Raw genomic sequence first — 57,671 nt, forward strand, 5'->3', positions numbered from 1 at the left:
TTATTTGGGCCGCTTATTTGGGCCGCTTATTTGGGCCGCTTATTTGGGCCGCTTATTTGGGCTGCCTGATCAGGCCGCTCATTTGGGTCGCTTCGTCCAAGTTATCTATTGCCGCCCGCTGCACGTAACGCAGCGGCGTAGAGGAGCCTTTTGCCATGTCCACCACCGAAGCCACGTCTGCCGCACCGAACACCGCGCTTCCATCACTCACGCCGCTGTCGCGCGCCGCTCCCGCTGTCGCTCAGCCCGCGCCCTTGCCGTTGGCCGACGCGATCCGCTTCCTTTCCATCGACGCGATTCTGCGTGCCGGCGAAGGCCATCAGGGCGTGCCGCTCGGCATGGCCGAAATCGCGACCGCGCTGTTCACCCGCCACCTGAAATTCAATCCCGCCGATCCGACCTGGCCCGATCGCGACCGCTTCGTGCTGTCGAACGGTCACGGCTCGCTGCTGCTCTACTCGCTGCTGTATCTCACCGGCTATGACGCCATCGGTCTCGAGCAGATCAAGACCTTCCGCGAACTCGGCTCCCATTGCGCGGGCCACCCCGAGTACGAACCGGCGCACGGTATCGAGGCCACCACCGGCCCGCTCGGCCAGGGCATTGCCAACGCGTTCGGCATGGCCATTGCCGAAGCGTATCTCGCGGCGAAGTTCGGCAGCGAGCTCGTCGACCACTACACGTATGCATTCGTCGGTGACGGCTGTCTGCAGGAAGGCATCGGCCAGGAAATGATTTCGCTCGCCGGGCATCTGCAACTGGGCAAGCTGATTCTCTGCTGGGACGACAACCAGATCACCGACGACGGCAGCACTTCCCTTTCCATCAGCGAGGACGTCTGCGCGCGCTTTCGCGTGGGCGGCTGGCAGGTCATCGAAGTCGACGGGCACGATCTCGAAGCCGTGTCGGCGGCGCTGACGATCGCCCGCTCGGACCCGCGACCTTCGATGATCGCGTGCAAAACCGTGATCGGCCGCGGCATTGCGCGTTTGCAAGGACAGCGTGGCGGCCACAGCGGCAAGCTGTTCCAGACAGACGCGGACGCGGCGCGCGACACCCGTGGCTGGCCGCACGCGCCGTTCGAGATACCCGCGGAGACTCTCGCAGCATGGCGAGCGGCAGGACGGCGTAGCGACCCTCAGTATTACGCATGGCACGAACGTCTCGCCGCGCTGCCCGCCGCAGAGCAGGACGAGTTCGAACGGGTCCTGTCGGGCCACCTGCCGCAAGGCTGGCGCGACGTGCTCGACGACTACCGCAAACGCGCCGTGGAGCGCGGAGAACCGCAACCCGGCATCACCGTCTCGGGCGAAATCAGCGATCTGCTCGCGCCGCTGTTGCCGGAACGCATGGTCGGCTGCGCCGATCTCGAAGCGCCCACGGGCCACAAGCGTCAGTTGCATGCGTTTACTGCCGAGGACCATAGCGGCGCCTACGTTCACTGCGGCGTGCGCGAACACGTGATGGGCGCGATGGCCAACGGCATGGCGGCGCACGGCGGCGTGATCGCGACGAGCGTGACATATCTAGCGTTCGCCGACTATCAGCGGCCGGCCATGCGCATGGCGGCGCTGATGGGCCTGCCGGTGCACTTCGTGTTCAGCCATGATTCGATTGGCGTCGGCAAGAATGGGCCGACGCATCAGCCCGTCGAAATTCTCGCCTCGCTGCGCGCAATGCCGAACATGCGCGTGTTGCGTCCCGCCGATGCCGTCGAGGCCGCCGAGTGCTGGGCGCTCGCACTCGAACATCGGCGCGGGCCGAGCACACTGGTGTTCGCGCGCCAGGCGCTGCCGCTGGTGCGCACGGCACATAGCGCCGCGCCGTTGTCGCAACGCGGCGCTTACGTGCTGGCCGAGGCCGAAGGCGGAGCGCGCGCCGTGACGCTGCTCGCAACCGGCTCCGAAGTCGCGTTGGCCTTGCAGGCGCGTGGTCAATTGCAGGACGAAGGCATCGCGACCGCCGTGGTGTCCATGCCGTGCTGGGAGATTTTCGACGAACAGGACGACGCCTATCGTGCCGCCGTGCTCGGTCCGGGCACCGTGCGGATCGGCGTGGAAGCGGCATTGCGTTTCGGCTGGGACCGTTATCTCGGCGAGCGCGGCGGCTTTGTCGGCATGACGGGCTTCGGTGCGTCCGCCTCGGCCGAGACGCTGTACGAGCATTTCGGCATCACCGCGCAGCATATCGTCGCTGAAGCGAAGCGGCATCTGTAAATCATCGGATACCTAATCATGCATAAGATCGTTTTTCTGGACCGCACGACCCTCGCGCCGCAGATCGTGCTGCGCGAGCCGCGCTTCGAGCATCAGTTGATCGAGCACGATCGCACTACGCCGGATCAATTGCTCAAGCGGCTCGCCGGCGCGTCGATTGTGATCACCAACAAGGTCGCGCTGACGAGTGAAGTGCTGGAGCAATTGCCGGAGCTGAAACTCATCGCGGTGGCGGCGACCGGCACGGACTGCGTCGACAAGGCCGCCGCTCAGCGGCTCGGCATTGCAGTGAGCAATATTCGCGGCTATGCGATCAACACTGTGCCAGAGCACACGTTCGCGCTGATCCTCGCGCTGCGGCGCAATCTGGTCGCCTATCGCGACGACGTGCTCGCCGGCGAGTGGCAAAAATCCGGGCAGTTCTGTTTCTTCACGCACGCGATTCACGATCTGGCCGGCGCGCGGCTAGGCATCATCGGCGAAGGGGTGCTTGGGCAGCGCGTGGCGGAGTTGGGCAAGGCATTCGGCATGCAGCCGATGTTCGCCGCGCACAAAGGACGCGAAGGGCTCGGTCCGCTTTACACGCCATGGGACGAAGTGCTCGCGACCAGCGACATCATCACCGTGCACAGCCCGCTCACGCCGCACACGCGCAACATGCTCGCCATGCCCGAGTTTCGCGCGATGAAGCGCCGGCCGTTGATCATCAACACGGCGCGCGGCGGCCTCGTGGATGAAGCCGCGCTCGTGCAGGCGCTCGACGAAGGTCTGATCAGCGGCGCGGGCTTCGACGTGACCGCGGGCGAGCCGCCCGCCGACGATAATCCGTTGTTGCGCGCGGCCAACCGGCCCAACGTGATCCTGACGCCGCATGTGGCATGGGCGTCGGACGAGGCGCAGCAGAGCCTCGCCAATCAGTTGATGGACAACATCGAGAACTTTGTCAGCGGTGCGCCGACGAATCTGGTGAGCGGCGCTTATTGAGCCACGGCCCAGCCATTGCCGAGTCGCTGCCGCGCCACAGCCGCGCCGCCGACTCATCGCGCGGCGCGGCTAATGACATCAGACGCCGCCTCAACCCTGGCGGAAAATCGGCGCGCCCCACGGTGCGCCGGTCGTGCCGCCATCCACGACGATCTCCGCACCCGTCATTCCCGACGCATCGTCGGAAGCGAGGAACAGCACCGCCGCCGCGACTTCTTCCGGCGCGGCGAGACGCGCCATCGGCACGCGCGGCGCAAGGGCCTGTTCGGTTCCGTCGAGCGTCGCGCCCGCGCGTGCGCCACGCGTCCAGATCGGCGTGCGCGTGCCGCCTGGGATCACGGTATTCACGCGAATACCGCGCTGCACCAACTCCGACGCGAACACCTTCGCCATGCCCGTGATGCCGGCCTTGGTGGCCGAATAAGCCGCCGAGCCCGGTGAGCCTAGTTCGCGCATTACCGAGCCGTTCAACACGACCGCGCCACCCTCGCTCATCAACGGCAGTGCGGCTTGCACCGTCAGGAAGACCGCCGTCAGATTGGTGCGAAGAATGGCCTCGAACGCCGCGGCCGTGGTGCCGCCGAGCGGCGTGGGCCCGGAGATGCCGGCATTCGCGAACACGATATCCAGCGACCCGAATTTGCTCTTGATCTGTTCGAACAACGCGCCGATTTCCGCTTCGTCGTCCAGGTTGGCCTTTACGCCCAGCGCGTTTTCGCCGAGTTCGGACACGGCCTGATCCAGCTTCGCGCTATCGCGGCCGGTGATCACCACGCGGGCGCCTTCGGCAATCAGCCGCTTCGCCGTGACGAAACCAATGCCGCTGTTGCCACCGGTCACCAACGCTGTTTTTCCGTTGAATCGCATCATCTCTCTCCTTGATTGCGCCGCCGAAGCGCCGGAAAGCCCGGTCGCGCGACGCCTGTAACAGTCGAGCGGCCAAAAAGCCGCCGCATACGGACATCCGCGAAAGACGCCCTCGCCCAACAATCTGCATGTTGATCATCATGCACATTTTCAGTATTATGCTCGTCATGCAAATTGTCAAGAGGGGTGACGGAGATGGGCTACTCGCAGGCGCAAAAAGCAGAAAGCCGGCAGCGTGTGCTGGAAACAGCGGCACAGCAGATCCGGGAAGACGGGATCGAGGCGCTCGGGGTGGCAGACTGCATGCGGCGCGCGGGGCTCACCCATGGCGCGTTCTACGGCCACTTCGAGTCGCGTGACGCGCTGATCGTCGAGGCGCTGGAATATGCGGTCGCACAGAGCGAGAAGCGCATCGCCGCGACACTCGCGGCGGCGAACGGCAACGGGTCCGCAAAGAAAGAACCACTGCAGACGATCGCCGAGATGTTCCTCAGCGAGAAACACATCAGGAATCCGGGTAACGGCTGCGCGCTGTGCGCGCTTGCCGGCGAGGCGCGGCACGCGGCACCGGAAGTTCGCGAGAGTCTGACGCAATACGTGCACAAGCTGGCAGCACGCATCGCGCAGACGTTGGCGGGCCATAGCGAGAGCCTCGCGCTCGGCATTGTCGCGACCATCGTCGGCGCGGTGACGCTCGCGCGTGCCGTCGACGACCCCGAACTCGCCAGATCGATTCTCGCCGGCTCGCTCGATCTGATCGTCGCGCAAGGCGGAGACGCTTAGTCGAGCACCTTGGCGGCTCCGGCCAGCAAGCGCCACGCCGAAGCCGCTTTCTCAACGCATGGGCGTGCTTATGCGCTGGCGTTCGATGTTTAGCTGAAACAGTCAGTTCGCACAGCGCGGGGTCGTTGCTAGGATGGTCGATTGGCCTTCCCTTCAGACTCGACTCAAGGACTATGAATCATGGCGCTGCTCAACAGACGGGCTTTCATTCGCGTCGCGCTGGCTTCCTCGCTTACCACGCTCGCGGCGCGCGGCTACGCGCAAACATCGGCCACGAATGGCGAGCCGGTCGCGCTGCGGATCGGCTATCAGAAGTCGTCGACATTGATCACGCTGCTCAAGGCGCGTGGGTCGCTCGACAAAGCGCTTGCGCCGTTGGGGGTGCGCGTTTCCTGGAATGAGTTTTCGAGCGGCCTGCCCTTGACCGAAGCACTCAATGTCGAGGCCGTCGATTTCAGCGCGGACGTTGCCGACACGGTCCCGATCTTCGCTCAAGCCGCGCATGCGCGCTTCGTCTATGTCGCGCAGGAAGCGCCTTCACCGGCGGCCCAGGCGATCATCGTCAAACAGGACAGCGCGCTGCGCACGCTCGCCGATCTCAAGGGCAAGCGCATTGCCGTGACCAAAGCCGCCGGCAGCCACTACCTGTTGCTTGCGGCGCTTATCAAGGCGGGCCTCGCGCCCGCCGATGTTCGAATCAGCTACCTCACGCCGGCCGACGGCCGCGCGGCCTTCGAGCGCGACAGCGTCGATGCATGGGTCACGTGGGATCCGTACGTGGCATCCGTCGACCGCGACGCCGGCGTACGCATTCTCGCGGACGGCAAGGGACTCGCGTCGTACCAGCGCTACTACCTCGCGTCGAACCGGTTCGCGGCGGCCCATCCCGAAGTCATCCAGATCGTATTCGATCAGTTGACCCAGGCAGGCGATTGGCTGCGCGCACATCCTCAGGAAGCAGCGCAAACACTCGCGCCGATCTGGGGGCTCGACGCCGCCACGATCGAACGCGCGAATGGCCGCCGCAGTTATCTGGTGCGCCCCGTTCTTGCACAGAATTTCGGTGAGCAGCAAAAGATCGCGGATACGTTCTTCCAGGCCGGCTTGTTGCCCGCCAAAGTCGAGACCGCACAGGCGCAACGTTGGGACTTCGGCGCGAAACGCGGAGAGCCGGCAGGCAGTTGATGAACCAGTTGATAGCCCAACTGACGGGGGGTGTCAAAACAGTGTCAATACGTGTGGAGAAAACCGAATAAATCGCATTGCAAAACGCCCGCGCAGAATGTTTTTTGGCGGTCGATTATCATGGTTCGATCATCTCACTCGAACGACTCGGTGTTGGATATGACGAATACAGGCAAGGCGTTGATAATCGCGCTGGTTCTGGTGGACGTGGGATTCATCTCTTACCAGCTTCTCCCTAAAGGCAATCACTCCGAAGCCGCGCCAGACACGGTGACGGCCAATTCGGTCACGGCGTCGGCAGCCGGTTCGCGAGTGGACGGCACGCACGTGAGCGCGGGCAATGTGGTGTCCACTTCGCCATCTGCGAATAGCACGGGCGAGATCACGGCCGCGCCGCAGCCAGTCAAACCGGCTCCCATCGCCAATGACGCGCAAGCGCGGCCGCAAACATCGCGGCATAAACAGCCAGGCCGCGCGTTGGCACCGGCGGATGCGCGCGAGTCCGTCGCCGCGAAAGCAGATACCGCGCAGCCGGTTGCCCATGCGCGCGCCGACCTGACCCGGCACGGCTCGAATGCCGTCGCGGCGGCCATGACGGAACAGCTCGTCAAGGAATCGTCCAAACCCGACCCGTCGTTGCCGATGCCGCCGCAAACGCAGGCGCAGACGCAAACGCAGACTCAATCCGCGCCGGTCGGCCAGGATCACCACGGCTCGAACCCCGTTGGCGCCGCGATGACGCAGGCACTGGTGCGGGAATCCGCCCGGGTCAATCCAGCTTCTTCGCAAACGCCGTCGACAACACCGGCTGGTACGCAGTAAGACTGCAGTCCGAAACACTTTTGACGCTCGCGTGCCTCCACGCGGCGTCCCCGGCTGCCACGGCTCAATGCGCCAGAAAGTCCACCACCATGCGGTTGAATTTTTCCGCATGCTCCCACTGCGCCCAGTGGCCGCAGCGGCTGAAAATATGCATTTCGGCGTTCTGCATGCCGGCAACCAGACGCAAACCCACATCCATCGGCACGAAACGATCGTCGCGCCCCCAGATCACGAGCGTCGGCGCCGCAATCTCGCCAAGACGCGGTCCGAAGTCGTTGAACTGCTTCGGATTGGCCGCGAGACTCTTCACAAAGTTTTCCAGATGATCGCGGCGCGCCAGCATATTGTGGAGCCGCGCCTGCATCAGATCGTCGGTCAACGCTTTGGTGTCGAACACGAAGACGTTCATCATCCGTTTCAGGTTTTCGATCGTCGGTTCGCGATAGAGGCCTTGCAGCAGCTTGATGCCTTCCGTCGGCATCGGCACGAACTGACTGGGGCCACCGGTTCCGCCACCCATCAACACCAGTTTGCCGACACGCTGTGGATTGGCGAGCGCGAACGCGACGGCGCTATGGCCGCCCATCGAATTACCGATGATGTGCGCGCGTTCAATGTCGAGCGAATCGAGCAAACCCTTCAGCGAACGCGCGTTGAGTTCGGAGCGCGAGCCGTCGCACACAACCGGGTCGCTTTTGCTCCAGCCCAGGCAGTCCATCAGGATGACCCGATAACCCGCGGCGACGAGCGGTTCGACATTCCGGTTGAAGTTCGCCCAGCCGCTCGCACCCGGGCCCGAGCCATGCAGCATCACCACCGTTTCGGCGCCCTGCCCGGCGTCGTTGTAGTGCAACTGCACTTCCCGCTCGCCTTCCTTGATACGCACGAATTGGCTGGTCGATGCTTCGGTGATTGCCGATACATTCGAGGTCATGTTGCTTTCCTTGATCTGAAGAGAGTTGATTGACCGCGCACGTCGCACAGTCGCGCGCGGATTGCATTGGCGGCGCTATTGAAGCGATGAGCGTTATTGCGCGGTAGCCGGCGCATAAACCGGCGCGGACTTGCCGACGACGAGCCACGCCGCGACCGCCGCAACGGCGATCAGCGGAATGCTCGCGCTCAGCAACACGGAGGCGCTCTGGCCGATCGCGAGCAGTTGCCCGGCGATCAAAGGCCCGAGAATCGAGCCCATGCGCCCCACCGCGACCGCGGCGCCCACGCCGGTGCCGCGCACCTGTGTCGGATAGATGCTGCTCGCGAGCGCATACAACACCGACTGTCCACCGACCAGAAACAGGCCCGCGAGCAAGCCGCCGCACGCCATCGATACGCCACCGCTTGCCGCCACGAGCGCGGCCAGCGCCGCGGCGATGCCCAGATACATGCCGGTCACGGTGCGGCGCTTGCCGATGCGATCCATCAGGCTTGCGATCACGATGGCCCCAATGCCGCCGCCGATGTTGAACATCATCTGCACGACGCTCGATTGCACGCGCGAGAGTCCGCGGCTCAGCACGAGCGACGGCAGCCAGTTGATCAGGAAGTACAGCACGATCAACGTGCCCAGGTAGCTGATCCACAATGCGACTGTCGTGCCGGCCCGCCCTTCCTTCCACAATGCCTGCGCGATGTCGGACGGTGCCTCGCCCACTCCACGCGCGCCGGCCACTCCCGAGCGCGCGGCGACGAAATGCGCCGACTCGCGCATGAAGATCGCCAGCAACGGCAACACGAGCAGCGGCCCAACCCCGCCGACATAGAAGATATGCCGCCAGCTCTCATCGCCCGGACTCACGATGCCGATCACCGCCGCGAGCGCCGCACCGAACGGCATGCCGCAATACATCGCGCCGACTGCGGTGTTGCGTTGATCCGGCGACGCCGCTTCGGCGCACAACGCGATCAGGTTCGGCATCGCGGCGCCAAGCCCGAGCCCGGTGAGAAAACGCGCGGCCAACAGGCTGTTCAAGTCCCACACCTGCGTAGTGGCAATCGAAAACAGGCCGAACAGCGCGACCGACAGCATCAGCACGCGCTTGCGGCCGAGCTTGTCGGCGAGCCTGCCGCCGATCGCCGCGCCGGGCAGCAGGCCGAGCGCGCCGATGCTGAATGCCCAGCCCATCTGCGCGACCGCGAGATGGAACTCGCGAGCCATGCGTGGCGCCGCAACGCCGGTCGATTGCAGATCCAGCCCTTCCAGCAATGCGACGATCAGGCATAAGCCGATCGTGACGGCGCCGGTGGCGCGAGTGTTGTTTGATCGCTGCATGAAAAGTCTCCAATGTGTTGTCAGCATCGCTCTTGGCGGCGATAACGCTGGGTTGAGGTCGGCGGCGCAGACGGCCGCCATGCTTCCAGACAAATGCGCTAGACGCCGGCTGCGCGCTTCAGGTCCAGCGCCACGTCGACGATCATGTCTTCCTGGCCGCCGACCATGCGCCGCTTGCCCAGTTCGACCAGAATGTCGACGGCTTTCAGGCCGTACTTCTTCGCGGCCACTTCGGAGTGCCGCAGAAAGCTCGAATACACGCCCGCGTAACCGAGTGCCAGGGTTTCCCGGTCCACGCGCACCGGACGGTCCTGCAACGGCCGCACGATATCGTCGGCGGCATCCATCAACGTGTAGAGATCGGTGCCGTGGTGCCAGCCGGCGCGTTCGGCCGCGGCAATGAACACCTCCAGCGGCGCATTGCCCGCGCCCGCGCCCATGCCCGCCAGACTCGCATCGATGCGGTCGCAACCTTCTTCCACTGCGACCAGCGAGTTCGCGACGCCGAGGCTCAGGTTGTGGTGCGCGTGCATGCCGGTCTTCGTCTCCGGCTTGAGCACGGCCTTCAATGCGCGAAAGCGCGCGCGCACGTCGTTCATGTTCATCGCGCCGCCCGAGTCGACCACGTAGATGCATGTCGCACCGTACTGCTCCATCTTCTTCGCTTCGACCGCGAGGTTTTCCGGCGTGGTCATGTGGCTCATCATCAGGAAGCCAACCGTGTCCATGCCGAGTTCGCGCGCGTATTCGATGTGCTGCTTCGAGATGTCCGCCTCGGTGCAGTGCGTGGCGACCCGCACGATGCGCGCGCCGGCCTGGTACGCCGCCTTCAGATCGTGAATCGTGCCGATGCCGGGCAACAGCAGCGTCGCGATCTGCGCGTGGCCGACCACGTCCGCCACCGCTTCGATCCATTCGAGGTCGCTATGCGCGCCGAAGCCGTAGTTGAAACTCGATCCTTGCAGGCCGTCGCCATGCGCGACCTCGATGCTGTCCACTTTCGCCTCGTCGAGCGCGCGGGCAATCTGCTGCACGTTATCGATCGAATACTGATGACGGATCGCGTGGCTGCCGTCGCGCAGCGTCACGTCGGAGATATAGAGTTTTCTGTCCATGAGATGCGTCTCCTTATGCCTGAACCAGGGATTGCGCCATGCGCTCAGCGGTCGCGAGCGCAGCCGAGGTCATGATGTCGAGATTGCCCGCATACGCCGGCAGATAATGTGCGGCGCCTTCCACCTCGATGAACACCGAAGTCTTCAATCCGCTGAAACGGCCAAGGCCCGGAATGTTCAACGGCGCGTCCACGGCGATCTCGTCGAACTGCACTTTCTGCTTCAGGCGGTAGCCCGGCACATAGGCATTCACGGCAGCGGCCATGGCTTCGATCGAGGCTTCCACTTGTGCGCGGTCGGCGAGATCGGACAGCACATAGACCGTATCGCGCATCATCACAGGCGGCTCGGCCGGATTGAGCACGATGATCGCTTTGCCTTTGGCGGCGCCGCCCACCGCTTCGATCGCCTTCGAGGTGGTTTCGGTGAACTCGTCGATATTCGCGCGCGTGCCTGGGCCGGCCGACTTGCTGCTGATCGACGCGACGATTTCCGCGTAGTGCACCTTCGCCACGCGCGAAACCGCGGCCACCATCGGAATCGTGGCCTGGCCGCCGCACGTCACCATGTTGACGTTGCGGCTGTCGAGATGCGCGTCGAGATTCACCACCGGCACGCAGTACGGACCGATCGCGGCAGGCGTCAGGTCGATCAGGCGGATGCCCGGTTTCAGCGCGCGCAGGTACGCGTCGTTCTTCACATGCGCGCCAGCCGAGGTGGCGTCGAACACGAAGTCGATGTCGTTGAACACAGGAAGGCGCGTCAGTCCTTCCACGCCTTCATGCGTGGTCGCGACGCCCAGCCGCGCTGCGCGCGCGAGACCGTCGGATGCCGCGTCGATGCCGACCATCGCCGCCATTTCCAGATGCTCGCTGTGCCGCATGATCTTGATCATCAGATCGGTGCCGATGTTGCCGGAGCCGATGATCGCGGCCTTGAGTTTTTCGCTTGCCATGTCAGTCCTCAATCGGGTGATTGCTTATGCGGAGAAAATCGCGCGAACGCTGCCGAGGCCTTCGATCTGCGCACTGAAAGTGCCGGCCCGCGTCACCGCGACCATCGGACCGAGCGCGCCGGTCATCAGAACGTCGCCGGCTCGCAGCGGCGTGCCGAGCTGCTGCATGCGGTCCGCGAGCCACACGGCGGCGTTCAGCGGATTGCCCAGACACGCCGCGCCGTTGCCGCGCGAGAGCGTTTCGGCGTCATTCGAGAGGGTCATCGCGCAGGCCGCCAGATCGACGTCGCGCAGCAATACCGGCCGGCTGCCGAGCACGAAACGCGCGCTCGATGCGTTGTCCGCGACGGTATCGACGAAGCGGATATTCCATCCTTCGATGCGGCTGTCCACGACTTCAATGGCCGCGACCGCGTAGGCCGTCGCGCGAATCAGGTCAGCGTAGGTGTGTTTTTCATGCGTGAGGTCGTGTTCGAGTACGAGTGCGATTTCCGCTTCGACCTTCGGCTGGATCAGTTCGCCGAGCGCGATCGGCTGGTTGTCGCCGTAGGCCATCGACGCAAACAGCGCGCCGAAGTCCGGTTGATCGACGCCGAGTTGGCGCTGCACCGCGGGCGAGGTCAGACCGATCTTGCGGCCAACGATGCGCTCGCCCGCCGCCACTCGCGCCTCGACGTTGATCTGTTGCACCATGTAGGCGAATCCGGCGGCGGTGGCCGGATTCAAATGGGTGAAGCGCTCGTCGTCGCGCAACGGCGCGATGGTCTGACGTGTGCGTTCGGATTCGCGCAGCCGCAGGGCCAGCGCTTCAGCATTGCTTCGTTGGTTCAGGGTCATGGCGGGTTCCGTGATTCGTCATGCGGTTTCGGCAATGGGCCGCGCGTGCATCGCGCCAAAGCCCGCGATCCATTCGGGGATCGGCCGGTAGTAATCGAGCGTCGCGCGATAAGGTCCGTACGCCTGCAGCGCGCCGAATGCGGCGATCCACGTGCGAACCTCATGCGCGGATTTGCCCGCGTCGCGCGTGATCGCGGTGTCGGTCAAGCCGTCGAGCGCGCACAGCTCCCCTTCTTCGAGCACTTTTAGGAACGCGCGGTCCCATTCGGGATTGAGCGGATGCAGCCGGCTATCTCCCGAGGCGAATGCACGGGCCGCCGCGACGGTGCGAGCCTGACGCGCCGCGCGCGCTTCGGGCGACGGATTGCGGCCGGCGATCAGCCGCTCGGCGACTTCATCCGTTGCGCCCGCTAGTTCCGGCACCGGCGGCTCGTGCGAAATGCCGCCGGAGCCGATCACCAGCACACGTTGGTCCGAACGCGCGAGGCGGCGGCCCAGTGCGTCGCCGAGCAGTCGCGCCCTGCGGCACGACGCCATGGGCGGCGCGACCGAATTGATGAACACCGGCACAACCGGATAACGGTCCAGTGCGCCCGTGAGAATCTCCAGCGCCTGCGCACAACCGTGATCGACCTGCATCCGGTACGACACGGCGACGTCGACATCCGCGGCGAGCGTGGCTTCCGCGAGATCGAGCGCGGTGGCGGCGGGTACGGCAAGCTGCCCCGCCAGACTGCCGAAGTCACCGATCGCGCTCGCCGACGCGCCGATGCAGAACGGCGGCATCACGTCGTAGAAGAAACCGTTGTAGTGGTCCGGTGCGAACACGACGACCAGTTGCGGATCGAAAGCGGCCACACGTGCGCGCGCCGCCGCGTGAATCCGCGCGACTTCCGCGACAATGTCCGGCGCCGGGTCGCAATAGCCGCGGAGCGGCGTGTGCGAAAGACATTCGAGCAACATCGGCATATCAGGCTCCCGCCGCGATGGCGACATCGCTTTCGGACGCCTTCGCCGGCGTGCTCACCGCCGCCGTGGCGACGGCCCGCTCGCCGGTCTTCAATGTCAGCTTGACGGCAAGCTCGCCGATGCACGCCGACACCTGTTGCGGCGTGCACATACCCGCGACAAAGCGATCGGGCCGCAGCAACACCACGGATTCCGGCACGCGCGAGAACCACTCTTTCAGACGGCCTTGCACATCGCCGACGGCGATCACGCCGTCGGACACGTCGTCATGAAAAGCGAGCTGGGTGTCGGGTTTCGCGAGCACGAAGCAGCCGCCAAGGCGCTGCCAGGTTTCACGCGCAAGCGGCGACAAGCCGAACGTGGGATCCGATCCCCAGCCGATAATCGCGAAGCGATTGCCGAGCACGTCGTCGAGACGCGCGACGCTGCCGTCCGCCGTGCGCACGCGCGGCTGAATGAACATGCGCCCGACCGGCGAATGACACGACGGATCACGGCCATACACGAGGCGGCCGAGCAGCGACTCGCGCTTCTCGCTCATCAGCCCGAGCAGCCGGCCGGGCGCGGAATGACCGGAACGCTCCAGCATGCGAGCCAGCACGCCATGCTTGCGTTTGTGCTCCGCCAGCAGGACGACGCCCGTTTCATAGCGCGGCATCGGCTTGAAACGCATCTCCACGAAATAGCGCTTCATGGCGGGGACCACGTTGAAGGTCCGCACGAAGGCGTCGCGAAACTTGATGCCGAAGCGGCTCGTCGGCGCGAAAATGTCGCCGGCCACTTCGGACAAATGGATCATGGAGCGGGCGTGCGCGCGCCGCTCCGCCGTATAGGTGTCCAGCAACGCGTCGCCGGCGATCTGTCTGACCACCATCGCCAGCTTCCAGCCGAGATTGCTCGCGTCGCGGATCCCGCTGTTGTAACCCTGCCCCTGCCAGACCGGCATGATGTGCGCGGCGTCGCCGGCCAGCAGCACGCGATCCACACGAAAGCGGCTCGCGAGGCGCGCATTGTGCGTATAGACGCGCTTGCGGATGTAGTCCACCTTTTGCGGATCGGCGACCACCTTGCGGATCAGCGCGGCCATGTTCTCCGGCTTCGACAATTCCTCTTCGGTTTCGCCGGGCATCACCATGAATTCGAAGCGGCGAATGCCATGTGGCAGTGCGGCCGACACGTACGGCCGTTTCGGATCGCAATGCATGTAGACATGCGGCGAGCCGATCGGATCGTTGCGCACATCCACCACGATCCATTGATTCGGCTTGGTGCGTCCTTCGAACGGCACGTCGAGCATGCGGCGCACGAAGCTATTGCCGCCGTCCGCGCCGACCATGTACGACGCGCGTACTGTGCGGCGGCCGCCTTTCTCGTCCTCCGCTTCGATCGTCACGCCGGTCTGATCCTGCGTGAAACCGCTCACGCTAGCGCCAAATAGCACCTGCACGTGCGGGAAGCGGCGCAGCCCTTCGTACAACACACGATCCGCGAGCGGCTGAATGAAGGCATTGCGGCGCGACCAGCCGAACTCGTCGGTACGCGGTTCGATCGACGCAAAACAGTGACCGGTGTGCGTGACAAAACGCATCCAGTGATCAGGCGTGGTGTGCGGCAACAGCACGTCGGCGAGGCCGACTGACTGGAACACCCGCAGCGCTTCATCGTCGAGGCCGATGGCGCGCGGGTAGTCGATGATCTGGTCGAGCTTTTCCAGCAGCACCACGCGCACGCCCTGCAAGCCCAGATAATTGGCAATCATCAAGCCGACAGGGCCGGCGCCGATAATCGCCACATCGGCTGACACGGTTTCGCTGCGGCCGCTCGCGGCCGCCAGATCGGTGGGTGGGAACATTCTGTCTCCTTTCTCGCGAACGGCACACGGCGCCGTCGCTTCAGATAGCGGACTTGTTTGGAATATTCAGGGAGGGCACGGCGTGACGATTGCGTATCGCCATGGCGAAAAGTCGCGCATGGGATGCGGCATCTCGCGTCTCCTTGAATCGTTGATTTGATCGCAGTCTAGGACTCGCACCGGATCGCCTCAACAATTTGTGAAAAATGTGCATACAATGCACATTGTTGATTTATTGAGGTTTTTCGGTGACGAAATATACGAGTGTGCGAGGTCTCGCGCGCGGCCTGCAAGTGTTGCAGGCGCTCAATTCCATGGACAGCGGCCGCGCCACCAGCCAGCAGATCAGCGACCTGACCGGCCTGCATCGCACCACGGCGCGGCGGCTGCTGGAAACGTTGATGGAGGAAGGATTCGTGCGTCGCAGCGCGTCGGACGACAGTTTTCGCTTGACGCTCCAGGTGCGTTCGTTAAGCGAAGGTTTTACGGACAACGAACGGATTGCGACGATTGCGCCGCCGATCATGGGGCAGCTATTGCAGCGCGTTGCGTGGCCTTCGGATCTGACCACGCCGGACGGCGACGCGATGATCATCCGCGAGACGACGCACCGTTTCAGTCCGCTCTCGTTTCACCGTTCGATGGTCGGGCGCCGCTTGCCGATTCTGCTGACCGCCGCGGGGCGCGCCTACTTTGCGATGTGTCCCGACGGCGAGCGCGAGGACATTCTCGACTTGCTGCGCTCAGGCGCGGGCGGTGAAGAACAGAAAGCCCTCGCCTCGAACGACAAATTGATAAAAAGCCTGGTCAAGCGGGTGCGCGCGGACGGCTTCGGCTCCAATCACGGCGACTGGTCCGCGCAAAGCAAGATCGGGGCGGTCGCGGTTGCGATCGTCTCGCGCGAACGTGTGCTGGGAAGTCTGAATGTGGTGTTTCTCTCGCGAGCAGTGACGCTCGCGGAGGCAAAACGGCGCTACGTGCCGGAGCTCCAGATCGCGGTGCGCGAAATGGTGGCGGAACTGGAGTCGCAGGACGAGCCAGAGGGAAAGAAGCCTGAGTGAGAAGATGCAGCGCCGCCGGGGGTTTCTTAGGGTTTACTACAGCCCGCAGAGCGTCTATTCTTCAGCGGAATACTTCGCCCACCCAACTACCGCAGATTGACCAAAAAACAGGCTTCTGTTCGACGGATTGAAACCCGCCCTGCCGGAGCACACTGCCATCATGCCAATCCCGCCAGGAGCCTGCGATGTCTTCCCGCCACGACAAAGATAACGAATTCGAAATCGGCTTGCCGGCTGTTTCGAGCACTGAATGGACCAGCCCGGTGCCGGGCGCCGACGCCGGAACGATGCGCGGATTGCACCTCGCGTCGGAAAGCGTGTTGTGCCTCGCGACGCAGACCTACGAAGCAGTGGCACGCGGCGACGCGGCGGGCGCGGAATCAGCGCGCGCATCGCTCGAACAGCAACTGGCGGTCGCCACGCGTCTGATCGACGAACTTCTGTTCGACGGCACCGGTCCGCATACGACACATTGACCGGCCGGCAGGCCGGGCAGCACCAATCGCACTCTCAACTTCTGAAAACTGAAATGAGCGCTCTGACGGTAATTCTCTGCATCTGGTCGATGGTGGCCATTTGCGCCATTCTCTTCATTCGCGGCGCCAACCGGCGCATTGAGCGGCCCCGCAAAGCACCGCAAAAGCGGCCGGCGCGTTTTTCAATCGCGGAGTAACAGCCGGCCGGCGGCGTGGATCCGTTCTCGACGCCGGCTCATTTCAGTCCAAGCCGTTTGGCCAGGCGGTTCAGATTCGCCCGATCAAGGCCGAGTTCACGCGCGACGGCCGCCCAATTCTGGTTGTGACGCGCCAACGCGTCGAGCACGGTGGCTCGCTCGAACTCGGTCACCGCGCTGCGGAAGTCCCTGGTTTCGCTGCCTGCTGTATCGGCGGGTGTCTCACTTCTGGCTTCGTCCGGTGTGGACGACAGCGCCAGGTCGGCGGCGGTCAACGTCAGGATCCGGCGGCGCTCCCGATTCGCGGCCAGTGCCTTGAGCGCGCTTCGCCCGATCAGATGCTCGAGTTCACGCACGTTGCCCGGCCACGGATAGCGCAACAGCATGGCTTGCGCATCCGCCGCGAGACGCAGGCTCAGCAGGCCGAGCCGCGAGCGATTCTCCTCAAGAAAAAAACCGGCAAGGAGCAGCACATCGCGGCCGCGCTCGCGCAACGGCGGCACGCGTAACGGATAGACGCTCAAACGATGGTAGAGATCGGCGCGGAACCGCCCCGTGCGCACCTCTTCGGCGAGATCGCGATTGGTGGCCGCGATGAGCCGCACGTCGACCTTGTGTTCGTGGTCCGAGCCGATTCGTTGCAGCTGGCCGTTTTGCAGCACCCGCAAAAGCTTGGCCTGCACCATAAGCGGCAACTCTCCCACCTCGTCGAGAAAAATCGTTCCGCCGTCCGCCAGCTCGAACTTGCCACGCCGGTCCGACGACGCGCCGGAGAACGCTCCGCGCACATGCCCGAACAGTTCACTCTCGACCAGCGTATCGGGTAGCGCAGCACAGTTCAGACTGATGAGCGGCTTGTTCGCCCGCGACGAAAGCGCATGGATCGCGTTGGCCACGAGTTCCTTGCCGACGCCGGTCTCACCGGTGATCAGCACGGTCAGATCACTGCCCGCCACGACTTCGATTTCCCGCACCAGTTGCGTGTGAGCGTCACTGCTGCCGATCATCTCGCGCCGGCTCTGGCTGCTCGCCTGCCGGTAGGCTTCGGCGCGGCGCCGCTCTTCCTCGCTGCTGCGCGCCAGCGTATCGATTCGCTCGACGACACTCACCGTGGCGGCAGCCAGGCTCAGAAACGCCTGCAACGAAGCCATGTCGATGCTGTCGAAGCGCGCCGGATCCAGCGCATCGAGCGTGAGCAGACCCCATGGGCGGCCACGAACGAACAGCGGACATCCAAGGCAATCGTGAACTTCCAGATGCCCGGACGTGCCTTGCACGAGGCCGTCATAAGGATCCGGCAAATCGGAATCGGCGGCGAAACGCGTCGGCTCCGGCCGCGATAGAAGTTGCTCGAAGCGCGGATGGTCGCTGACACGAAAACGCCGCCCAAGCGTGTCGCTGCTCAATCCGTCGATCGCGAGCGGCACGAGCGTGTCGCCCTCCAGACGCAACAAAGCGGCGGCATCGCCGGGAAACAGCGCCCGCAAGCTGCTGAGCAGGCGCCGGTAGCGCTCGCGGTCGGTCAAGTCGCGCGAAAGATCGAGAATCAGGGGCGTCAGGACGTCGAGTAAATCTTGTGCAGTCAGATTGACTCCGGCAGGAGTCTTTCCGACCAAGGTCGAATTGACCATCATGGAATTCACATCATTGATTTAATTGCATTTTATACCTGGCACGAAACATGGATAGAAAAGCACGACAGTCGAAGCTGACTGACTATCCACCACCAACCAGGACTTCCTATGCTTTCCGCCGAACACCGCGCCATCGTCAAAGCCACCGTTCCTCTTTTGGAAAGCGGCGGCGAAGCGTTGACCACGCACTTCTACAACATGCTCATCAGCGAGCATCCGGAAGTGCGTCCCATGTTCAACCTCGCGAACCAGGCAAGCGGCGCGCAGCAACGCGCGCTGGCCAACGGCGTGCTGATGTACGCGCGCCACATCGATCAACTCGAACAACTCGGCGGACTGATCTCGCAGATCATCAACAAGCACGTCGCGTTGAATATCCTGCCGGAGCACTATCCGATTGTCGGACAGTGCCTGCTCAGATCCATCCGCGAAGTGCTCGGCGCAGAAATCGCAACGGATGCGGTCATCGCAGCGTGGGCCGCCGCCTATCAGCAACTCGCCGATCTGCTGATCGGGCTCGAAGAAAAAATCTACGCCGAGCGGGAAGCGGCACCGGGCGGCTGGCGCGGCACGCGGCTCTTTCGCGTCGCCCGTAAAGTGCGGGAGAGCGACGAGATCACGTCGTTCTATCTGCGCCCCGACGATAACGGCGAGTTACTCGCGTTTCATCCGGGACAATATATCGGCGTGCGGCTCACGGTCGACGGTGAAGAAGTGCGCCGCAATTACTCGCTCTCGGCCATGTCGAATGGCCGCGAATACCGTATCAGCGTGAAGCGCGAACCGAACGGAAAGGTATCGAACCATCTGCACACGCGCGTCAACGAGAACGACACGTTGGAACTGTTTGCGCCGGCCGGCGACTTCAAGCTCGAACATAGCGACAAGCCGCTGGTCCTGATCAGCGGCGGCGTGGGCATTACACCGACGCTGGCCATGCTGCAAGCGGCGCTGAATACCGATCGCACCGTCCACTTCATTCACTCCGCGCGTCATGGCGGCGTGCATGCGTTCCGCGACGCGATCGAGCAACTGGCCGCGCGTCATCCGAAATTGAAGCGTTTCTATTGCTATGAACAACGCCGCGCGAATGATGCCGACGCGCACGGCATCGGCTATCTCGACGAAACGCGTCTCGATGCGTGGCTGCCGGAAACGCGCGACGTCGACGTCTATTTTCTCGGACCGATCGCGTTCATGAAGGCCGTCAAGAAGCACCTGAAAGCGATCGGCGTGCCGGAGTCGCAAAGCCGATATGAATTCTTCGGCCCGGCCGCGGCGCTGGAATAACCGCTAGTGAATGGGTCACGGTTGTGCCGGACATGCCGCTCAGCAAAGCGTCGCGCTTGTCACCCACGGCATGCTCCTGAAGCGCGCGATCATGGCGTCCACCCATTCGCATTGCGCTTGCGCGAGTGCAATCGTGACCTCCTCGAAACCGCTGGCGGGCAGCGTCGTCACGTCGACCTTTTCGACGTTGCGGGAAAATGGCAGTAGCACCTGCCAGATGGCGGCAATGCGCGTACCGTGAAGTGCCGCGCGCACCACAAGTCGATAACGGCCTGAAGCGTGGGCCGTCAGCACTTTCAAACCGCTCTCAGAACCTTCTTGGGTCATGTCTTGCCCCTGCTGTGGACTTGGCTATTTCCGCGTTTGCCGCGGTATTCGGATGTCCGCTCGATTCTTACGCTTTACGATGACGTTTTGACGATGCCGCGCAGTCGCCTGAGCAAAGCGTCCGCATGCTCGCGATCGACTTTGGATATTTCGCGCTGATTCAGTATCGCCTCGATGCGCCGACGCCAATAACCCGGCTCGTTCACTAACGACGTGCAAGCCACCGAATCACCTTTTGAAGTCAATCTCTCAAGCGTTGTGACTATCGTTTCGATATGCAAAAGATCGTTCTTAAAAGACGCGTGACTTCCCATTACATTCCCGGCTAACTTAAAAGCGCCTTCGGATCGACCTTCGAACGAGTTGGCAAGCAATGCGATACCCATTTCGTCTCCGAATCGGCTGATCCGTCCTGCTTACAGGAAAGCGAAACAACAGGCCTGAAACGTTTCCGCCAGGCTGCATGAGCATTGCTGTTGGCTGATTGTCTTTATTTGGCGCGCGTCGGCACAGGGCTTGTCGGCTGACCTGCCTGCGCCATGGCAATGGCTTGCGCGGTGGCTTTGCGCATTGCGTCGTAGGCGGCGCCCGCGCTGGAAACCGCCGACTTGAAGACGGTGACCGCGACCTCGGAACCGGCCGGGGCATTGCGCGCAAAGTCGTCTACGACCGTCTGCATTCTTGCGTTGGACTGGGCGCAGCGATCTTCGAATACCTTCAGAAACTCGGCCTGCGCGTGATTCGCAATGCCAAGTACGTGACTGTTATAAGACAGCACTTTCTCCGCTGCCGGTCTCGCGTTACCGGCTTGCTGAACGAATAATTCGACGGGTGTCTTACCGGAGAATGCCAGTTGCCAGGCCTGTTCGCTCTCGGCGAGCGTGGCCTTGGCGGCCTGCAGGTTCAATCTGGTCAGGTCTTCAACATACTGGAATGTTTGCTGTACCAACGAAAACGCGACAGCAACATTGGCACTTTGCATCGAGATAAATTGATCTGGCGTCGAAAAAACCACTCTGCACTCCTTCGTTAAGCCCACAAATCGCTCGATACGAGGTAGGCGAAAACAGCTCGCAAGCATGCAGATGCTGACCCAACAGCCCCGGCCCCCTCGAATCGCTTCTGCCGTGCAGAATTAGATGAAACATTCTAACTTTGTTAAACCGGCGTCTGGCGTACTGTTTTGTAGGTAAATACCCCTGGTCGATCAGGGTGATTTGACTGAAGAATCGAGCGGTTTGGGACGGTGGTGAGTGCGGCTGTTTGGCAGCAGCGGCAGGTTGGTCAATGGGCAAATCACACTGGTCGGCGCGATGCGCACGAGCGCGTCATGCAGCGCGGCCGCGTCGAATAGATCGACGCGGCCGGCGTGGGGCGGTCAATCGCCCTCAGAACCGGGCGACGTCGATGATCGCATCGGCGAATGCTTTGGGCGCCTCTTGCGGCAGGTTGTGCCCGATACCGCCGCCGATGTTCCGGTGCGCATACTTGCCGGTGAACTTCTTCGCGTACGCGGCCGGTTCGGGATGCGGCGCGCCGTTCGCGTCGCCCTCCATCGTGATGGTCGGCACGGTAATGACCGGTGCCTGGGCGAGGCGCTTCTCCAGCGCGTCGTATTGCGCTTCGCCCTTGACCAGCCCCAGACGCCAGCGATAGTTGTGGATCACCACCGCGACGTGGTCCGGATTATTGAACGATTCCGCCGAACGCTCGAAGGTTGCATCGTCGAAATCCCATTTCGGCGATGCCGTATGCCAGATCAGCTTGTTGAAGTCGTGGCGGTTCGCTTCGTAGCCCGCATAGCCACGCTCCGTGGCGAAGTAGAACTGATACCACCATGCCAGTTCCGCCTTCGGCGGCAACGGCGTCCGGTTGGCTTCCTGACTGCCGATCAGATAGCCGCTCACCGACACCATCGCCTTGCATCGCTCCGGCCACAGCGCCGCGATGATGTTCACCGTGCGCGCGCCCCAGTCGAAGCCGCCGAGAATCGCCTTGTCGATCTTCAGCGCATCCATCAACGCGATGATGTCCACGGCGACGACCGCCTGCTGGCCATTGCGGGGTGTGTCAGCCGACAGGAACCGCGTCGAGCCGTAGCCGCGCAGATACGGCACGATGACCCGGTAGCCGGCGGCGGCGAGCAACGGTGCGACTTCGACGAAACTGTAGATGTCGTAGGGCCAACCGTGCAGCAGGATCACCACGGGTCCATTCTGCGGGCCCGCTTCCGCATATCCCATGCTGAGCGTCCCGGCGTTGATCTGCTTCAGGTTATCGAAGGACGTGACGCGCGATCCAGTCTTCGTGCCGCCGGACTGCGCGTGGGCGAGTCCGCTCAGCCCGAGTTCCATCAGGCTGAGGCCCGCAACGGCCGTCCCCAGCAAACGACGACGCCGATCATTGATCTGTTCAGACATGGCTATTCCCCTTATGTGCGAAAGCGTTGAGCCAGATGAACCGGCCTGGAAGCATTAGACCTTCCACACGTATCTGGCTTGTGTCGCCAATGTCCGCGAATGAAACGTCATGTATCGGGCCGCGGAGTGGATACATTGCGATACACAGAAAACGGGCCCGACCAGTCCGTAACGGGATGATCCAGATCAAGTTGTCCCATCGGTAGCGTCGGTTATAAGTATTTGCAGGATAAGCGCTTCAGGATCCGGTCGCGGGTCCGGTCTTGACGCATGCAACGCGTCGACTCGAACGTCATCGCTCGCCTGCCCGGCGAGCGCGATGCGCATTGCGTAGTCGACGCCAGCACAGGCCATTGCCTCGATCGAAGCATCCCACCGAATTCACCAGACTCAGACGCTCTCATGTTCTCATCGTCGCACTCACGACCGCCGCCAGCAACACGCCGCTCGCCTCACTGCGGCACAGGGTTCGCATCGGCGCTCGCACTGGCCGCGGCGCTCAACCTGGGCGGATGCATGTCGCTCGCGCCGTCCTATGTGCGTCCCGCGCTGCCGGTTCCGGATACGTGGGCCGCCGCTCCGTCCGCCGACGCTCCAGCACCCGCCGACGGCACATCGCCAACGGTTCAGATCGACTGGCGCAGCTACTTTCCCGACGCCCAACTGCAGGCCTTGATCGAGCAGGCGCTCAGTGGAAACCGCGATCTGCGCATTGCCGTGAGGCGTGTCGAAGAAGCGCGTGCAACCTACGGCATCCGCCGCGCCGATACTTTTCCGACGATCGCCGCCGGCGGCTCCTATGTCCGTTTCCGCGCGCCCGGCGTGTTGCTGCCAGGCGGAAGTATCGACGCCGAGGCGTATCAGGTCGGACTAACCGAAAGCAATTGGGAACTCGACTTCTGGGGCCGCGTACGCAGCCTGAAAGACGCAGCCCTCGAAGAATTTCTGGCGAGCGACGCCGCGCGCCGTGCGGCCACCCTCAGCGTGATCGCGAACGTCGCGGACAATTACCTGCTGCTGCGCGAACTCGATGAGCGCATTGCCGCGGCGAGGGAGACGATCGCGAGCCGTTCCGAATCGCTGCGCATCTTCCGCCGACGCTTCGAAGTCGGCGCGATCTCGAAGCTGGATCTCAGGCAGTCGGAAATTCTGTTGCAGCAGGCGCAGACGCTGGTTGCGCAGCTCGAACAGTCGCGCGCCACTCAGGCCCACGCGCTCGCCGTACTGGTCGGCGCACCCGCCCCGCTGCAGCCTGCCCCGCTGGACGACGCGAGCGTGTACGCGGACCTGCAGGCAGGACTGCCGTCATCGTTGCTGGAAAGGCGTCCGGACATCGTCGCGGCGGAACACCGGCTGCGCGCCGCCAATGCGAATATCGGCGCGGCGCGCGCGGCGTTCTTTCCACGCGTCACGCTCACCGGTGCCGTCGGCTCGACGAGCACCGATCTGCATAGCCTGTTCGCGTCGGGTAGCGGCGCGTGGATCTTCATGCCCAACATCTCGCTGCCCATCTTCGACGCCGGGCGCAATCGCAACAATCTGGAACTCGCCAAGGCCCGCGAAGGCGAAGCGGTGGCGCAATACGAAAAGACCATTCAGGAAGCGTTTCGCGACGTAGCCGACGCGCTCTCGGCGAGAGAGTGGCTTGCCGCGCAGGTTCGGGCGGAAACCGACACGCTCGTCGCGCAGTCCGAGCGCGCGCGCCTTGCCAGGCTCCGGTACGACAACGGCGCGACGCCCTTTCTGGAAGTGCTCGACGCACAGCGCGACCTGCTCAACGCTCGACAGCAGCTGATCCAGACGCGCCGCGCCTTGCTCGCGAGCCGCGTCGCGCTGTATGCCGCGCTCGGTGGAGGCGTGCAGGACGCGGAACCGACGCCCTCGCCTTCAGCCGCTGACATCACACTCAAACAAGGCCCATTGCCATGAGCCCCAGCAGAAAGAAACAGATAGCCGCCGTTGCCCTACTGGCCGTGATCGTTGCGGCCTCCTACTACGCGTGGACGATGGTGCACGACTCGGGTCCCGCGGCAGGTTTCGTGAGCGGCAATGGCCGCATCGAGGCGACCGAAATCGACGTGGCGACCAAACTGCCTGGCCGTGTCGAAACCATTACCGTCGACGAAGGCGACTTCGTCAAGGCGGGACAGCCGCTTGCGACGATGCAGGTGACCGTGCTCGACGCGCAACTCGCCGAAGCCCGCGCGCAGCATCAGCAGGCGATCAACACCGCGCTCAGCATCGAAGCGCAGGTCGTGCAGCGGCAGAGCGACAAGGTGGCGGCCGAAGCCGTCGTCTCCCAGCGCGAAAGCGAACTCGACGCCGCGCGCCGCAAACTGGCGCGCTCGGAAACCCTGTCGCGCGACGGCGCGTCCTCCATGCAGGAACTCGACGACGATCGCGCCCGCGAGCGCGGCGCGCAAGCCACGGTGCGCGCCGCGAGCGCTCAGGTCACCGCCGCCCAGGCCGCCGTCGATGCAACGCGCGCGCAACTCGTCGCCGCGCATTCCGCGGAGCATGCCGCGCTCGCGACCGTGGCGCGCGTGGAAGCCGACATCAGCGACAGCCAGTTGACGGCGCCACGTGACGGCCGCGTGCAATATCGGATCGCCGAGGCCGGCGAAGTGCTCCCAGCGGGTGGCAAGGTCCTGAATATCGCCGATCTTTCCGATGTCTACATGACGTTCTTCCTGCCGGAGACGGTAGTCGGCAAGGTCGCACTCGGCGCCGAAGTGCGCGTGATACTCGATGCGGCGCCCAACTATGTGATTCCCGCGACCGTTTCGTTCGTGGCCAGCACCGCGCAGTTCACGCCGAAGACCGTGGAAACCACCAGTGAGCGCCAAAAACTGATGTTCCGCGTCAAGGCGAGGATCAACCGCGAACTGCTGCTCCAGCATCTGAAGCTCGTCAAGACAGGCCTGCCGGGTGTCGCCTGGATCAGGATCGATCAGCATGCCGCGTGGCCCGCTTCGCTCGCGATCAAGGTGCCGCAGTGAAAGGCGCAGTGAGTGGCGCGATGACGGCAGACGCCCCGCCGGTCGTCCGGCTGCGCGACGTCGCGCTGCGTTACGCGAAGACCGTTGCGCTCGACAACCTCACGCTGGATTTTCCGGCAGGCCGCATGACTGGGCTGATCGGCCCGGACGGCGTCGGCAAGTCCAGCCTGCTGGCGCTTGCCGCGGGCGCCCGCGCCATTCAGCAAGGCGCCGTCGAAGTGCTGGGCGGCGACATGCGCTCGCGCCGGCACCGCGCGCTCGTCTGCCCTCGTATCGCCTACATGCCGCAGGGTTTGGGCAAGAATCTGTACCCGACGCTGACGGTCGAGGAGAACCTGCAATTCTTCGCGCGGCTCTTCGGCCACGATGCCGCCGAGCGCCGCCAGCGCATCGACTCGCTGACTCGCAGCACCGGCCTTCAGGCGTTTCTCGCGCGGCCGGCGGGCAAACTGTCCGGCGGCATGAAACAGAAGCTGGCGCTCTGTTGCGCGCTGATCCACGACCCCGATCTGCTGATTCTCGATGAGCCGACCACCGGCGTCGATCCGCTCGCTCGCGCGCAATTCTGGAATCTGATCGCGCGTATTCGCGCGGGCCGCCCCGGCATGAGCGTGATCGTCGCGACGGCTTACATGGACGAAGCTCAACGCTTCGATACGCTCGTCGCGATGGACGCGGGCCGGATCCTCGCGACCGGCGAGCCGCGCGCCCTGCTCGCGCGCACGAACAGCGACACGCTGGAAGCGGCGTTCATCGCGTTGCTGCCCGAGGAACGGCGCCGCGGTCACCAGCCGGTCGTCGTTGAACCACTGCCCGCCGATGCCGCGGGCGAGCTCGCCATCGAAGCCCGCGATCTGACCATGCGCTTCGGCGATTTCGTCGCGGTCGACCACGTCAGCTTTCGCATTCGCAGCGGCGAGATCTTCGGCTTTCTCGGCTCCAACGGTTGCGGCAAGTCGACCACGATGAAAATGCTAACCGGCCTGCTGCCCGCGAGCGAAGGCACGGCCAGGCTGTTCGGACGCGAAGTCGATCCCAACGACATCGACACGCGCGCCCGCGTCGGCTACATGTCGCAGGCATTCTCGCTGTATGGCGAACTGACGGTTCAGCAGAACCTGATATTGCATGCACAGCTCTTTCATGTGCCGCCAGAGGCGATCGCCGCCAGAGTCGACGAGATGGTGAGCCGCTTCGGCCTCGACGAAGTACGCGACGCGTTGCCCGACAGCCTGCCGCTCGGCATGCGGCAACGCCTCTCGCTGGCCGTCGCCATGGTGCACAAGCCCGAGCTGCTGATACTCGACGAACCGACTTCAGGCGTCGACCCCGTCGCTCGCGACAATTTCTGGCAGTTGATGATCCAGCTCGCCCGCCGCGACAAGGTCACGATCTTCATCTCGACGCATTTCATGAACGAAGCGGAGCGCTGCGACCGCATCTCGCTGATGCATGCCGGCCGCGTGCTCGCGACCGGGTCGCCGGCCGAACTCGTACGCTTGCGCGGCGCGGCGACGCTCGAAGAGGCCTTCATCGGCTACCTGGTCGAAGCGGGTGCCGACAAGGCGGAAGAAGGCGGCAGCGTCGAAGCCACGATCGAAGTGCCGGCAAGCGCGAGCGAATCCGGCACGGGCGCGCTGCCCGAGTCGCCGAACCGCTCACGCCCGCGCGCCTTCAGCCTGAGCCGCGCGCTCACCTATATGTGGCGAGAGGCGCTCGAACTGCGCCGCGACCCTGTGCGCGCCACGCTCGCCCTGCTCGGTTCGCTGGTGTTGATGCTCGTGATGGGCTATGGCGTGAGTCTCGATGTCGAAAGTCTCACCTACGCCGTCCTCGACCGCGACCAGACTGAACTGAGTCACGACTATGCGCTGAACATGTCGGGCTCACGCTACTTCGTGGAACAGGCCCCGCTCAGCGACTACGACGAGTTGGACAAGCGCATGCGCGGCGGCAAGCTGTCGCTCGCGATCGAAATTCCGCCGCACTTCGCACGTGACCTGGAGCGCGGCACGCCCGTGCAACTCGGCGTGTGGATCGACGGCGCCATGCCGCAGCGCGCGGAAACCATCCGTGGCTATGTGCTCGGGCTCCATCAAGCCTGGCTGATGGAGCAGAGCATTCACCGGCTCGGCATGACACCCGCGCCGCAGGTCAACATCGAGACGCGCTTTCGCTATAACCCCGACGTGAGGAGCGCGCCCGCGATGGTGCCCGCGATCATCCCGCTGCTGCTCCTCATGCTGCCGGCCATGCTGACCGCGCTGGCGGTCGTGCGGGAGCGTGAGCTCGGCTCGATCATCAATCTGTATGTCACACCGGTCACGCGCAGCGAGTTCCTGATGGGCAAGCAGGTGCCCTACGTGTTACTAGCCGTGCTCAATTTCCTGCTGATGACGCTGCTGGCGCGGATCGCTTTCGGCGTGCCGGTCAAAGGCAACTTCCTGACGCTGCTTGCCGCCGTGCTGGTGTACAGCATCGTCGCGACCGGGATCGGCATGCTGGCATCCACGTTCACCCGCAGCCAGATCGCCGCCATCTTCCTGACGATGATCGGCACGCTCATTCCCGCGATCCAGTTCTCCGGCCTGATCAATCCGCTGTCGTCAATGGAAGGCAGCGGGCGCATTGTCGGCTCCATCTATCCGGCGACCTACATGTTCACGATCAGCCGCGGTGTCATCAACAAGGCGCTGGGCTTCGCCGATCTTCAGGCGCAATTCTGGCCGCTCGTGGCCGCCATACCGGTGGTTCTCGGCTTGACCACGGCGTTGCTCAAGAAGCAGGAGACCTGACTGTGCGCCGCATCTCGAACATCTACCGCCTCGGCGTCAAGGAACTGTGGAGCCTGTGGCGCGACCCGACCATGCTGGTGCTGATCGCTTATACATTCACGGTGGCGATCTATTCCGCCGCTACCGCACAACCCGACACGCTGCATATGGCGCCGATCGCGATCGTCGACGAAGACGCCTCGCCGTTGTCCGCCCGCATCGCCTCGGCGTTTTTCCCTCCGCAGTTCGGCATTGCGCGCCTGATCACCCCCGCGCAGGTCGACCGCGGGCTCGATACGGGCGAATACACGTTCGCGCTCGACATTCCGCCGAACTTCCAGCGCGACGTGCTGGCCGGAAGATCCGCATCGATCCAGTTGAATGTCGACGCGACCCGCATGAGTCAGGCGTTCACGGGCAGCAGCTACGTGCAGCAGATCGTGACCGACGAGATTGCCGGATTTGCGGCGCGCTACCGCGACACCGCCGCGCCGCCCGTCGATCTCGCCGTGCATATGCGCTTCAATCCGAACCTCGATCAGACCTGGTTCGGCGCGCTGATGGAAATCATCAACAATGTCACGATGCTGTCGATCATCCTCACCGGCGCCGCGCTGATCCGCGAGCGCGAACACGGCACGATCGAACACCTGCTCGTCATGCCGGTCACGCCGGCAGAGATCATGCTGGCGAAAATCTGGTCGATGGGGCTGGTGGTCATGGTGGTGGCCACGGCTTCGTTGACGTTCGTGGTGCGCGGCGCGCTGCATGTGCCGATTGAAGGCTCGGTGGCCCTGTTCATGGTCGGCACCGCGCTGCATCTGTTCGCCACCACCTCGATGGGCATTTACATGGCGACGCTCGCGCGCAGCATGCCGCAGTTCGGCATGCTGGTGGTCCTCGTGCTGCTGCCTTTGCAGATGCTGTCCGGAAGCATCACCCCGCGGGAAAGCATGCCGAAGATCGTGCAGGACGTCATGCTTTTCGCACCCACGACTCACTTCGTCGAGCTTGGGCAGGCCATCCTGTATCGCGGCGCCGGCCTCGATGTCGCGTGGCGGCCGTTCCTGATTCTGATCGCGATCGGGTCGGTTCTGTTTGCAATGGCATTGCAGCGTTTTCGCAGAACCATCGGTCAGATGGCCTGACTTGCATGCTTGGGCCGACGCACGCCAGACGACCCTCGTGCCCCGCACACATGCCTGATGCGGCAGAAAAGCTCAGGCGCGATTTTTCTCCTCGAAATGCGGCTGCCGCGCTGTCACGAGGGATAGTTCGGCGAGGAATGCGCATGCCGCGTCGAGGAGATCGTCGAACGAAAGCAGCCCGACCAGTTCACCCGACTCGCTGACCACCGGCATGCGCCGTATGGCATGCAATCGCATCCGCTTGACGAGTTGCCAGACGTCTTCCCCCTCGTACGCGACGATGAGCGGCGAGGACATGACATCGCCGACGAAAAGCCCGAACGCATCGACTTCTCGTGCTACAACCGCCAGCACGATATCGCGGTCGGTCAGCATGCCGCGAGCATGGAGCTTCCCGTCCGCGCTCTTCTCCACGGCCACGACATCGCCCACGTGACGATCGCGCATGATCCGGCATGCTTCCAGCACGGTCGTGTTCAGTCCGCACGTCACAACGTCTCTTGTACAGATATCGCCCGCATTCATTTTCCGTATCCTCCCGAGAAGAGAGTCCATGACTCGCCGGGACTCAATCCAATTCAGATTATCCGGATGAACGAACCAACCATTGACTACAGTCAACTGAGAGAGTGTCCGAATGGCCGATACGCGAACGCACGCGCGATACCGCGTTGCACCACGCGGCACGCCGCTCGACAACTGCAACTACGAATGGGTTGATTTGCATCAATCGCCCTTCGAACATGGCGCCTGAGATGGGTTCAACCGACGCAATACTGCGTCGCCCTCGAAGCGCCGTGTCGCGGCGATATCAGGCAGGGGCTCGCGTGTCTAACGCTGAATGACGCGCAGGCTCGCCTAACTCCCGCGAGCGCGTTTTACATGCGAGCGCAACAAGTCGATCTCGTCGAGCAGATCGAGCGCCAGTGCGACACCCGGAGGATTGATCTGGAAGTCGTGCGCCAGCCGCTGCGCAGTCTGCACGCGCCGCAGCGCGGCGCCGCTGAAGCGCCATTCCTGCGGCCGCTCGCCCGTGGGCTCGAACACGCCTTCAGCCACCCAGAGCGTCAACTCCTCCTCCGATGCCCCGCTCACCCGGCTCAATTCGACCAGCGTGAACTCCACGTTCTCATCGACAATCTGGCCTTGCAAATAGGTCGTCGTAGTCGTCTCTTTCACGATGATCACCGATAGAAGTGTGCGCGCGGATCGAAATTGAACGCCTGCCGCATCGCATCGTAAGCGGCCTTCGCTGCGTCGCTATCCGCCGGCGGCAGGACGATGTTCAGAATCACATACAGATCGCCAGGCGGGTTGGCCGGAATGCCCTTGCCTTTGAGCCGCAAGCGCCTGCCGCCGGCAGAACCCGCCGGCACCGTCATCTCGACGGAACCGTCGGGTGTGGGCACGGTAACCTGGGCGCCGAGCGCGGCCTCCCAAGGAGCCACCGGCAAGTCGAGCGAGACGTCGCGGCCGTCCACGTGAAAGCGCGGGTGTTCCCGAAAGGCGATTTCCAGGTAGAGGTCGCCGGCCGTTTCGGGCGTGGCGCCCGCGGCGCCCTGGCCGCTCAGCCGCAGATGCTGGCCCGCGCGAATCCCCTTCGGAATGGTGACATTGAGCGTTCGCGTTTCCAGCGAAACATGGCCTTGCGGATCGACTACCGGCATTTGCAAAGATATCGCGCGCTGCGCGCCGCGATACGCGTCTTCGAGATCGATCAGCACCTTGGCGTGATGGTCTTCGCCGCGCGCGTCGAAAGGCCGCTGCCGAGGATGCGCGCCACGCGCACCGCGCGCGCCGCCGAACATCTTCTCGAAGATATCGTGGAAATCGGCCTGCTCGCCGGCCTCGTTGCCCGCGCCACTGAATTCGAAACCCTCGTCCCAGTTCGGCGGCGGCTGGAATTCCTGGCCGTTGCGCCATTCGCTGCCCATGCGGTCATAGGCCGCGCGCTTCTCCGGGTCCTTGAGCACCTCGTAGGCTTCGCCCAGCTCCTTGAAACGATCTTCGGCGTCGGCATGCTTGCTGACGTCCGGGTGATACTTGCGCGCGAGCTTCCGATACGAACGTTTGACGTCATCCTGAGACGCGCTTCGCTCGAGACCCAGGACTTCGTAATAGTCTTTGTATTTCATACTGGCGGCAGACCCATGAGGGATGGGAGCGGCAATGGGTATCCATCGCGTGACGATTACGGACTGACTTTATACCAATCCGGCCGGGCCAGCAAAATTGCGCGTTCGCTACACCGCTTCGGGTCAAAGCGGGAAAGGCGGTCTGCAGGAAGTCGTCGCCGCTATCCGCCGGGGAGCGCTTTAAAGGCGAAGAAAAACATCTGTTCGTGAACCGCCGTAGCGACGTTTCGCACACGCTCAAGCACGCGTCCGTGCATTCCGAGTTAGCAACGTATCAGCGATTCGGCCCGGATACGCAGCGGCCTGCGCACCCGAAGCGTACCCCCTACCCGTGCCGTTATCCGGCCTGCATCAGCTTTCTCGTTTCCGCGAGACTTTCGGTGCCCCGCTTCGTGATGATGGCCATTGCGTCCACCTGCGACTTGCGCGCCATCTCGGCAAGCTCCTTCATATCGGCAAGCGACTTCTGATAAGCGTCGTTCAACAATGCTGCCTGCCGGCCAGGATCCGACGCGTGAGCGCCGCCGGCCCCCAAGGCTTTGGCCGATTCCTGGATGCCCGCCATTGCCTCGGTCACGATCTCGGTCTGCCTGCGCACGAGCGCCTGCATCGCCAATTGCGCCGCTTCGCTCGCCTCGACGAGAGCCGCCATGTCCTTGCGCCGCGACTCGATGATCGGCGCCATATCGAACCCTGGGATCTTGAATTCCTGCATCATTCTCGTCATCTCGGCGATGGGGTTGGTTTCAGTTGCCATGCTTGTCTCCAGTGAAATGGGGGGATCGACGCGTGAGCGTCGATCGTTATCCCGTGGGTCATGCTTCAGGCCGCGATCGCCGTCAGTTGGTCGACGGCCTCACGCTAGCCAATGGTGATTCGCTTAGAACAGGGACTCATCCTGCGCGAGTTTCGCGAGAGTGAAGATGACGGTGCACGCAATGGCGAGGAAAATCGGTACGGTGCCGTACCGGGACGTTGCCCGGGACGTGGGGTAGATCAACCTCTGCCGATATCGAACGGCTCGATCCCGAGGCATCGCCTGTTATGCGGCCGGCACAATGTGCGTTTTGCGATTCACGAGCAGCGGCGCCGCGCGGCTCAGCATGAACATCTCACCACCGATTGCAAGCTTCATCGCTTCGCCCATTTCCAGCGTTACACGAATGCCGTCACTCGCCTCACCCATGCTGATCCGCAGATGACGACCTCGCCATTGCATCGCGAAGGCAACGTTCTTCCACGACGCGGGCAATGCCGGGGCCAGACATAGATGGTCATCGGCAAGCGAAACGCCCGCGAAACCCAGTATCGCCATCATCCACATGCCACCGAGGCTGGCAATGTGCACGCCCCCCTCCATGGCGGCATGCGTGTCGTCGAGATCGATGGCTGAGGTTCTGCGAAAACAGTCGAGCGCCGCTTCGCACTGACCCAGTCTGGCAGCGACCAAGCCATGCATGGCGCGACTCAACGAACTGCCATGACCGCAGCGCGGCGCATAGTAGTTGAAGTTCGCCACAGCGGCGTCGCCAGGAAACTCTTCAGGCAGCAGCGCCAGCAGGGCGACGACATCGGCCTGTTTGGCAAGCTGGGATCGCTGGATGCGCTCGCGGCCCAGCACGACGTCGATCGGCACTGAGCGGGCCGCATAGGCGGCGATGTCGATGTCTTCGAGCGCGAAGAATCCCGCGAACTGCTCGAACAAACCGGTGCTCGAATCGAAGCCCGTGACTATCGCCTCGGCAACCGTGCTCCAACGTTGCAGTTCGGCTTCGTCGAGATTGAGTTGCTCCGACAGACGTTGCCAACTCTCCGGCCAGCGCGCACGCAGTAATGCCGCAGTCTCGACGGCACGCCGGATATTCCAGCGCGCCATCACGTTCGTAAAGGCATTGTCATCAATCGATTCGTGATATTCATCCGGACCGATCACGCCGCGAATATGACAATGGCCGTCCGCTTCTCTTTTCGCGCGGCTCGCCCAGAAACGTGCCGTCTCCAGAAGAATCTCGGCACCGGCCTCGCGGAGGAATGCGTCATCTCCAGTGGCCCGCCAATATTGCCAGACGGCGTACGCAACGTCCGCGCTGATATGCTGTTCCTGCTTACCGCATTTGACATCCACCAGCTTCCGATCAGGGCCGACAACTTGAGCAGGGCACGCCTCCGCGCCGGTATCGGCGGACTCCCACGCATACAACGCACCCTGCCAGCCCATTACCGCGGCTTTCCCCCGCGCCCCGGCGAGTGTGTGAAAGCGATACATCAACAGCGCCCTTGCTGCCTCGGGCCACGTCAGCGTGTAAAACGGCAACAGATGGATTTCCGTGTCCCAGAAGACATGTCCGTGATAGTCGTCGCCCGTCAGCGCCCGCGCGGCGATCGAAACGTCGTCGTCGGCTGGATTGGCCGCGCCGTTCAGATGGTAGAGCGCGAATCTAAGAGCGCGTTGCGCGCGCGAATCGCCGTCGATCTCGACGTCGCTGCATGCCCAGCGCTCTTCCCAGGCCTTCTCGTGCGCCGCTATCACGGCCGGCCAGCCGAGGGTCTGCGCGGAGTTCAAAGCGGCCTGCGCGCTGCGAGCGGGATCGATAGCTTCTTTGCCTGCGCGTGCCATGGCGACCATCCGCGCGAGACAGACGACCTGCCCCGGGGTCGAAGTCCACTTCCACGACCATTGCGACGGGCCGCATACGGTAGGAGAAACGAGCTGGTGGTCGATCTGTAGCGATACCGCGGTGGCCATTGCGAGGCGTGTGCCGGAGGAGGCCGCGCGCCACACGCTAAGGCCCTGCTCCGCGCGTTCGGACACGAGACCGATATCCACTGCATCGATCGACGCTTCCAGCGTCACCTCGATCCCGCCCTGCTCCATTTCCAGCAGGATGATTTGCATTCCAATCGCGCGCTGGCTGAGAGACGTCATATGGAAACTGCGCAACTTGACGCCGAAAGCGGACGCGTTCGACAGGCGCGCCTTGCTGATCAACGCACCGCGGCGCATGTCGAGAATCCTCTCCTGCCGCGCTTCGTCATGATCGTGGTGAATCAGAGGCTGCCCTTGCAGCAGAAGCCGGACTTTCAGCCAATCGGGCGCGACGGCGAGCTTGGGAATGCCAGGTTCTTCACTGGCCGTATCGAAGAGTCCCGCGACGAGGGTCCGCGAGGTGGCCACCCAGCGGCCGCCACGGTGTATCGCGCGCGCGCCGCGCACACCGAAAAAGCCGTTACTGATCGCGAAGCGCGCGGCGCGGCTGCGCTCAAGCAACGAGTCGTAGCCACCTTCGGCCACGATCCAGCTCGAATCGGCAGTTGGGCGCATCACTTCATCCAACTGTTCAGGACTTTTCATGAATCCGCCGGCAAAGCCTTCCACGAGACAGTTGATCGAGATCAACTTCGTCCAGACTGGTCACGACGAGATCGGCGCCTGCCGCTTGCAGCGAGGTCGCGTCGTGCAGGCGCGCGACGCCAAGTGCCGCCATGCCAGCGGCGCGGGCGGCCTCGATACCAGCCGGCGCGTCTTCGACCACGAAGCAGTGCTCAGGCACGGCGGGCAGCTCCGCGGCAGCGAGCAGGAATATCGCCGGATCCGGCTTGCCGGCAGGCAAATCGCGGCCGCACACATTGGCGCCGAATACATCGAACAGGCTGTGGTGATCGTCGAGCGGGATGCGCCGTATCATGTCGTTCGCGTTTTTCGAGGACGACGCAACGGCAATCGGAAAACCCAGCGTCCTCACCGCATTGACGAAGCGAAGCGCGTCCGCGAAGGCGGACACGGCTCCTGCGCCGATCAGCGCCTCCAGCCGCCTCTGCTTGCTCTCTGCGTAGGCTTCGGCACGTTGTGCGGCATTCGGGACCCCCAGCGCTTGCAGCGCGGCAAGCGCGCCGCTGAACCGTGGCTTGCCGGCCACCTGGGATTGATAGATCGCCGTGGTGAAGCGTGCTGGGTCGGCGAAGCCTGTGAGCGCTTCGCGCCAGGCTCGTTCATGGGGCGACGCGAGCAGCACGCCGTCGACATCGAAAATGCCGGCGGACAGTATGCGATGGGGATCTGGCGGCGGGGCTCGGGATTGGCGGACTATCATGCGTGGCATTTGTCCAGAGTGATGGCGGGCGGTCGCAATCTGCCGCGCCTGGCTACGTTTGACGCAACGAATCGCGTCGTGTCTGGATGCACAATAGCCGACAAACGCTCGACGGGTCAGGAAAACATTCAAGCCCGCAAAATCCCGCTCGATGAATCGAGGCGCTTCAAACCTCAAAGACGACAACTGACCCTTAGCGTCGCAATCAGGCCAGGGTTATTGTCAGCAAACTCCAGCGATCCCCGGTGCAGCGTCGCCACCGCCTTCACAAGCGCCAGGCCAAGCCCCACGCCGGGGGTTCCGCGACTTGCGTCGCCGCGATAAAAACGCTCGGTCACCTTGGGCTTTTGCGCGTCCGGAATGCCAGGACCGTCGTCCGCCACCGAGATCGAGATCATGTCGTCGTGGCGAATCGCAACCACTTTGGTTTCACCACAGTCCGGCGCAAACTTCAGCGCGTTGTCAATCAGATTGCCGATCGCTTGCGCCAGCAAAAGCTGATCGGCCACGGCCGTGAGATCGTCCCCGCATTCCAGCGACAACGCGACCCCGCGCAATTCAGCTACAGGTTGATAAAATTCAACGGCATCCGAAACAATCGTCTTCAGATCGCACGGCGCAAAACCCGAGCGCCTGACACCCGCGTCGATTTCGGCAAGACGCAATAGCGCGTTGAAGATACTGATCACCCGGTCGACATCCGACAGCGCCACCTCCAACTCCGGCAGTATCTCCTCATTGCCCAGCCGTTTCGACGTGCGAGTCAGCACTTCGAGCCGCGCACGCAATTCGGTCAACGGCGTGCGCAAATCATGAGCAATGGCGTTCGACACGTTGCGCACACCATGAATCACTTCGATCAGCGCCTCTTCGGCCTGCTTGCGGGTCTTCACTTCCTGTTGCAACTGGACATTGTGCTTTTCCTGCAATTGCTGCAACGCCCGCAGTTTCAGGTGCGTATCCACTCGCGCGGCCAATTCTTCCATCTGCAACGGCTTGGTAATGTAGTCCACCGCGCCTGCACGAAAGCCCGTGATCTTATCCTCGGTCCGCGTCAGGGAAGTCATGAAGATCACCGGAATGTCGCAGGTTTTCTCCATCGCCTTGAGTCGCCGGCAAGTTTCGAAACCGTCGAGTCCCGGCATCATCACATCGAGCAGGATCAAATCGGGTTGCGCCAGTTCCGCACGCCGCAATGCCTCCATGCCATCGCGGGCGATCGCCACCCTCAGGTTATTGCTCTCCAGACATTCGACCACCAGCCCGAGATTGGCGGGCGTGTCGTCAACCACGAGCACAACGGGCGTATCGGTATCGAATGGTTCGGCTAAGCTCACGAGTTGATATCCAGATGTTGTTCTATCAGCGATAGCAAGGCTTGCGACTCGTAGCCTGCTGCCAGACGGCGCACCAGCGCCGCAAAGGGTTCATAACGGCTGTCGAGGCTGACGAGACGATCCGCATGACGCACGATGTCGCGCATCGACCCCAGCAACGCAAAGCGATGCAGCACGGCCAGTTCATCGCGCGGCGGCGCGATCAGCGCTGCGTCCGCTCCGACGGGCGTTGGACGAATCGAACATTTCAAGCAGAGTAGCGCGGCGATCTCTTTTAACAGCCGGTCGAGATCGAGTGGCTTCTCGAGAAAGACGTCCGCGCCCGCACCGAGGTTCGCCTGCGCGTTGCGTTGCGATGCGTCTGCGGACACGGCGATCACCGGCACATGACGCAACTCCTCCGAGGCGCGAATATGCCCGAGCATTTCGATGCCGCCCATCACCGGCATGACGGTGTCGAGCAGGATCAGATCGGGCGGCGATGCCATTGCTTTGGCCAACGCATCGCGGCCGTCGGCACTCTCCGAGACGCGAAAGCCGCAGCGTTGCAGCGCGTCGACGATCAGCGCGCGATTCGCGGCAACGTCGTCGATCACCAGCACATGGCGCTCATTGCCGTCACAGCCCAGGATCTCCAGCGCCGGAGCGCAATCCGAGGCCGGCGCATACGAAACCGGCGCATCGAGCTGGAACCAGAACATGCTGCCCTGACCGACGACGCTCACCACCTTGATTTCGCCGCCCATCATGCGCACCAACTGACGGCTGATTGCGAGCCCGAGACCCACGCCGCCGGTGCGCCGGGTGAAATCGCCGGCCTGTTCGAACGGCTGAAAGATCGTCTCGAGCCTGTCCGGACTCACGCCGACGCCGGTATCGCGCACCTCGAACCGCAGCCGTGCGTCGCTAATCACGCGTACGGCCAGCGTCACTTCACCGTGGTCCGTGAATTTGACCGCATTGGCAAGCAGATTCAACAACACCTGGCGAAGGCGCTTCTCGTCGACGCGAATCACCTTCGACAGATTTGGCGGCACCTCGTAGTTGAGGATCAGTTGCTTCTGGTCGGCGCGAACGCTCACTATCTCGGCGATTACACGCAAGAACGGTCCGAGCGGCACGTCCGTCACGTTCAGTTCGAGCTTGCCCGCCTCGATACGCGCGAAGTCGAGCAGGTCGTTGATGAGCATGAGCAGATGCTCGCCGCTCTGTTCGATGACACTCAGGCTCGCCAATTGCCGTTCGGTCATCGCCGCATCGCGCCGCAAGATCTGCGCGTAACCAAGAATGCCGTTCAATGGCGTGCGCAATTCGTGGCTGATGTTGGCAAGGAACTGATCTTTCGCGCGGTTCGCCGATTCCGCCGCGTCTTTCGCAACCCGCACGGTATCTTCGAGCGCCTTTCGCGCCGAGATATCCTGGAGAATCGCAATGGTGTGGATCGCCCGTCCGCTCGAATCACGCTGAAGCGCGACTGACACGCTCACCCAAACCCGCGAGCCGTCGCGCCCGAAAAGCGGCATTTCCTCCGAATAGTGCGAGAGTCGGCCTTCGCTCAACTGCCGCAATTTCTCCGCACTCGCGGCAAGGAATTCCGGATCGGCGATGTCCTGGAAGCGCCTTTCCAATAAGCTCTCGCGCTCATAACCGACGATATCGCACGAGCGCTGATTCACGCGCAGGAACCGCCCGTCGAGATCGCAGTGCACGATGCCGACCGCGGCATTTTCGAAGGTGCCGCGAAAGCGCGCCTCGCTCGAACGCAGTGCCTGTTCCGTGAATTTCAGCTGGGTAATATCTACCAGACTGCCGACGAAGCGAATCGGTTTGCCGTCGGCGTCCCACGTTGCCATGCCGCGCACGAGCACCCACCGCACGGTTCCGTCGCTATGGCACAGGCGGTTCTCCACCTCGAACACATCGACCTCTTTGCCGAGGTAGCGGAGCATCGCGGCTTCGGTGCCGGCGCGGTCCTCCGGAAGCAGGATGCTCATATAGGCGTCGTAGTCCAGCAAGGTCTGCGGACGCGTATAGCCAAGCCACTCCCAGATGTTCGAGAAGCGCGCGAAGCCCCGGCGATGATCGCCCTCGGGCATGTCGATTTCCCACACGCCGACGTTGGACCCGTACATCGCCGATTCGAGGCGTGCATTGGTCTCGCGGAGTATTTCGGCCTCTTCGGCGCGACGCCGCTGCGTCACGTCGCGAAACACCAGCACCACGCCGAGGATGTCGCCGCGCTCGTCGACGATCGGCGAACCACTGTCGTCGATCGCGATCTCGCGGCCGTCGCGCGCCAGCAGGACCGTGTGATTCGCGAGCCCGACGATCGTCCCGGCCGCCAGCACGGCTGCCACCGGGTCTTCGGCCGGCGCGCGGGTGGTCTCGTTGATCACGCGGAATACTTCCGCGAGCGGCCGCCCCATTGCCGCCTCGCGCGGCCAGCCGGTCAGCGCTTCGGCGACCGGGTTGATGAAGTTGATGCGCGACTCGCGATCGGTCGCGATCACCGCGTCGCCGATACTGGAGAGCGTGACGGCATAGCGTTGTTCGCTTTCGCGCAGCCGCCGTTCCGCGCCATGCTTGTAGAGCGCCATTTCGACGACGGTCTTCAATTGCGTGTCGTCGAACGGCTTCAGAACGTAGCCGAACGGTTCGGTGACCGTGGCGCGCCGGACAGTGTCCTCGTCGGCATATGCGGTCAGGAAAACCACGGGCAGATTCATATTTTCGCGAAGCAGCCGCGCGGTATCGATGCCGTCGAGCTTGCCTTCCAGCCGCACGTCCATCAGGATCAGATCAGGCTCGGTCTCGGCGGCAAGAGGCAATGCGTCTTCGCCACGCGCCGTGATGCCGACCACGGTGTGGCCCGCGCGGCTCATCTGCTGCGCAATGTCTCGGGCGACAACGCGATCGTCCTCGACTACAAGAATGCGGGCGGGCGCCATAGTGTGCTTATCCACGTCCGGTTGCGTTGAAAAGAATGCTGCAGGTCGTGCCGCCGCCGCGGCTCAGCTCCACGGTGCCGTGCAACTGGTGGGTCAGGTCGTGAACCAGTTGCAGGCCCAGCGAGTCCGCCTCTTCCAGTGAGAATTCCGGCGCGATGCCGACGCCGTCGTCCGCGACAGTCAACCTGCACCGCTCGTTGTCGAGCGCGCCGAGTTCGACGCGCACGCAACCGCCGCGCCCGTGCGGAAACGCGTGCTTCAAGGCGTTGGACACCAGCTCGTTGATAATCAGCCCGCACGATACGGCGCGGTTCATATCGAGCTGCACATCGTCGACCTCGACCGACAACTCCACTTCCATCTGGCGCATGTCGTAGGCGCGCGCCAGATGGCCGCACAAATTCTTCACATGGGTCGCCATCTCGATCCGCGCAAAATTGCCGGCGCGATACAGGTTCTCGTGCACCAGCGCCATCGAACGCACCCGGTTGCGGCTGTCGGCGAAGAGTTCAGCCACGGCCTTGTCGGTCACACGCGCCGCCTGCAAGTTGAGCAGGCTGCTGATCAGTTGCAGATTGTTTTTCACCCGGTGATGCACTTCGTGAAGCAAGGCTTCCTTCTCTTCGAGCAGCGCCTCTTTCTCTTCCAGCGAAGCGTTTTCCAGCGAAATGGCGGCCTGCGACGCGAGAAGCTCCAGCACCGCGAGGCGCGCCGGCGTGAACACGCCCGGCGCAAGATCGTTTTCCAGGTACAGCACGCCGATCAGTTTCGCCTGCTTCACGAGCGGCAAACAGAGCACCGCGCGAGCACGCGTCGTGCGGAAGTATTCGTCCGTCGAGAACGGATTGGGCAGCGACGCGTCGTCGAGCAGAACGCGCTCCTGCGTGCGAATGCTGGCATGCAGAATCGAGGCCGGCACATCGCGCGGCGTTACAACGGCGCTGTGAAGCTGGACCTCGATACCCTCGCGATTCGCGAGTGCCTGCGCCTCGACCCACAATTTCTCGTCACGCGGCAGAACGAGCAGCGCACGTCCGGCGCCGGCATGTTCGAGCACGATGGTCATCAACGTGCGGATCAGTTTGTCGAAGGCAATCTCGCCCGAAATGGCTTGCGACGCCTTGACGACCGTTTCGACATCGAGTTGTTCCGCCACGATGCTGCGCGTCGGCGCAATGGCGGCCGGTTCGTGGACCAGGTTCGGATAGCGCCGGTCGAGCGCCTCGACCTTTCCTAACGCGCCCCACCGGAGGTAAGCGAGCCGCGCGTTGCCCAGATAGACGAATGCGATGGTCGTGAAGCCACGCGCCAGATAGAACGTGCCGGCCACTTCATGCGCCAGCCCTTCGATCAACGGAAACTCGTGCTCGTGGGCGAGACGGATTGCATTTTCGTATTCGCGCATCGCCTCGAATTCGTTGCCGTTGATACGCGCGATCTCGCCGGCCACGAGCGCTGAACGGCAGGCGAAATTGCCCGGACAATGTTCGGCCCAGGTGACGAGTCTGGCTTGATGCTCGACCAGCGCCCGGTATTGCGCCTCATGCTGATAAGACGGCGCCTCGTCGTACTGGCGCGCGCATGCCAAGGCAGCGTAGAAATGATATTCGGCGATTTCGAAGTGACCGGACGAGGTCCACAAGAGCGGCGCCGCTTTCGCGGCGGCCGCCGTCGCCTCCGTTATATCTCCCGCGAAATAGCGCCCTTGCAGCTTGCGGATCCAGTGCCAGCACGTCGCGATCGAGAGACAGGGATCGGCTTCGAGATGCGCCTCGAAGGTAGTTTCGTCGAATGCCTCATCGTTGAAGGAGCCGAATGTGGGTGTCAGCCCGCGCAGGCTTCGAATCAGTTGCAACTGCGACCCGATAATGTCGACGATCAGCCCGAATTTCGCGGCCTGCACCACGCCCAAACGCTGCTGCGCCACGCGCTCGACATCGGCGAGAGGATCGCCCGCGGCCAGCAGGCTCGTGACGAGGCAGCAACTGCTGAAGCCGGTGTACGTGAGGTCGCCGCTCTCGCTGGCGACGTCGAACGCGCGCCGCAACAGCGGCAAAGCAGTGCGAATGTGTTTCGTCCACGGCATCACGTGATACGCGAAGCACATGTAGACGCGCGGCCTGAAACGTTGCAGCCCGCGTTCGTCGACGAGCGCGAGGCCAAGCCGGCCGAACTGGAACGCCGCCTCGTAATCGCCGAACACCGGGCCGGCCACCATGCCGAGGTAGGCATAACCGATCGACGACGCGTCGCTATTGCCGTGTTCGAGGCTCAGGTTCGCCATGCGGCACAGCACGAGGCAAACGAGATTCTCGTCGCTGAAAAAGGCCGGCGGCAGCACCGCGGTCAGCACATCGAGCGTGGCACGCCGGTCGCGATGAGTGAGAAGCGGCAGATCGATCAACGACTCGATGGGAGAATCGCCGATCTGCGCGAGAAGCCGGTCGTATTCGCCGCGCGCCTCCTCGCGGCTGGGATGAGGCTGCCAGTCGATGCCGACCTCGCGCAGATAATCGAGGCAGATCTGCACCGCCAGATCGCTCTGATCGAGCGCGGTGAACAGCGTGACACGCAACCACGCCACCGTTGCCCGATCCGGCAGATCGACCGCTCGCCGCGCGAGGTCCGCGAGCCGCTCCTTGGCCAAGCCGGTGTCGCCGGTAAGGAACTCGCACTCCGCGAGGCCGCTCTCAAGCGCGAACTTGAGCGCGTAGCAGGTCTCCCATCCCGCGTCGCCGAGCATGGCGCTGCCGATCGACAGGTACGTCGCCGCCGACGCATAGGCGGACGACGTCTTGGCGCGCCGCCCGGCAATCAGATTGAATTCCACCACCTGTAGGCGCTCGGCGGGGTCGTCGACAATTTCGATCGCGCGGTTGTACTGGTTGACGATCTCGAAGATGTTCTGCTCGATGTCCGCGGCGCTTGCGTTGGTCGCGAACATCCGGCCGATCCCCAGATGAGCGGCCGCGCGCTCGTTTTCGGGAATCAGCGCGTAGGCCGCTTCCTGGACCCGGTCGTGCAAAAACGCATAGCCCTGCTCGCGCCGGAACACGAGGCCCGCTTCCACCGCATCGGCCAGCGCACGGTGTACGCCCGCGTCCGAATTGCCACTGACTCGCGCGAGCATCGCGGTCGCCGCGCTGTTGCCGAAGCACGCAAACTGTTTGAGCGCGGCCTGCGCGGCATCCGCCACACGTTCGATCTTGCCGACCATCAGGTCGACGACGCTGTCGGAAAAGCGCGCCTCGCGCAGCGCCGCCATGTCCCATACCCACACGCGGCTCACCGGATCGAACGCGAGGTGCCGGTGCTCGGCGAGCATCTTGAGAAATTGCACCGTGAAGAAAGGGTTGCCGCCGGTTTTCTCGACAATGAATTGCGCGAGCGGCGCGACCTCGGCCGGCGCGGCATGCAGCGCTTCGCCGATCAGACGCGCCACGTCGCCAGGCTGCAGCGGCGCGAGCACGATATCGTGGACGGGCACGCCCAACTCGCGGATCGCCACGAGCGCGCGCGCGAGCGGATGGGCAGACCCTACCTCGTTGTCGCGATAGGCGCCGATGAGCAGCAGATTACGCAGGTTCGGCGCGGCAAGCAGGCTTTCGAGCAGACTGAGCGTGCCGGCGTCGAGCCATTGCAAATCGTCGAGAAAGAGCACGAGCGGATGTTCCGGGTCCGCAAATGCGCCGATGAAGCGCCCGAACACGCCTTGGAAGCGAACCTGCGCTTCCTGCGCCGAAAGCTCGGGCACCGGCGGCTGCGGGCCGAGAATCTGTTCGACTTCCGGAATCAGGTTGACGATCAGTTGACCGTTCGCACCGACTGCCTCGGCGAGCCGCCCGCGCCAACGCGCCAGGTGCTCCGCGTCCTGGGCGAGGACATGCTGCGTCAGGCTCTGAAACGCCTGCCCGAGCGTCGCATAAGGGATATCGCGCTTGTACTGTTCGAATTTGCCCGCGGCGAAGTGCCCGCCGGACGGCCCGAGGCTGGTCCGCAGTTCATGCACGAGCGACGATTTGCCGATCCCGGAATAGCCCGACACGAGCACGAGTTCCGTCGCCCCTTGCCGCACCACGCGATCGAACGCGGCGCCCAGTGCCTGCGTTTCCGTTTCGCGGCCATACAGGCGCTCGGTAATCACAAGGCGTTCGGGCAAGTCGTGAGCGCCGAGTGCGAACGGTTCGATGCGCCCGTTTTGTTCCCAGGCATTCAGGCAGCGGCGCAGATCGTCTTCAAGACCCTGCGCGGTCTGATAGCGATCCTCGGCGGTTTTCGCAAGCAGCCGCATGACGATCGCGGCGACCTGTTGCGGCACGTTGCCGGCCAGTTCGTTCAACGGAATGGGGGTTCTGGCGATATGGCAGTGGATCCACTCGATCGGCGAGTTCGCGCGATACGGCGACTCGCCGCTCAACATCTCATACAACGTGATGCCGAGCGAATAGAGGTCGGCGCGCGAGTCGATCGCGCGATTCATGCGGCCGGTCTGTTCCGGTGCGAGATAGGCGAGCGCGCTCGCCGTGAAGTCAGGCAGCGCGCCGGCCAGCGCCTCGCCGCTCGCGTGCGAGGCAATGCCGAAACCAGTCAACGCCGCGTCGCCCGTTTCCGGATTCACCAGAATATTGGCTGGCCGGATGTCCTTGTGGATCAGACCGCGCCCATGCAGCGCGCCGAGCGCCGACGCGAGATTGGCGGCAACCAGCAGAAAGCGGCCAAGCGGCAAAGACTCTTTCGGCAGCGCGGCCAGCGACACGCCGCCCGGGTCTTCGAGCACCAGCGCCGTACTGCCGCGGTGTTCGATCAGCGCGTGCGGCCGGGTGGCGAACCGGCCGTCGAGCAGGCCGCGCAACTCATACGCATGCTCGAGACGCGCCTGACTCGTGGCGCTGGGTTGCTGCGCCGGCAAGGTGACGGTGAGCCACGTTGGCGTGCCGTCGCGCCGGTCGATACGGGACAGCAGGAACTCGCCGTCGTCACAGAGTGTTTCAAACCCGAAGCCTGCCAACTCGATCATGCTGCCCCCGCCTGCCCCTGTCGCGCTATTCGTTCGCCGTCAGCATGTAGCCGGCGCTGCGAACCGTCCTCAGCAAGGACCGCTCGAAGCCCGCGTCGATCTTGTGGCGTAATTTGCTTACGTGAACGTCGATGACGTTCGTTTGCGGATCGAAGTGATAATCCCAGATATTTTCGAGCAGCATGGTGCGCGTGACGACCTGGTCGGCGTGGCGCATCAGGTACTCCAGCAGCTTGAACTCGCGCGGCTTCAGCAAGATCGGCTTGCCGGCGCGCGCCACCTTGCGCGAGAGCAGATCGATCGAGAGATCGCCGACCTTCAGGGTCGTCTCCGCGTAGCTTTCATGCGCGCGACGGGTCAGCGCATCGAGCCGTGCCAGCACTTCGCCGAATGCAAACGGCTTGACCACATAATCGTCACCGCCCGCCTTCAGGCCGCGAATCCTTTCGTCGACGTCGTCCAGCGCGCTCACGATCAGGATAGGCACCCGGTTGCCGGTCGCGCGCAAGGCCGTGATGATCCCCAGGCCGTCGATCCCGCCTGGCAACATGCGATCCATGATGATGGCGTCATAGGTTTCGCTGGCGGCGAGGAACATGCCGTCCCGGCCGTTGTCGGCCGAATCGATCACGTGGCCTTCCTCGACGAGGCCTTTTTTCAGAAATCCCGCAACCTGTTCGTTGTCTTCGACGAGCAAGATTTTCATTTAACGCTCGCGCCTTCCCATCGTCATTTGATGCGCCGCCGGGGGCAACAGCATGCCCTCGGGCGAATTACCCGCCAATCGGCCGATTATCCGCGAAAAGCACGACATCCGATTTACGGATGCCATTAAATTTTTTTAATCTTTCCGCAAACTGGCGCCGGTAGAGTCACGGTTGGAAAAATCATCTGCGAATCACCTTCGAATCACCTGCGCATCACCCGCGTCTTGCGCGCCTTCAGGCTTTCCGAACTGCCGCGTTAACTATCGTTAATGATTTCCCCATCCTGAGGAGATCGCGCTGCTCATAAGATCGTCTCCATTGCCTGGATGTGCAATCACGAAACCCCAAGCGGAATGGTCATGATAAAGATCGGACGAGTCGACGTTTCGCCAGAGCTTCGGCAGCTTTATCTGGAAGGCCGGCCATTGCGCGTCGGCGCGCGCGCGTTCGATATTCTCGAAGTGCTGATCAACGCGAGCGGGCGGCTGGTCAGCAAAGAGGCGCTGTTCCAGCAGGTGTGGCCGGAAACTGTGGTGGAGGAAAGCAATCTGCAGGTGCATATTTCCGCGCTGCGGAAGTTGCTCGGCGAAGACAAGGACCTCATCAAGACCATACCGGGCCGCGGCTATCGCCTGATCCGTACACACGACGCAGGCACCTCGACGGACGAAGCGCCTGCCGACCCGCCGCGCCTCGACGAGCGCCCCGCCGCGAATAACGTGCCGCACTGCTGCACCCCGCTGATCGGGCGCGAGCAGGCACTCGCGGACGTGATCGCCGCGCTCGATTCCGCGCCGCTCGTGACGCTGGTCGGCACCGGCGGCATCGGTAAAACACAGTTGGGGCTGGAAGTGGCGCGCTGCCAGATAGCGTCGTTCGAGGCGGTCCGCTTCGTCAATCTTTCGGTCGTCGAACACCCGGAGGCGACCTTGAGCGCAATCGCCGAGGCACTGGGATTGCATGCCACACAGGCCGAGACCACGCCTGAGCACCTGATTCAAGCCATCGGCGCACGCGAGCTGCTGCTCGTACTGGACAATTGCGAGCATGTGATTCAGGAGGCCGCGACCATCTGCGAGCAACTCATCGAGGTCAATCCCAATCTCAGGATCCTCGCAACGAGCCGCGAGCCCTTGCGAACCCGCATCGAACAGATTTACTGGGTGGCGCCGCTCGAGGTGCCCCGCGAAGACGTCGCGCCTGAAGACATTCTCAACTACAGCGCGGTCCACATGTTCATTGCGCGAACCCGCGCGCGTGATCCGCACTTTCGCCCCGACAGCGAAAGCCTCAACCTGATCGGCACGATCTGCCGGCGGCTGGACGGCGTGCCGCTCGCGCTGGAACTGGCCGCGGCCCGAGTCACCGCGCTGGGTATCGGCGAACTGGTCGCGCAACTCGACAATCGCTTTCGCGTGCTCACCGGCGGACTGCGCACCGCGCCGGCACGCCAGCAAACCTTGAAGGCGGCGCTCGACTGGAGCAGTCAGTTTCTGTGCAAGCGCGAGCGCACCGTGTTGCGCCGACTCGGCGTGTTTCGCGGCAGCTTCCATCTCGGTGAGGCGTGTGCGATTGCCGCATGCGAAGACCTCTCCGTCGACGACGTGACCGAAGCGATCGCCGGTCTCGTCTCGAAGTCGCTGCTCATGTTCGGGCCGCGCGGTTCGGCCATGAGCTATCACCTGCTCGAAACGACCCGGGCCTACGCGCTGCAGATGCTGGCCGAGGCCGGCGAGAGCGAAACCGTCGAGCGCTGGCACGAACACTATGCCCGCACGCGCGGCGCCGCGGGGGACGCGATGGATGCACCCGCCGCGCGCTACGGCTGATCGCGTCTCGCGATCCCGGACCGTTGAACGAACGCGATGCGCACGCTTGCGCTCAGGCCGCGCCGTTCCTGCGTCCAATGGCCAGCTCGATCGAATCGAGCAGCACTTCTTCCGCGAACGGTTTGCGCAGGAAGCTGATGGCGCCGTGCCGCAGCGCGCGCGCCACCGTCACGTCGTCGCCATGCGCGGACATGAATACCACCGGGATATTTCTGCCCTCCGCGTTCAGTTGGCGTTGCACTTCGAGGCCTGGCATGCCCTGCATCCTGACATCGAGCAGGACACACAGCGCATCGTCAACCTCCGGAGAAGCAAGGAATTCCTCTCCCGACGAAAACGTCACAGCCGTATAACCCACCGCTTTCAGCAGGTTTCCGACACCATTTCGTACCGATGCGTCATCGTCGACGATGCAAACAAAGCTCATAGCTGCCAATACTCCAATTGCGCCGACGTAATCACAGAAAAAAATATCCGGCGCGATATTCACTGCTTCAGGAGGCTCAGCGCGTGCGGCGTATCACTTCCCACATTCTGGCGAGTTCGATGAGCGTCTTTGCCTGCATCTTGCTCATCACTCGCCGTTTGTGCACTTTCACCGTCACTTCCTGCGTGCCGAGTTCATGTGCCATCTGCTTGATCATCCTGCCTTCCACCGCCAGTTCGAATACGTCCATTTCGCGCGGCGTCAACGCGGCGGCACGTTGCAGCACATCCGCATGGAACGCGCGCTCCGCGAGGTTGGCCTCGTCTTCCGCCAACGCTCGCCGCACTGCTTCGAGCAGCTCCTCGTCGTCGATCGGCTTGGTGAGGAATTCATGCGCACCCGCCTTGATCGCGCGCACCGACATTGGAATCGATCCGTAGCCGGTCAGGAAAATAACGGGCACCTGTACGCCCTGTTGCGCGAGTTGGCTTTGCACGTCGAAGCCATTCGTGCTTTTCAGGTTCATGTCCAGCAGAATGCACATCGGCACGTGCGGAAATGCTTGCGACAACACCTCGGCGGGCGACGCAAAACCTTGCGCATTGAAGCCTGCCGAACGCAACAGGCGCACTAGCGCGTCACGCACCGTTTCCTCATCGTCAATCACATACACCATCGGTTCGAGTTCCGAAGGAACAGGCATTGCAGAGTCCACAAAAAATTCGAGCGCCGTCATCGTACATGAGGCCCGACGCGACCAACGGCTCTGCGAAACGCGGTCAATACCGATCTCATCGCGAGGCAACGGCTTCCATCGCCAGCTTGCCGCCGAGCGCCGCCGCGCCGAACACGCGACCATATGGCTGCTCGTAAGCGGGCGCGAGGTAGGCCGCCCGTCTGCTCAACACTGCGTCTGCCTCGTCCGATTCGTGCAGCTTGCGCAACGCATATTCACGGGTCGTCTCCAGCAGGAAATACTCTTTGGTCTTGCTGTCGAAAGTCGTCATGAGAAAGCACTTCGAAGCAAGGCCGACAATCGCCTCCGTCACTTCGTTGCACGGCAGTCGTGCGCAGGCGGCGACGGCACACGCGGCTTCGAGCGAAAAGCGGGCCGGGAACACGCCTAGCCGGTGCAGCACCAGGCGCTCCGTCGTGCTGAGCAGCTGATAGCTCCAGTCGAGCGCGGCCTCCAGCGTCTGCTGGCGCGGCGGTGCGGTTCGGCGGCCACCCGTGAGCGACTGGAAACGGTCGTCGAGTTCGGCAACCAGCTTGCGGATGCCGAACACCGCGGCGCGGGCCGCCGCCAGTTCGAGCGCGAGCGGCACGCCGTCGAGCCGGCGGCAGATCGTCGCGACCATCTCGAGGCTGCTGCGGTCGCTATCGACCGCCGCGTTGAGCGCGTTCATCTGCGTGAGGAACATGCGCACCGACGCGCAGCAGAGAATCGCCTGGGAACTTGCGCCCGCTTCGGGCGTGTCGAGCGGCGCGACCCAGTAGAACTTCTCGTCGCGCGTGCGCAGCGGCTCACGGCTCGTGGCCAGAATGCGCAGATCCGCGCTGGCCTGCACCAGCAGTTCGCAAATGGTGGCCGCCGACTCGATCACATGTTCGCAGTTATCCAGCAGCACCAGCAGCTTGCGGCCGCGAATCGCGGCGACCAGCGACTGAAGCGGCAAGTCGGCGTCCGCGCGCACCACACCGAGCGCGTCGGCGACGGTGTTGATCGCGGCCTGGGCGTTCTGCACCGAGGCGAGCGTGATGAAACACACGTCCATGTCCGAGATATCCGCGATCGACTTCGCCACCGCAATGCCGAGCTGCGTTTTGCCGATGCCGCCCGAGCCGAGCAACGTGACGATCGGCGTTCCCTTCAGCGCGCGGGCGATGTCGACAATGGCCGCGTCACGGCCGATCAGGGGCGTGTGGCAGACCGGCAAGCTGCTCCAGCGCGCCGCTTCTGCCTGCCTCGCCGCAACGGCGCCGTGCAGGTCGGCCGGCCCGGACGGTTCGGCCGGAATGGTCAGGCGGTAGCCGCGGCCGGAGATCGTGCGAATCACCTGGCTATCGGCGCCGAAAATCTTCCTGAGCGACGACAACTGCACGTGGATATTGTTTTCCTCCACCACCGAGTCCGGCCAGACATGCCGAAGAATTTCGTCTTTCGTCACCGTTTTGCCTGCCGCGCGGATCAGCAATTCGAGAATATCGAATGCGCGCGAGCCGACCTGAAGCAATCGATTCTCCAGGTACACCTCACGCATTTCCAGCGACACTATGACTCGACCGATCTTGATCATGCTGCACTCACGCCTGGTTGATTAGCGGGACAGGCACGCTATGGCGATTTCGCCTGTTGCACCAACGCACTCAGTGCAAAGCTTGCGTCGTCGAACCCATACTAAATGGGAAAGTCATCTGAAACTATTATCCATAGGGATATGAGGCGGGCCGCCAGTGCCTGCCACCAGCGGGCCCAGTCCCGGCTGGTGGCGGTCTGCGGCGCAATTGCCGGGTCCGCGGAGCGCGTCCCGTATCACACCAACGTATGACTGCGTCATGCGCCGGGCCGGGCCGGCCTATCCGGCCGGCTTTGCCCGCCAGGCAAGGCATGACGCGCCTACGCCGCCTCCTGCGTGCGAATCGGCAAGCAACCGTGCTGCGGCGAAAGATCGAGGCCGCCCGGACCACGATACTGGGCCCCGTCAGTCTTCCCTCACCCGATTCAGTTGCGCAGCCCTTCGCGGCCGGCGCCCGGAGAACACGTCATGCGCACCGAGAAAGCCTTCCGGTTTCGCCCCGCTTACGGCTATGCAGCCGCCGTCGTGTGTGTCGCGCTCGCGGCCTGGGGCGCGGTGAATCCGCCGCCCACGCTCGGCATCGTGCAGACGCTCGACCAGACCGACCTCGACACCCAGTTGCCGCTCGAACGGTTTGCCGTCGCGGCCGGCAACGCGGCCGCCTCGTCATCGCGAGCGCTGCGGCAGACCGAGCAGTCGTTACCGCTTCCATTGCCGCGGCATGCCGAGCGGACCGTGCCGCAAGACCGACGCATCAGTGGCGATACTCGCAATGGGAAGGCTGAGGCCGGCAACGGCTTTGCGAGGCTGAGCACGCCACGCCGGAAGAGCAACGCGCACGATGACTACCGGACGATCGAAAACTGGAAGAACTGGACGTGACCGAAACGTTCCCGCTCGTCCGACCACTCGCCAATCATCGGAGGTACTCCATGATCAACCCATCGCAGCGACCCGCCGTGCCCTCCAGTGTCAAACCGGCGGCCACCATCGCGGACCCGAAAATCTGGCGCTGGTATGCGGATCTGATGGCCGATCGGCGCCTGGTGTGCGAGCACGACGGCGCACGGTGGGTCGTCGCGGTCGACGGAAGGCGCCTCGCCGACGAGCGCGCATTCGAAACCGCGGTGCACAGCGCCTATGCGATGACGCGCGCGCTCTCGGCATTGAATAGCGCGCGCGTGGCCTGAGCCGCCGCAACACGCGCTACGCGGGAAGCACGAAAAAAAACGAAAGAAAGAAGCGAAGGAAACGCAAGCAAGCGCCGCAAGCGGCGCCTGCCCGATCATTCCTCGTCGGGATACACCCCGGCCGACACGATGCATACAAAGGCGGTCGCTTTCAGCAGGCACTCCACCGAAGACAGCACGAATCCCAGCGGAAACACGCGATATTCGACCGGCAGCCCGAAGGCCACCGCCATCAGGCCGATCGTGCAAAGGAACGCGTAGACGATCCGCGCCATCCGGCTGCCGGACAGAACAAAGCCCACCAGCGCGACCCACAGCAATTTGGCGATGACGCACGCAGCCGCATCGCGCGTGGACAGGCTGACCCAGATCTCGAACGGCAATTCGAAAACCGACCAGACCGCGGTCGCGACAACAACCCGGCGCGTCCAGCGCCCGAGCGCAGCGGGTTCGACCGGCGCCAGGACCTGAGCGCGCCAGTCCATCGCGTCGGCGCGCTCGGCGGCCGGCACAAACATCAGATCGGTGCCGCTCGTGTCGCGGTGTGATTCGTTCAGATAGCGCATCTCGATGCTCCGGTGGTGCCCAGGTATCGGCGTGGAATGAGTCGCAGCGAATAAGTCGCAAGGAATGCGGCGCCGCTGCGCAGACTTCGCGTGGCCTCGCCGGGTGGAAACCATTATTCGCCGCGCCACTGCGCCGATCTTTTCAGAACGCCTGCGAGCTTTCGAAAATGCACGGCGCGTGCCGCCATGCCGCCCTGGCGCCGCCGGCCCACACCGTATCCGGCGTGCGAATCCGAAACAGACGGGCATTTAAACAAGATCCCAGTGCGGGCGCGGCCCATCCTTCCACTTCATGTCCCTCAACGAAACACCTGGAAACGGCCATGTCCAAACGAAAGACAATCCGCATCTACAGCGAGCCTGCGGGCGGCTGGGGTGCGCTGAAGGCAACCGGCGAAGCGCTCGCGCTGCAAGGCGTAGCGGTGTCCGGCGCGAAGACGCTGTTGCGGATGAACCAGCCGGAAGGCTTCGACTGCCCGGGCTGCGCGTGGCCGGATCCGAAGCACACTTCGTCGTTCGAGTTCTGCGAAAACGGCGCCAAGGCGGTGGCGTGGGAAGCCACCGCGAATCGCTGCACACCCGGCTTTTTTGCCGCGCACAGCGTCTCGGAGCTGGCCGCGTGGGACGACTACGACCTCGAAATGGCCGGCCGCCTGACCCACCCCATGGCCTACGACGCAGCCTCCGATCGTTATCTGCCGATCGAATGGGACGATGCCTTCGCGCTGATCGCGCGGCATCTGAACGGCCTCGATAGCCCCGATCAGGCCGACTTCTACACCTCCGGACGAGCGTCCAACGAAGCCGCGTTTCTGTACCAGATCTTCGTGCGCGAGTTCGGCACGAACAACTTCCCCGACTGCTCGAACATGTGCCACGAGGCGACCAGTGTCGGCCTTCCCGAATCGATCGGCGTCGGCAAGGGCACGGTGCTGCTCGAGGATTTCGAGGAAGCCGACGCGATTTTCATTTTCGGTCAGAATCCCGGCACCAACAGCCCGCGCATGATGAGCGATCTGCACAGCGCCTCGCGGCGCGGCGCGAAAATCGTCTCGTTCAATCCGTTTCGCGAGCGCGCGCTGGAGCGCTTCGCGTCGCCGCAGGATCCGCTGGAAATGGCCACGCTGGGCTTCACGCAGATCAGCTCGTTTCTGTATCAGGTGCGCGTGGGCGGCGACGTCGCCGTGCTCAAAGGCATGATGAAAGCCGTGATCGAGGCGGACGACGCGGCGCTCGCCGCCGATGCGCCGCGCGTGCTCGATATCGAGTTCATCGAAGGACATACGCACGGTCTGGCGGACCTAGTCGCCGATCTGCGCGCCACCCGCTGGGAGGCGATCACGCAGCAAAGCGGGTTGTCGCGCGACGACATCCAGAACGCCGCCGACATTTACATGAAGGCCAAAAACGTGATCCTCGTGTACGGCATGGGGCTCACGCAGCATCACCGCGGCACCGAAAACGTCCAGCAGATCGCCAACCTGGCGCTGTTGCGCGGCAATGTGGGCCGGCCCGGCGCGGGCGTGTGCCCGGTGCGCGGACACTCGAACGTGCAGGGCAACCGCACCGTCGGCATCACGGAGAAGCCTTCGCCGGCATTGATCGACGGGATCGAACGGGCCTTCGGCTTCCGGCCGCCCGCGGCGCACGGCCATGACGTGATCGCCGCGATCGAGTCGATGATGCGCGGCGACGCCAAAGTGTTCATGGCGCTAGGTGGCAATTTCGCCGCCGCCGTGCCCGACTGGATCCGCGTGCAGGCGGCGATGCGCAAGCTGGACCTGACGGTGCACATCGCCACCAAACTCAATCGCAGCCACCTCGTGCACGGCAAGGACGCGTTGATTCTGCCGTGCCTCGGCCGCACCGAGATCGACATCCAGGCGGACGGTCCGCAGTCGATCACCGTCGAAGATTCGATGTCGATGGTGCATGCTTCCGGTGGCCGCAACGAGCCGGCCTCCCCGCATCTGAAGAGCGAACCGGCGATCGTCGCGGGCATTGCGCGTGCAACGCTCGGCGCGCACTCCCACGTGGATTGGGAACACCTCGTGGCGAGCTACGACCGCATTCGCGACAAGATCGAAATCGTCTACCCGATCTTCCAGGCGTACAACGAACGGATTCGCGTGCCGGGTGGCTTCCATCTGGCTTCGAGCGCGCGCGAACGCGTCTGGGCCACGCCGACTGGCCGCGCGAATTTCCTCGTCTTCAAGGGACTCGACGAAAACCCGGTTCACAACGATCCCGACGCGCTGTGGCTCACCACCATGCGCAGCCACGACCAGTACAACACCACGCTCTACTCGCACTCGGACCGTTACCGCGGCGTGTTCGGCCAACGCGACGTGATCTTCATGAACACGCGTGAATTGCAGAAACGCAACCTGCATCCGGGCGACCGGGTGGATGTGTACGCGCTGTCCACCGATGGAATCGAGCGCGTGATCCGCAGCTTCAAGGTGATCGACTATTCGCTGCCCGACGGCTGCTGCGGCGCGTATTACCCGGAGGCCAATCCGCTCGTGCCGCTGTACGCGTTCGATCCGAAAAGCCGCACCCCGTCGTACAAGTCCGTCCCGGTGAAGATCGCGCGCGCCGCGGCGGTCGGTCCCGACTCCACTCATCAGGCGGCGATTATCGGCGCTGCGGGAGCCCATCATGCATCTTAGTGACGTCCTCGATCTGTCTCGCGCCCAGTTCGCGATGACAGCCATTTTTCACATTCTGTGGCCGATTCTGACCATCAGTCTGTCGGCCTTCCTCGTTCTGATCGAAGTGCTGTGGCTGCGCACCGGCAACGTCGGCTATTACCGGCACGCGCGCTTCTGGAGCAAGCTGCTGGTGCTGAATTTCGCGGTGGGCGTGGTCAGCGGCATTCCGATGGAGTTTCAGTTCGGCACCAACTGGGCCGGCTTTTCGCGTTATAGCGGACAGTTCTTCGGCAATATTCTCGGCTTTGAAGGCGCGATGGCCTTCATGCTCGAAGCCGGCTTCATCGGCGTGATGCTGCTCGGCTGGGGCCGCGTGCCGCGCGCGGTGCATCTGTTCGCCACCTCGATGGTCGCGCTCGGCTCCAGCATCTCGGCCTTCTGGATCATGGTCGCCAATTCGTGGATGCAGACGCCGGCGGGCGTGACGGTGGAGAACGGCAAGATCATCGTCACCGACTATGCCGCGGCGATCTTCAATCCGGATATGGTGTGGGGCGTCACGCACATGTGGGTCGCGGCGATCGAAACGGGCATGTTCGTGATCGCCGGCATTTCCGCGTGGAACCTGTTCAAGCGCCGCAATCCGGAGTTCTTCGCGCGCTCGTTCAGGATCGCTTTGCTCGTGCTCGTAGTCGCCGCGCCGCTGCAGATCTGGCTCGGCGATTCGAGCGGCGGCAGCGTGTTCGAAACGCAACCGGCCAAAGGCGCCGCAATCGAAGGACACTGGACCACCAACCAGCCCGGCACCGCTGCCTCGTGGTCGCTGCTCGCCTGGCCGGACCAGAAAGCGCAACGCAATGACTGGTCGATCGAAGTGCCCGGCATGTTGAGCATTCTCGCCACCCATACGCTGCACGGCGAGGTCAAAGGCCTCAGCGACTTCGCGCCGGCCGACCAGCCGCCAATGCTGCCGCTGCTGTATTACGCGTTCCGCGTGATGGCGGGTATCGGTTTCGCTTTCATGGTGCTGGCCTTCTGGACCGCGTACGTGTTGCGCAAAACACGCGGCAATCTCGAACGGCTGCTCGAACAACGCAAGCTGCTGTTCGCCTGGGTGCTGTGCATTCCGCTGCCCTATGTCGCGGTCGAAGCCGGCTGGATCGTGCGCGAAGTGGGACGGCAGCCGTGGGTCGTGTACGGCTTGCTGCGCACGAAAGATGCCGTGTCGACCGTGGCGGCGTCGTCGGTGACGCTCAGCATGGTGATGTTCTTCTGCTTCTACGTCGTGTTGCTCGGCACCTTCTTCGTGCTCGCGCGCAACTGGCTGCGCGCCGGCCCCGACCTCACGCTGAACCCGCCTGCGGCCATCAAGGCCGAAGCGGCGGCGAGCGTCACCGAGTACTAAACCATTCCCGTTGCAAGGACATCTCATGGACAGCTCCACTCACACGATGCTCGCCATCACCTGGTTCGGCCTGATCGGCCTGATGCTGGTGTTCTATGTCGTCACCGACGGCTTCGATCTCGGCGTGGGCATACTCAGCCTGCTGCGCAAGCGCCGCGAAGATCACGACGTGATGGTGCAGAGCATCGGCCACGTCTGGGACGCCAACGAAACATGGCTCGTCGTGCTCGGCGGCGCCCTGTTCGGCGCCTTCCCCGCCGCGTACGCGCTGCTTCTGCAGGACTTGTATTTACCGGTAATGCTGTTGATTGCCGGCTTGATCATGCGCGGCGCCGCGATCGAATTCCGTCACAGCGTGTCGCACGGTCCGGCCTGGGACAAGGTGTTCGGCATCGGCAGCCTGGTCGCCGCGATCGCCCAGGGCGTGATACTCGGCAAGGTGATCACCGGCCTGATTCCGGGTGACATGAGCGGCGTGTTCATCGCCGTGACCGCTATCGGCGTGGTGGCGGGTTACACGCTGCTCGGGTCCACCTACCTCGTGAAGAAGACCGTAGGTTCGATCGAGCAATGGTCGCGCCGCCTCGCCTTGCTGAGCGCGTTTGTCACGGTGGCCGCGGCCGTCGTGCTCACGGCGGCGACGTGGTTCATCAGCGAGGTCGGACAGGATCGGTGGACGCAGCACGGCGTGTTTCATCTGCTGGCTGCGCTGGGGCTCGCTTCGGCTCTTGCCTTCGCCTACATCATGGGGTCGCTCTATCTCGGCAGTGCACGTGGGCCGTTTCGCGCCTCGGTTGTGTTGTTCGTGTTGTCGTTCGTCGGGCTGGCTGTCAGCCTGTTCCCGGACTTCGTTCCGGGCAAGCTGGGGATTGTCGAGGCTGCCTCCGATACCTCCACGCTGGTGTTCATGCTGATCGGCATCGGCCTGATCTTTCCGGTGATGATCGGCTATAACCTGTACCAGTACTACATCTTCCGCGGAAAGGTGATTGGCGAGGTACATTCCGGCGAATAATGGGCGGACCTCCGCGATGGCGGCGGAGGTTGTCGTAGCGGGTTGTTGTAGCGGGTTGTCGTAACGGGTTGTCGTAACGGGTTGTTGTAACGGGTTGTTGTAGCGGGTTGTCGTAACGGGTTGTTGTAAATCTCCCGGACACTCTCCTGCGCTGCTGAGCCAACAAAAAGGCGCGAATCCGATTCGCGCCTTTTTCTTTCCCTTCCTGCCGCATACATTCCCCGATCAATCCAGAACCGCCTCATTGACCACTCGCTCCAGAATCATCGCCCCGACATTGAGCGGTGCCGGCCTGCAAGGCCGGGGCTTATAGATCGCATCGCCCGGACGAATCGCCCGCCCGCTCACCGCACAAATGCCGGCCACCCGTGCACGGCTGGCGTGCCAGACCTGGTCGCCATACGAGCAATGCGTCGGGTCGCGCCACACCACCGTGGCGGTGGATTGCGACGGGCGGTCGATCACTTGCACCTGAACCTCGAAGCGCTCGCCCATCACCGGCAAATGCGCCTCTTTGCGCCCATCGTGAGCCGCCACCGTGGCTACGTCGAAGGCCGCAGCGTCCGTATTGCCGGACAGGACAGACAACAACCCAATGGTCTGCAGCCACGGATCGGTGAAACTCGCTTTCATCAGCATGATTGCACTCCTGTTTCAGATAAACCCATTGATCATCGGGACGGTCCGGCCGGAATTGCCGGCGCTGTGGGCCGATCAACGCATCCGCATGCGCTCGGGCACCACCCGGTCGATATGCCGGCATGACGCCGCGGCCTCGACCACCATTTCCGCCATTACCCTTGTTGCCTGTTGCCCGTTTCCTGCTGAACGAGCAATGCGCCAACCCGCAACACGCTGTCGTCATGCGAG

General features: G+C 63.4%; 47 protein-coding genes (1 of these 47 only partly in view). 18 read left to right on the forward strand and 29 right to left on the reverse strand.

From position 1 onward, the window contains the following. The first annotated feature begins 155 nt into the window (after nt 1-155). Nucleotides 156-2,216 (forward strand): transketolase, encoded by a 2,061-nt coding sequence (gene tkt, locus P0D70_RS13365; RefSeq protein WP_408184835.1) that lies wholly within the window; start codon nt 156-158, stop codon nt 2,214-2,216. A gap of 18 nt (nt 2,217-2,234) precedes the next feature. Beyond that, a complete protein-coding gene (locus P0D70_RS13370; RefSeq protein WP_408184836.1) occupies nt 2,235-3,200 on the forward strand; it encodes a D-2-hydroxyacid dehydrogenase in 966 nt (321 codons plus the stop codon). Between the two features lie 90 nt (nt 3,201-3,290). Here P0D70_RS13370 and P0D70_RS13375 read toward each other — a convergent pair whose 3' ends face one another. Next, nucleotides 3,291-4,067 (reverse strand): SDR family NAD(P)-dependent oxidoreductase, encoded by a 777-nt coding sequence (locus P0D70_RS13375; RefSeq protein WP_408184874.1) that lies wholly within the window; start codon nt 4,065-4,067, stop codon nt 3,291-3,293. Nucleotides 4,068-4,262: 195 nt separating this feature from the next. On the opposite strand from P0D70_RS13375, the gene P0D70_RS13380 reads away from it, so the two are divergent. The 3 genes from P0D70_RS13380 to P0D70_RS13390 all read left to right on the forward strand — a co-directional run bounded on the left by P0D70_RS13380 (nt 4,263) and on the right by P0D70_RS13390 (nt 6,857). Next, the gene (locus tag P0D70_RS13380) at nt 4,263-4,850 is read left to right on the forward strand and encodes a TetR/AcrR family transcriptional regulator (RefSeq protein WP_408184837.1); all 588 of its coding nucleotides are present in this window, start codon (nt 4,263-4,265) and stop codon (nt 4,848-4,850) included. A gap of 180 nt (nt 4,851-5,030) precedes the next feature. Continuing rightward, complete coding sequence (locus tag P0D70_RS13385; protein WP_408184838.1) at nt 5,031-6,035, forward strand: aliphatic sulfonate ABC transporter substrate-binding protein; 1,005 nt, start codon at nt 5,031-5,033, stop codon at nt 6,033-6,035. A gap of 159 nt (nt 6,036-6,194) precedes the next feature. Next, the gene (locus P0D70_RS13390; protein WP_408184839.1) at nt 6,195-6,857 is read left to right on the forward strand and encodes a hypothetical protein; all 663 of its coding nucleotides are present in this window, start codon (nt 6,195-6,197) and stop codon (nt 6,855-6,857) included. Between the two features lie 64 nt (nt 6,858-6,921). Here the strand turns inward: P0D70_RS13390 and P0D70_RS13395 are convergent, their stop codons facing one another. The 7 genes from P0D70_RS13395 to P0D70_RS13425 all read right to left on the reverse strand — a co-directional run bounded on the left by P0D70_RS13395 (nt 6,922) and on the right by P0D70_RS13425 (nt 14,857). Further along, nucleotides 6,922-7,791 carry an alpha/beta fold hydrolase gene (locus P0D70_RS13395; RefSeq protein ID WP_408184840.1) on the reverse strand — a complete coding sequence of 290 codons (870 nt, stop codon included), beginning with the start codon at nt 7,789-7,791 and terminating at the stop codon, nt 6,922-6,924. Nucleotides 7,792-7,884: 93 nt separating this feature from the next. Continuing rightward, nucleotides 7,885-9,129 (reverse strand): 3-(3-hydroxy-phenyl)propionate transporter MhpT, encoded by a 1,245-nt coding sequence (gene mhpT / locus P0D70_RS13400; RefSeq protein ID WP_408184841.1) that lies wholly within the window; start codon nt 9,127-9,129, stop codon nt 7,885-7,887. Nucleotides 9,130-9,227: 98 nt separating this feature from the next. Further along, the gene (gene dmpG / locus P0D70_RS13405; protein ID WP_408184842.1) at nt 9,228-10,244 is read right to left on the reverse strand and encodes a 4-hydroxy-2-oxovalerate aldolase; all 1,017 of its coding nucleotides are present in this window, start codon (nt 10,242-10,244) and stop codon (nt 9,228-9,230) included. A gap of 13 nt (nt 10,245-10,257) precedes the next feature. Then, nucleotides 10,258-11,199, reverse strand: coding sequence for an acetaldehyde dehydrogenase (acetylating) (locus tag P0D70_RS13410; RefSeq protein ID WP_408184843.1), 942 nt, complete (start codon nt 11,197-11,199; stop codon nt 10,258-10,260). A gap of 24 nt (nt 11,200-11,223) precedes the next feature. Further along, the gene (locus P0D70_RS13415; protein ID WP_408184844.1) at nt 11,224-12,036 is read right to left on the reverse strand and encodes a 2-keto-4-pentenoate hydratase; all 813 of its coding nucleotides are present in this window, start codon (nt 12,034-12,036) and stop codon (nt 11,224-11,226) included. 18 nt (nt 12,037-12,054) lie between these two features. Next, complete coding sequence (locus P0D70_RS13420) at nt 12,055-13,005, reverse strand: 3-carboxyethylcatechol 2,3-dioxygenase (RefSeq protein ID WP_408184845.1); 951 nt, start codon at nt 13,003-13,005, stop codon at nt 12,055-12,057. Between the two features lies 1 nt (nt 13,006). Then, nucleotides 13,007-14,857, reverse strand: a complete 1,851-nt coding sequence (locus P0D70_RS13425) for a bifunctional 3-(3-hydroxy-phenyl)propionate/3-hydroxycinnamic acid hydroxylase (protein WP_408184846.1) — start codon at nt 14,855-14,857, stop codon at nt 13,007-13,009. A 248-nt stretch (nt 14,858-15,105) separates the two neighbouring features. Between P0D70_RS13425 and P0D70_RS13430 the strand changes: the two genes are divergently transcribed. Together P0D70_RS13430 and P0D70_RS13435 are read left to right on the forward strand one after the other, a co-directional pair. Then, nucleotides 15,106-15,918, forward strand: a complete 813-nt coding sequence (locus P0D70_RS13430; RefSeq protein WP_408184847.1) for a DNA-binding transcriptional regulator — start codon at nt 15,106-15,108, stop codon at nt 15,916-15,918. A 185-nt stretch (nt 15,919-16,103) separates the two neighbouring features. Then, nucleotides 16,104-16,394, forward strand: a complete 291-nt coding sequence (locus P0D70_RS13435; protein WP_408184848.1) for a hypothetical protein — start codon at nt 16,104-16,106, stop codon at nt 16,392-16,394. A gap of 235 nt (nt 16,395-16,629) precedes the next feature. Here P0D70_RS13435 and norR read toward each other — a convergent pair whose 3' ends face one another. Then, nucleotides 16,630-18,222, reverse strand: a complete 1,593-nt coding sequence (gene norR, locus P0D70_RS13440) for a nitric oxide reductase transcriptional regulator NorR (protein WP_408184875.1) — start codon at nt 18,220-18,222, stop codon at nt 16,630-16,632. 111 nt (nt 18,223-18,333) lie between these two features. On the opposite strand from norR, the gene hmpA reads away from it, so the two are divergent. Further along, complete coding sequence (gene hmpA, locus P0D70_RS13445; protein WP_408184849.1) at nt 18,334-19,515, forward strand: NO-inducible flavohemoprotein; 1,182 nt, start codon at nt 18,334-18,336, stop codon at nt 19,513-19,515. Between the two features lie 39 nt (nt 19,516-19,554). Here the strand turns inward: hmpA and P0D70_RS13450 are convergent, their stop codons facing one another. From P0D70_RS13450 to P0D70_RS13465, 4 genes are all read right to left on the reverse strand, one after another. Further along, entirely contained in the window at nt 19,555-19,842 is a 288-nt protein-coding gene (locus tag P0D70_RS13450) for a hypothetical protein (protein WP_091803254.1), read from the reverse strand. A gap of 74 nt (nt 19,843-19,916) precedes the next feature. Continuing rightward, nucleotides 19,917-20,228 (reverse strand): hypothetical protein, encoded by a 312-nt coding sequence (locus P0D70_RS13455; protein WP_143048396.1) that lies wholly within the window; start codon nt 20,226-20,228, stop codon nt 19,917-19,919. Nucleotides 20,229-20,332: 104 nt separating this feature from the next. Beyond that, nucleotides 20,333-20,857: a phasin family protein gene (locus tag P0D70_RS13460; protein WP_091803257.1), complete on the reverse strand. Its 525-nt coding sequence runs from the start codon at nt 20,855-20,857 to the stop codon at nt 20,333-20,335. 373 nt (nt 20,858-21,230) lie between these two features. Further along, the gene (locus tag P0D70_RS13465; protein ID WP_408184850.1) at nt 21,231-22,262 is read right to left on the reverse strand and encodes an alpha/beta fold hydrolase; all 1,032 of its coding nucleotides are present in this window, start codon (nt 22,260-22,262) and stop codon (nt 21,231-21,233) included. 402 nt (nt 22,263-22,664) lie between these two features. Between P0D70_RS13465 and P0D70_RS13470 the strand changes: the two genes are divergently transcribed. The 4 genes from P0D70_RS13470 to P0D70_RS13485 are packed head-to-tail and all read left to right on the forward strand — an operon-like array spanning nt 22,665 to nt 29,183. Further along, nucleotides 22,665-24,191, forward strand: a complete 1,527-nt coding sequence (locus P0D70_RS13470; RefSeq protein ID WP_408184851.1) for an efflux transporter outer membrane subunit — start codon at nt 22,665-22,667, stop codon at nt 24,189-24,191. Continuing rightward, on the forward strand, nt 24,188-25,261 hold the full coding sequence (locus P0D70_RS13475; RefSeq protein ID WP_091803266.1) for an HlyD family secretion protein: 1,074 nt from the start codon (nt 24,188-24,190) through the stop codon (nt 25,259-25,261). The genes P0D70_RS13470 and P0D70_RS13475 overlap by 4 nt, the downstream gene beginning before the upstream one ends. A 20-nt stretch (nt 25,262-25,281) precedes the next feature. Continuing rightward, nucleotides 25,282-28,056, forward strand: a complete 2,775-nt coding sequence (gene rbbA / locus P0D70_RS13480) for a ribosome-associated ATPase/putative transporter RbbA (RefSeq protein ID WP_408184852.1) — start codon at nt 25,282-25,284, stop codon at nt 28,054-28,056. A 2-nt stretch (nt 28,057-28,058) separates the two neighbouring features. Then, complete coding sequence (locus P0D70_RS13485) at nt 28,059-29,183, forward strand: ABC transporter permease (protein WP_408184853.1); 1,125 nt, start codon at nt 28,059-28,061, stop codon at nt 29,181-29,183. Between the two features lie 72 nt (nt 29,184-29,255). Here P0D70_RS13485 and P0D70_RS13490 read toward each other — a convergent pair whose 3' ends face one another. The 10 genes from P0D70_RS13490 to P0D70_RS13535 all read right to left on the reverse strand — a co-directional run bounded on the left by P0D70_RS13490 (nt 29,256) and on the right by P0D70_RS13535 (nt 45,417). Then, on the reverse strand, nt 29,256-29,708 hold the full coding sequence (locus P0D70_RS13490; RefSeq protein ID WP_091803274.1) for a CBS domain-containing protein: 453 nt from the start codon (nt 29,706-29,708) through the stop codon (nt 29,256-29,258). A gap of 333 nt (nt 29,709-30,041) precedes the next feature. Further along, the gene (locus tag P0D70_RS13495; RefSeq protein ID WP_091803277.1) at nt 30,042-30,371 is read right to left on the reverse strand and encodes a chaperone modulator CbpM; all 330 of its coding nucleotides are present in this window, start codon (nt 30,369-30,371) and stop codon (nt 30,042-30,044) included. Continuing rightward, the gene (locus P0D70_RS13500) at nt 30,368-31,318 is read right to left on the reverse strand and encodes a DnaJ C-terminal domain-containing protein (RefSeq protein WP_408184854.1); all 951 of its coding nucleotides are present in this window, start codon (nt 31,316-31,318) and stop codon (nt 30,368-30,370) included. Before P0D70_RS13500 ends, P0D70_RS13495 begins: the two co-directional genes overlap by 4 nt. 337 nt (nt 31,319-31,655) lie before the next feature. Continuing rightward, nucleotides 31,656-32,075 carry a TIGR01841 family phasin gene (gene phaP / locus P0D70_RS13505; RefSeq protein ID WP_408184855.1) on the reverse strand — a complete coding sequence of 140 codons (420 nt, stop codon included), beginning with the start codon at nt 32,073-32,075 and terminating at the stop codon, nt 31,656-31,658. A gap of 285 nt (nt 32,076-32,360) precedes the next feature. Beyond that, on the reverse strand, nt 32,361-34,670 hold the full coding sequence (locus P0D70_RS13510; protein ID WP_408184856.1) for a glycoside hydrolase family 65 protein: 2,310 nt from the start codon (nt 34,668-34,670) through the stop codon (nt 32,361-32,363). Then, nucleotides 34,657-35,418, reverse strand: a complete 762-nt coding sequence (locus tag P0D70_RS13515) for an HAD family hydrolase (protein WP_408184857.1) — start codon at nt 35,416-35,418, stop codon at nt 34,657-34,659. Before P0D70_RS13515 ends, P0D70_RS13510 begins: the two co-directional genes overlap by 14 nt. Nucleotides 35,419-35,582: 164 nt before the next feature. Beyond that, entirely contained in the window at nt 35,583-36,701 is a 1,119-nt protein-coding gene (locus tag P0D70_RS13520) for a response regulator (protein WP_408184858.1), read from the reverse strand. Nucleotides 36,702-36,742: 41 nt separating this feature from the next. Further along, on the reverse strand, nt 36,743-39,709 hold the full coding sequence (locus tag P0D70_RS13525) for a PAS domain S-box protein (protein WP_408184859.1): 2,967 nt from the start codon (nt 39,707-39,709) through the stop codon (nt 36,743-36,745). After that, nucleotides 39,702-44,711: an AAA family ATPase gene (locus tag P0D70_RS13530; protein ID WP_408184860.1), complete on the reverse strand. Its 5,010-nt coding sequence runs from the start codon at nt 44,709-44,711 to the stop codon at nt 39,702-39,704. Before P0D70_RS13530 ends, P0D70_RS13525 begins: the two co-directional genes overlap by 8 nt. A gap of 25 nt (nt 44,712-44,736) precedes the next feature. Next, nucleotides 44,737-45,417 carry a response regulator transcription factor gene (locus P0D70_RS13535; RefSeq protein ID WP_091803302.1) on the reverse strand — a complete coding sequence of 227 codons (681 nt, stop codon included), beginning with the start codon at nt 45,415-45,417 and terminating at the stop codon, nt 44,737-44,739. Nucleotides 45,418-45,777: 360 nt separating this feature from the next. Between P0D70_RS13535 and P0D70_RS13540 the strand changes: the two genes are divergently transcribed. Beyond that, nucleotides 45,778-47,247, forward strand: coding sequence for an ATP-binding protein (locus P0D70_RS13540; RefSeq protein WP_408184861.1), 1,470 nt, complete (start codon nt 45,778-45,780; stop codon nt 47,245-47,247). Nucleotides 47,248-47,299: 52 nt separating this feature from the next. On the opposite strand, the gene P0D70_RS13545 is transcribed toward P0D70_RS13540, so the two are convergent. The 3 genes from P0D70_RS13545 to P0D70_RS13555 all read right to left on the reverse strand — a co-directional run bounded on the left by P0D70_RS13545 (nt 47,300) and on the right by P0D70_RS13555 (nt 49,971). Next, entirely contained in the window at nt 47,300-47,737 is a 438-nt protein-coding gene (locus P0D70_RS13545; RefSeq protein WP_408184862.1) for a response regulator transcription factor, read from the reverse strand. Between the two features lie 13 nt (nt 47,738-47,750). Then, a complete protein-coding gene (locus P0D70_RS13550; protein WP_408184863.1) occupies nt 47,751-48,377 on the reverse strand; it encodes a response regulator transcription factor in 627 nt (208 codons plus the stop codon). A gap of 88 nt (nt 48,378-48,465) precedes the next feature. Then, entirely contained in the window at nt 48,466-49,971 is a 1,506-nt protein-coding gene (locus tag P0D70_RS13555; protein WP_408184864.1) for an ATP-binding protein, read from the reverse strand. A 468-nt stretch (nt 49,972-50,439) separates the two neighbouring features. Between P0D70_RS13555 and P0D70_RS13560 the strand changes: the two genes are divergently transcribed. Together P0D70_RS13560 and P0D70_RS13565 are read left to right on the forward strand one after the other, a co-directional pair. Beyond that, complete coding sequence (locus tag P0D70_RS13560) at nt 50,440-50,853, forward strand: hypothetical protein (RefSeq protein ID WP_408184865.1); 414 nt, start codon at nt 50,440-50,442, stop codon at nt 50,851-50,853. Nucleotides 50,854-50,903: 50 nt separating this feature from the next. Further along, nucleotides 50,904-51,161: a hypothetical protein gene (locus P0D70_RS13565; protein WP_408184866.1), complete on the forward strand. Its 258-nt coding sequence runs from the start codon at nt 50,904-50,906 to the stop codon at nt 51,159-51,161. Between the two features lie 95 nt (nt 51,162-51,256). Here P0D70_RS13565 and P0D70_RS13570 read toward each other — a convergent pair whose 3' ends face one another. Beyond that, on the reverse strand, nt 51,257-51,727 hold the full coding sequence (locus P0D70_RS13570; RefSeq protein ID WP_408184867.1) for a hypothetical protein: 471 nt from the start codon (nt 51,725-51,727) through the stop codon (nt 51,257-51,259). A gap of 323 nt (nt 51,728-52,050) precedes the next feature. On the opposite strand from P0D70_RS13570, the gene P0D70_RS13575 reads away from it, so the two are divergent. The 3 genes from P0D70_RS13575 to P0D70_RS13585 are packed head-to-tail and all read left to right on the forward strand — an operon-like array spanning nt 52,051 to nt 56,801. Next, nucleotides 52,051-54,399 carry an FdhF/YdeP family oxidoreductase gene (locus tag P0D70_RS13575; RefSeq protein WP_408184868.1) on the forward strand — a complete coding sequence of 783 codons (2,349 nt, stop codon included), beginning with the start codon at nt 52,051-52,053 and terminating at the stop codon, nt 54,397-54,399. Next, the gene (locus P0D70_RS13580; RefSeq protein ID WP_408184869.1) at nt 54,389-55,786 is read left to right on the forward strand and encodes a cytochrome ubiquinol oxidase subunit I; all 1,398 of its coding nucleotides are present in this window, start codon (nt 54,389-54,391) and stop codon (nt 55,784-55,786) included. Before P0D70_RS13575 ends, P0D70_RS13580 begins: the two co-directional genes overlap by 11 nt. Nucleotides 55,787-55,811: 25 nt before the next feature. Next, the gene (locus P0D70_RS13585) at nt 55,812-56,801 is read left to right on the forward strand and encodes a cytochrome d ubiquinol oxidase subunit II (RefSeq protein ID WP_091803330.1); all 990 of its coding nucleotides are present in this window, start codon (nt 55,812-55,814) and stop codon (nt 56,799-56,801) included. Between the two features lie 225 nt (nt 56,802-57,026). Here P0D70_RS13585 and P0D70_RS13590 read toward each other — a convergent pair whose 3' ends face one another. Then, nucleotides 57,027-57,440, reverse strand: a complete 414-nt coding sequence (locus P0D70_RS13590) for a DUF3331 domain-containing protein (protein WP_091808862.1) — start codon at nt 57,438-57,440, stop codon at nt 57,027-57,029. A gap of 155 nt (nt 57,441-57,595) precedes the next feature. After that, on the reverse strand, nt 57,596-57,671 hold the 3' portion of the coding sequence (locus tag P0D70_RS13595) for a hypothetical protein (RefSeq protein WP_408184870.1). 113 nt of this gene lie beyond the right edge of the window; the window shows 76 of its 189 coding nt (coding positions 114-189); its start codon lies off the right edge, out of view; its stop codon occupies nt 57,596-57,598.

The organism is Paraburkholderia sp. RL17-381-BIF-C (assembly GCF_046026435.1).
In the GTDB taxonomy this organism is placed as follows: domain Bacteria; phylum Pseudomonadota; class Gammaproteobacteria; order Burkholderiales; family Burkholderiaceae; genus Paraburkholderia.

Excerpts from the sequence above, each read along its gene's own strand:
- tkt (WP_408184835.1), top strand. The coding sequence starts at position 156 with ATGTCCACCACCGAAGCCACGTCTGCCGCACCGAACACCGCGCTTCCA.
- P0D70_RS13370 (WP_408184836.1), top strand. The coding sequence starts at position 2,235 with ATGCATAAGATCGTTTTTCTGGACCGCACGACCCTCGCGCCGCAGATC.
- P0D70_RS13375 (WP_408184874.1), bottom strand. The coding sequence starts at position 4,067 with ATGCGATTCAACGGAAAAACAGCGTTGGTGACCGGTGGCAACAGCGGC.
- P0D70_RS13380 (WP_408184837.1), top strand. The coding sequence starts at position 4,263 with ATGGGCTACTCGCAGGCGCAAAAAGCAGAAAGCCGGCAGCGTGTGCTG.
- P0D70_RS13385 (WP_408184838.1), top strand. The coding sequence starts at position 5,031 with ATGGCGCTGCTCAACAGACGGGCTTTCATTCGCGTCGCGCTGGCTTCC.
- P0D70_RS13390 (WP_408184839.1), top strand. The coding sequence starts at position 6,195 with ATGACGAATACAGGCAAGGCGTTGATAATCGCGCTGGTTCTGGTGGAC.
- P0D70_RS13395 (WP_408184840.1), bottom strand. The coding sequence starts at position 7,791 with ATGACCTCGAATGTATCGGCAATCACCGAAGCATCGACCAGCCAATTC.
- mhpT (WP_408184841.1), bottom strand. The coding sequence starts at position 9,129 with ATGCAGCGATCAAACAACACTCGCGCCACCGGCGCCGTCACGATCGGC.
- dmpG (WP_408184842.1), bottom strand. The coding sequence starts at position 10,244 with ATGGACAGAAAACTCTATATCTCCGACGTGACGCTGCGCGACGGCAGC.
- P0D70_RS13410 (WP_408184843.1), bottom strand. The coding sequence starts at position 11,199 with ATGGCAAGCGAAAAACTCAAGGCCGCGATCATCGGCTCCGGCAACATC.
- P0D70_RS13415 (WP_408184844.1), bottom strand. The coding sequence starts at position 12,036 with ATGACCCTGAACCAACGAAGCAATGCTGAAGCGCTGGCCCTGCGGCTG.
- P0D70_RS13420 (WP_408184845.1), bottom strand. The coding sequence starts at position 13,005 with ATGCCGATGTTGCTCGAATGTCTTTCGCACACGCCGCTCCGCGGCTAT.
- P0D70_RS13425 (WP_408184846.1), bottom strand. The coding sequence starts at position 14,857 with ATGTTCCCACCCACCGATCTGGCGGCCGCGAGCGGCCGCAGCGAAACC.
- P0D70_RS13435 (WP_408184848.1), top strand. The coding sequence starts at position 16,104 with ATGTCTTCCCGCCACGACAAAGATAACGAATTCGAAATCGGCTTGCCG.
- norR (WP_408184875.1), bottom strand. The coding sequence starts at position 18,222 with ATGGTCAATTCGACCTTGGTCGGAAAGACTCCTGCCGGAGTCAATCTG.
- hmpA (WP_408184849.1), top strand. The coding sequence starts at position 18,334 with ATGCTTTCCGCCGAACACCGCGCCATCGTCAAAGCCACCGTTCCTCTT.
- P0D70_RS13450 (WP_091803254.1), bottom strand. The coding sequence starts at position 19,842 with ATGACCCAAGAAGGTTCTGAGAGCGGTTTGAAAGTGCTGACGGCCCAC.
- P0D70_RS13455 (WP_143048396.1), bottom strand. The coding sequence starts at position 20,228 with ATGGGTATCGCATTGCTTGCCAACTCGTTCGAAGGTCGATCCGAAGGC.
- P0D70_RS13465 (WP_408184850.1), bottom strand. The coding sequence starts at position 22,262 with ATGTCTGAACAGATCAATGATCGGCGTCGTCGTTTGCTGGGGACGGCC.
- P0D70_RS13470 (WP_408184851.1), top strand. The coding sequence starts at position 22,665 with ATGTTCTCATCGTCGCACTCACGACCGCCGCCAGCAACACGCCGCTCG.
- P0D70_RS13475 (WP_091803266.1), top strand. The coding sequence starts at position 24,188 with ATGAGCCCCAGCAGAAAGAAACAGATAGCCGCCGTTGCCCTACTGGCC.
- rbbA (WP_408184852.1), top strand. The coding sequence starts at position 25,282 with ATGACGGCAGACGCCCCGCCGGTCGTCCGGCTGCGCGACGTCGCGCTG.
- P0D70_RS13490 (WP_091803274.1), bottom strand. The coding sequence starts at position 29,708 with ATGAATGCGGGCGATATCTGTACAAGAGACGTTGTGACGTGCGGACTG.
- P0D70_RS13500 (WP_408184854.1), bottom strand. The coding sequence starts at position 31,318 with ATGAAATACAAAGACTATTACGAAGTCCTGGGTCTCGAGCGAAGCGCG.
- phaP (WP_408184855.1), bottom strand. The coding sequence starts at position 32,075 with ATGGCAACTGAAACCAACCCCATCGCCGAGATGACGAGAATGATGCAG.
- P0D70_RS13510 (WP_408184856.1), bottom strand. The coding sequence starts at position 34,670 with ATGAAAAGTCCTGAACAGTTGGATGAAGTGATGCGCCCAACTGCCGAT.
- P0D70_RS13515 (WP_408184857.1), bottom strand. The coding sequence starts at position 35,418 with ATGCCACGCATGATAGTCCGCCAATCCCGAGCCCCGCCGCCAGATCCC.
- P0D70_RS13530 (WP_408184860.1), bottom strand. The coding sequence starts at position 44,711 with ATGATCGAGTTGGCAGGCTTCGGGTTTGAAACACTCTGTGACGACGGC.
- P0D70_RS13535 (WP_091803302.1), bottom strand. The coding sequence starts at position 45,417 with ATGAAAATCTTGCTCGTCGAAGACAACGAACAGGTTGCGGGATTTCTG.
- P0D70_RS13540 (WP_408184861.1), top strand. The coding sequence starts at position 45,778 with ATGATAAAGATCGGACGAGTCGACGTTTCGCCAGAGCTTCGGCAGCTT.
- P0D70_RS13550 (WP_408184863.1), bottom strand. The coding sequence starts at position 48,377 with ATGCCTGTTCCTTCGGAACTCGAACCGATGGTGTATGTGATTGACGAT.
- P0D70_RS13555 (WP_408184864.1), bottom strand. The coding sequence starts at position 49,971 with ATGATCAAGATCGGTCGAGTCATAGTGTCGCTGGAAATGCGTGAGGTG.
- P0D70_RS13560 (WP_408184865.1), top strand. The coding sequence starts at position 50,440 with ATGCGCACCGAGAAAGCCTTCCGGTTTCGCCCCGCTTACGGCTATGCA.
- P0D70_RS13565 (WP_408184866.1), top strand. The coding sequence starts at position 50,904 with ATGATCAACCCATCGCAGCGACCCGCCGTGCCCTCCAGTGTCAAACCG.
- P0D70_RS13570 (WP_408184867.1), bottom strand. The coding sequence starts at position 51,727 with ATGCGCTATCTGAACGAATCACACCGCGACACGAGCGGCACCGATCTG.
- P0D70_RS13575 (WP_408184868.1), top strand. The coding sequence starts at position 52,051 with ATGTCCAAACGAAAGACAATCCGCATCTACAGCGAGCCTGCGGGCGGC.
- P0D70_RS13580 (WP_408184869.1), top strand. The coding sequence starts at position 54,389 with ATGCATCTTAGTGACGTCCTCGATCTGTCTCGCGCCCAGTTCGCGATG.
- P0D70_RS13585 (WP_091803330.1), top strand. The coding sequence starts at position 55,812 with ATGGACAGCTCCACTCACACGATGCTCGCCATCACCTGGTTCGGCCTG.
- P0D70_RS13590 (WP_091808862.1), bottom strand. The coding sequence starts at position 57,440 with ATGCTGATGAAAGCGAGTTTCACCGATCCGTGGCTGCAGACCATTGGG.